This window comes from Hephaestia mangrovi, from assembly GCF_019880555.1.
GTDB classification, from domain to species: Bacteria; Pseudomonadota; Alphaproteobacteria; order Sphingomonadales; family Sphingomonadaceae; genus Sphingomonas; species Sphingomonas mangrovi.
Window position 1 is genome coordinate 1 of record NZ_JAINVU010000009.1, and the last position, 57671, is coordinate 57671.

At 64.9% G+C, this 57671-nt stretch carries 46 protein-coding genes (1 of these 46 running past the window's edge); 24 read left to right on the forward strand and 22 right to left on the reverse strand.

What is annotated here, in order from left to right; translation table 11 throughout:
* Positions 1-220 precede the first annotated feature (220 nt).
* From K7G81_RS16040 to K7G81_RS16085, 10 genes are all read right to left on the reverse strand, one after another.
* Positions 221-400, reverse strand: a complete 180-nt coding sequence (locus K7G81_RS16040; RefSeq protein WP_223031841.1) for a DUF1289 domain-containing protein — start codon at positions 398-400, stop codon at positions 221-223.
* Positions 397-1326: a CDF family Co(II)/Ni(II) efflux transporter DmeF gene (dmeF, locus tag K7G81_RS16045; protein WP_439649559.1), complete on the reverse strand. Its 930-nt coding sequence runs from the start codon at positions 1324-1326 to the stop codon at positions 397-399. The genes K7G81_RS16040 and dmeF overlap by 4 nt, the downstream gene beginning before the upstream one ends.
* Positions 1323-1547: a hypothetical protein gene (locus K7G81_RS16050; protein ID WP_223031843.1), complete on the reverse strand. Its 225-nt coding sequence runs from the start codon at positions 1545-1547 to the stop codon at positions 1323-1325. The genes dmeF and K7G81_RS16050 overlap by 4 nt, the downstream gene beginning before the upstream one ends.
* 34 nt (positions 1548-1581) lie before the next feature.
* Positions 1582-1914 (reverse strand): DUF190 domain-containing protein, encoded by a 333-nt coding sequence (locus tag K7G81_RS16055; protein ID WP_223031844.1) that lies wholly within the window; start codon positions 1912-1914, stop codon positions 1582-1584.
* 19 nt (positions 1915-1933) lie between these two features.
* Positions 1934-5152, reverse strand: a complete 3219-nt coding sequence (locus tag K7G81_RS16060) for an efflux RND transporter permease subunit (RefSeq protein WP_223031845.1) — start codon at positions 5150-5152, stop codon at positions 1934-1936.
* A 23-nt stretch (positions 5153-5175) separates the two neighbouring features.
* Entirely contained in the window at positions 5176-6315 is a 1140-nt protein-coding gene (locus K7G81_RS16065) for an efflux RND transporter periplasmic adaptor subunit (RefSeq protein ID WP_223031846.1), read from the reverse strand.
* A 14-nt stretch (positions 6316-6329) separates the two neighbouring features.
* Entirely contained in the window at positions 6330-7595 is a 1266-nt protein-coding gene (locus tag K7G81_RS16070) for a TolC family protein (protein ID WP_223031847.1), read from the reverse strand.
* Positions 7596-7663: 68 nt separating this feature from the next.
* A complete protein-coding gene (locus K7G81_RS16075) occupies positions 7664-8035 on the reverse strand; it encodes a hypothetical protein (protein WP_223031848.1) in 372 nt (123 codons plus the stop codon).
* A 104-nt stretch (positions 8036-8139) separates the two neighbouring features.
* Positions 8140-8667, reverse strand: coding sequence for a manganese efflux pump MntP (locus K7G81_RS16080; RefSeq protein ID WP_223031849.1), 528 nt, complete (start codon positions 8665-8667; stop codon positions 8140-8142).
* A 432-nt stretch (positions 8668-9099) separates the two neighbouring features.
* On the reverse strand, positions 9100-9849 hold the full coding sequence (locus tag K7G81_RS16085) for an SDR family oxidoreductase (protein ID WP_223031850.1): 750 nt from the start codon (positions 9847-9849) through the stop codon (positions 9100-9102).
* A 99-nt stretch (positions 9850-9948) separates the two neighbouring features.
* Here K7G81_RS16085 and K7G81_RS16090 point away from each other — a divergent pair, with 99 nt between their 5' ends.
* Complete coding sequence (locus K7G81_RS16090) at positions 9949-10854, forward strand: AraC family transcriptional regulator (RefSeq protein ID WP_223031851.1); 906 nt, start codon at positions 9949-9951, stop codon at positions 10852-10854.
* Between the two features lie 235 nt (positions 10855-11089).
* Here K7G81_RS16090 and K7G81_RS16095 read toward each other — a convergent pair whose 3' ends face one another.
* Positions 11090-11785, reverse strand: coding sequence for an anti-sigma factor family protein (locus K7G81_RS16095; protein WP_223031852.1), 696 nt, complete (start codon positions 11783-11785; stop codon positions 11090-11092).
* Positions 11782-12270, reverse strand: coding sequence for a sigma-70 family RNA polymerase sigma factor (locus K7G81_RS16100; protein ID WP_223031853.1), 489 nt, complete (start codon positions 12268-12270; stop codon positions 11782-11784). The genes K7G81_RS16095 and K7G81_RS16100 overlap by 4 nt, the downstream gene beginning before the upstream one ends.
* A gap of 132 nt (positions 12271-12402) precedes the next feature.
* Here K7G81_RS16100 and K7G81_RS16105 point away from each other — a divergent pair, with 132 nt between their 5' ends.
* The 3 genes from K7G81_RS16105 to K7G81_RS16115 all read left to right on the forward strand — a co-directional run bounded on the left by K7G81_RS16105 (position 12403) and on the right by K7G81_RS16115 (position 15487).
* Complete coding sequence (locus K7G81_RS16105) at positions 12403-13671, forward strand: S8 family serine peptidase (RefSeq protein WP_223031854.1); 1269 nt, start codon at positions 12403-12405, stop codon at positions 13669-13671.
* Between the two features lie 128 nt (positions 13672-13799).
* Positions 13800-14609, forward strand: a complete 810-nt coding sequence (locus K7G81_RS16110; RefSeq protein ID WP_223031855.1) for a hypothetical protein — start codon at positions 13800-13802, stop codon at positions 14607-14609.
* An 80-nt stretch (positions 14610-14689) separates the two neighbouring features.
* The gene (locus K7G81_RS16115) at positions 14690-15487 is read left to right on the forward strand and encodes a hypothetical protein (RefSeq protein ID WP_223031856.1); all 798 of its coding nucleotides are present in this window, start codon (positions 14690-14692) and stop codon (positions 15485-15487) included.
* Positions 15488-15630: 143 nt separating this feature from the next.
* Here K7G81_RS16115 and K7G81_RS16120 read toward each other — a convergent pair whose 3' ends face one another.
* Both K7G81_RS16120 and K7G81_RS16125 read right to left on the reverse strand, forming a co-directional pair.
* Positions 15631-16542 (reverse strand): FecR family protein, encoded by a 912-nt coding sequence (locus K7G81_RS16120; protein ID WP_223031857.1) that lies wholly within the window; start codon positions 16540-16542, stop codon positions 15631-15633.
* Entirely contained in the window at positions 16539-17075 is a 537-nt protein-coding gene (locus tag K7G81_RS16125) for an RNA polymerase sigma factor (RefSeq protein ID WP_223031858.1), read from the reverse strand. The genes K7G81_RS16120 and K7G81_RS16125 overlap by 4 nt, the downstream gene beginning before the upstream one ends.
* 180 nt (positions 17076-17255) lie before the next feature.
* Between K7G81_RS16125 and K7G81_RS16130 the strand changes: the two genes are divergently transcribed.
* The 7 genes from K7G81_RS16130 (at position 17256) to K7G81_RS16160 (ending at position 31105) form a co-directional block, all read left to right on the forward strand.
* Complete coding sequence (locus K7G81_RS16130) at positions 17256-20648, forward strand: TonB-dependent receptor (RefSeq protein WP_255587197.1); 3393 nt, start codon at positions 17256-17258, stop codon at positions 20646-20648.
* A 13-nt stretch (positions 20649-20661) separates the two neighbouring features.
* Positions 20662-22428 (forward strand): gamma-glutamyltransferase, encoded by a 1767-nt coding sequence (ggt, locus tag K7G81_RS16135; RefSeq protein ID WP_223031859.1) that lies wholly within the window; start codon positions 20662-20664, stop codon positions 22426-22428.
* Positions 22429-22622: 194 nt separating this feature from the next.
* Positions 22623-23966, forward strand: a complete 1344-nt coding sequence (locus tag K7G81_RS16140) for an amidohydrolase (protein ID WP_223031860.1) — start codon at positions 22623-22625, stop codon at positions 23964-23966.
* Positions 23967-24137: 171 nt separating this feature from the next.
* Positions 24138-25529: a M20/M25/M40 family metallo-hydrolase gene (locus K7G81_RS16145; RefSeq protein ID WP_255587198.1), complete on the forward strand. Its 1392-nt coding sequence runs from the start codon at positions 24138-24140 to the stop codon at positions 25527-25529.
* Positions 25530-25790: 261 nt separating this feature from the next.
* Positions 25791-27134: an oligogalacturonate lyase family protein gene (locus K7G81_RS16150; protein ID WP_255587200.1), complete on the forward strand. Its 1344-nt coding sequence runs from the start codon at positions 25791-25793 to the stop codon at positions 27132-27134.
* Between the two features lie 98 nt (positions 27135-27232).
* Positions 27233-30208 carry a TonB-dependent receptor gene (locus tag K7G81_RS16155; protein ID WP_223031862.1) on the forward strand — a complete coding sequence of 992 codons (2976 nt, stop codon included), beginning with the start codon at positions 27233-27235 and terminating at the stop codon, positions 30206-30208.
* Positions 30209-30274: 66 nt separating this feature from the next.
* Positions 30275-31105 (forward strand): rhamnogalacturonan acetylesterase, encoded by an 831-nt coding sequence (locus K7G81_RS16160; protein WP_223031863.1) that lies wholly within the window; start codon positions 30275-30277, stop codon positions 31103-31105.
* Positions 31106-31121: 16 nt separating this feature from the next.
* Here the strand turns inward: K7G81_RS16160 and K7G81_RS16165 are convergent, their stop codons facing one another.
* Positions 31122-31769 (reverse strand): DUF6250 domain-containing protein, encoded by a 648-nt coding sequence (locus K7G81_RS16165; protein WP_223031864.1) that lies wholly within the window; start codon positions 31767-31769, stop codon positions 31122-31124.
* 120 nt (positions 31770-31889) lie between these two features.
* On the opposite strand from K7G81_RS16165, the gene K7G81_RS16170 reads away from it, so the two are divergent.
* The 7 genes from K7G81_RS16170 to K7G81_RS16200 all read left to right on the forward strand — a co-directional run bounded on the left by K7G81_RS16170 (position 31890) and on the right by K7G81_RS16200 (position 41697).
* Positions 31890-33113 carry a rhamnogalacturonan acetylesterase gene (locus tag K7G81_RS16170; RefSeq protein WP_223031865.1) on the forward strand — a complete coding sequence of 408 codons (1224 nt, stop codon included), beginning with the start codon at positions 31890-31892 and terminating at the stop codon, positions 33111-33113.
* Positions 33113-34642 (forward strand): rhamnogalacturonidase, encoded by a 1530-nt coding sequence (locus tag K7G81_RS16175; protein ID WP_223031866.1) that lies wholly within the window; start codon positions 33113-33115, stop codon positions 34640-34642. The genes K7G81_RS16170 and K7G81_RS16175 overlap by 1 nt, the downstream gene beginning before the upstream one ends.
* On the forward strand, positions 34639-34956 hold the full coding sequence (rhaM, locus tag K7G81_RS16180; RefSeq protein ID WP_255587201.1) for an L-rhamnose mutarotase: 318 nt from the start codon (positions 34639-34641) through the stop codon (positions 34954-34956). Before K7G81_RS16175 ends, rhaM begins: the two co-directional genes overlap by 4 nt.
* A gap of 32 nt (positions 34957-34988) precedes the next feature.
* Positions 34989-36101 carry a beta-galactosidase BglB gene (bglB, locus tag K7G81_RS16185; protein ID WP_223031867.1) on the forward strand — a complete coding sequence of 371 codons (1113 nt, stop codon included), beginning with the start codon at positions 34989-34991 and terminating at the stop codon, positions 36099-36101.
* An 82-nt stretch (positions 36102-36183) separates the two neighbouring features.
* Entirely contained in the window at positions 36184-37719 is a 1536-nt protein-coding gene (locus tag K7G81_RS16190) for an MFS transporter (RefSeq protein ID WP_223031868.1), read from the forward strand.
* A gap of 14 nt (positions 37720-37733) precedes the next feature.
* Positions 37734-38699 carry an alpha/beta hydrolase gene (locus K7G81_RS16195; protein ID WP_223031869.1) on the forward strand — a complete coding sequence of 322 codons (966 nt, stop codon included), beginning with the start codon at positions 37734-37736 and terminating at the stop codon, positions 38697-38699.
* Between the two features lie 25 nt (positions 38700-38724).
* Entirely contained in the window at positions 38725-41697 is a 2973-nt protein-coding gene (locus K7G81_RS16200; RefSeq protein ID WP_223031870.1) for a glycoside hydrolase family 35 protein, read from the forward strand.
* A 48-nt stretch (positions 41698-41745) separates the two neighbouring features.
* Here the strand turns inward: K7G81_RS16200 and K7G81_RS16205 are convergent, their stop codons facing one another.
* Entirely contained in the window at positions 41746-43584 is a 1839-nt protein-coding gene (locus K7G81_RS16205; protein ID WP_255587202.1) for a rhamnogalacturonan lyase, read from the reverse strand.
* 444 nt (positions 43585-44028) lie between these two features.
* Here K7G81_RS16205 and K7G81_RS16210 point away from each other — a divergent pair, with 444 nt between their 5' ends.
* Complete coding sequence (locus K7G81_RS16210; protein WP_255587203.1) at positions 44029-47205, forward strand: TonB-dependent receptor; 3177 nt, start codon at positions 44029-44031, stop codon at positions 47203-47205.
* Positions 47206-47550: 345 nt separating this feature from the next.
* Here K7G81_RS16210 and rhaT read toward each other — a convergent pair whose 3' ends face one another.
* From rhaT to rhmD, 5 genes are read right to left on the reverse strand one after another with little or no spacing between them, the layout of a single operon-like run.
* Positions 47551-48696, reverse strand: coding sequence for an L-rhamnose/proton symporter RhaT (gene rhaT / locus K7G81_RS16215; RefSeq protein ID WP_223031872.1), 1146 nt, complete (start codon positions 48694-48696; stop codon positions 47551-47553).
* 12 nt (positions 48697-48708) lie between these two features.
* Positions 48709-49617, reverse strand: coding sequence for an amidohydrolase family protein (locus tag K7G81_RS16220; protein WP_223031873.1), 909 nt, complete (start codon positions 49615-49617; stop codon positions 48709-48711).
* 54 nt (positions 49618-49671) lie between these two features.
* A complete protein-coding gene (locus K7G81_RS16225; RefSeq protein WP_223031874.1) occupies positions 49672-50421 on the reverse strand; it encodes an SDR family NAD(P)-dependent oxidoreductase in 750 nt (249 codons plus the stop codon).
* Positions 50418-51281 (reverse strand): fumarylacetoacetate hydrolase family protein, encoded by an 864-nt coding sequence (locus K7G81_RS16230; protein ID WP_223031875.1) that lies wholly within the window; start codon positions 51279-51281, stop codon positions 50418-50420. The genes K7G81_RS16225 and K7G81_RS16230 overlap by 4 nt, the downstream gene beginning before the upstream one ends.
* Before the next feature lie 12 nt (positions 51282-51293).
* A complete protein-coding gene (rhmD, locus tag K7G81_RS16235; protein ID WP_223031876.1) occupies positions 51294-52481 on the reverse strand; it encodes an L-rhamnonate dehydratase in 1188 nt (395 codons plus the stop codon).
* Between the two features lie 175 nt (positions 52482-52656).
* On the opposite strand from rhmD, the gene K7G81_RS16240 reads away from it, so the two are divergent.
* Genes K7G81_RS16240 through K7G81_RS16260 form a run of 5 tightly spaced genes read left to right on the forward strand, consistent with a single transcriptional unit; the run spans position 52657 to position 57008 of the window.
* Positions 52657-53472 carry an IclR family transcriptional regulator gene (locus K7G81_RS16240; RefSeq protein WP_223031877.1) on the forward strand — a complete coding sequence of 272 codons (816 nt, stop codon included), beginning with the start codon at positions 52657-52659 and terminating at the stop codon, positions 53470-53472.
* A gap of 20 nt (positions 53473-53492) precedes the next feature.
* Positions 53493-54257 (forward strand): L-rhamnose 1-dehydrogenase Lra1, encoded by a 765-nt coding sequence (gene lra1 / locus K7G81_RS16245; RefSeq protein WP_223031878.1) that lies wholly within the window; start codon positions 53493-53495, stop codon positions 54255-54257.
* The gene (locus K7G81_RS16250; protein ID WP_223031879.1) at positions 54254-55009 is read left to right on the forward strand and encodes a (Fe-S)-binding protein; all 756 of its coding nucleotides are present in this window, start codon (positions 54254-54256) and stop codon (positions 55007-55009) included. Before lra1 ends, K7G81_RS16250 begins: the two co-directional genes overlap by 4 nt.
* Entirely contained in the window at positions 55006-56397 is a 1392-nt protein-coding gene (locus K7G81_RS16255; protein WP_255587204.1) for a lactate utilization protein B, read from the forward strand. Before K7G81_RS16250 ends, K7G81_RS16255 begins: the two co-directional genes overlap by 4 nt.
* A complete protein-coding gene (locus K7G81_RS16260; protein WP_223031880.1) occupies positions 56394-57008 on the forward strand; it encodes a LutC/YkgG family protein in 615 nt (204 codons plus the stop codon). Before K7G81_RS16255 ends, K7G81_RS16260 begins: the two co-directional genes overlap by 4 nt.
* A gap of 157 nt (positions 57009-57165) precedes the next feature.
* On the opposite strand, the gene K7G81_RS16265 is transcribed toward K7G81_RS16260, so the two are convergent.
* Positions 57166-57671, reverse strand: the 3' portion of a protein-coding gene (locus tag K7G81_RS16265; protein ID WP_223031881.1) for an exo-rhamnogalacturonan lyase family protein. It continues 2242 nt past the right edge of the window; 506 of the gene's 2748 nt are visible here — the last part of the coding sequence; its start codon lies beyond the right edge, outside the window; the stop codon is at positions 57166-57168.

Here is a 57671-nt window from a genome sequence, read left to right on the forward strand (position 1 = left end):
GCGAACTCCCATACTGGCCCGCAGCATATGGCGCTGCTCATCGAGGCCGGACAGATGACAGCATCCGACTACGTGCCAACATACCCCGATTTAGCGCTTGCATCCGAAGGGGCGTCCACAGATGCCAATCGCGCTGTTCGAAGCGAATTATCGGCAAAACGCCCAAACCCAGCCGTTAGAGGACCCTTGGCGCCACTGATGGAAGCTGCCGCTACTGCGATCAACGTGCCGAACGGTCACCAAGCTTGGCGAGCCGCCTCGGCAATTCCGCGCTGATGCCCAGTAGCTTGGGCCGCGGCGCTTTACGCCACTTGCGTGTCTCGTCGAGCGTTCGGCCGCAGCCGATGCACCAGCCCATGCCGCGATCGAACCGACAGATTTCGACGCAAGGGCTTTTCATGCGGCGATCCGATTGACCTCGATCGTGACGTGCGACAGCGCCGGCACCTCGGCAAGCTGCGCGCGATAGACGTCCGCGTCGCGGTCGCTTTCGGTCGCGATCGCGACGATCGCTCCCAAATGGCCTGGGCCGAGACGCCACAGGTGCAAATCGAGCACCCGATCTCCCAGGCCTTCGATGGCGCCGCGGAGTCGCTCGGCCGTGCGGGCGCTTGGTATCATGTCGAGCAGGATCGCGCCGGTGTCGCGGATCAAACCGAATGACCAACTGGCAATCACGAAGGCGCCGATAATGCCGGCGATGGGGTCCATCCACAGCCAGCCGAACGTGCGCGCGAGGATGAGTCCAACGATCACCAGCACCGAGACCGCGGCGTCGGCGATCACATGGATGACCGCGGCGCGCATGTTGTTGTCGCGGTCATGGGCGCCGTGGTGATCGTGTTCCTCGAATTGGGCGTCGGTCGATTGGCCGGCGACGGTCACCCGTGCGATGAATGCGTGCGGTTCGGGGATTTCGTCGCGGCTCTCCAGATAGCCGCCGCGATCGGCGAACGAAAAGCGCTGCCGTGCGCCATCGGGTCGGATCGTCTCGACGCTGACGTCGGACGGCGGCGGCCCGCCGCCAGCGGCTACCAGCCGGAACCGCGGCGGCACGCCATCCTCGTGGATCGAGAGCGTCACCGCCACGCCGGCGACGCTGAGCTGACGCGCCTCCCCATCATCGTCGGCATGATCGTGATGGCCGCCGTGGCCGTGCGCGTGGCCGTGACTATGGCCGTCATCGTGGCCGCCGCTCAGCAGCCACGCGCTGGCGACGTTCACGCACAAGCCGAGCACGGCGATCGGGATCGCTTCGCTGAAATGGATCGGAACCGGCGCCAGCAGGCGGCTGACCGATTCATAGCCAATCAGCAGCGCGATCATCGCCAGCACGATGGCGCTGGTGAACCCCGCGAGGTCGCCGAACTTGCCCGTGCCGAAGCGGGCAGGATCTCACTCGCGGCGGCAGCGAACACGACGCCCGCGGCAACGTGCTGGATGCCGCTGCGAAGCCGCGGTCCCGGCTTGCCGATCGTCGTCGCGATCGCGCACAGCGCCAGGGCAGCGAGCGGGATCAGGGTATAGGCAATCGCGGGCACACTCATACCGATACGCTCTCCTCGAAGGCGCCTGCCATCGTCATTCTCCTGTCTCGGTAGCGGGGATCGCCAGCACCTCGACGTGCTCCAGCGTAGCGAGACCGATGTGGCGCAGGCCGCCGAGCCCGGCGACGAAGGTGCGCAGCGGCGCCTCTTCGTCAACGATCTCGACCACCATCGGCATGTTGTCGCCGACGCCGAGGCTGTGGTGCTGGTGGATCGGGCCGGCGCGCGTGCCGAACCCGATCCGCCCGCGCAACACGGTGGCGCCGGCCAATCCGGCGTCGCGCGCCTGGCGAACAATTTCGTCCACCAGGCGCCGGTCGCCGAGATGCGCGTTTTCGTCCGTGTAAAGGCGAAGCAGCATCGTCATTATCTCACTCCTTCGTTGGTCAGGCTGTTGCCAGGTCAGTCGCCGGCTTCTCGCGCCGCTGAGTGCGCCCCAGGACAAGGCGCGACACGGCGGGCAGCACGAACAGCGTCAGGATGGTCGCGGTGATCAGCCCGCCGATGACGGTGATGGCGAGCGGCTTTTGCACCTCGGCGCCGGTGCCGTGGGCGAGCGCCATCGGCACGAACCCCAGTGACGGCACCACCGCGGTCATCAAGACCGAGCGGAAGCGCTCCATCGCACCACCGCTGATCGCCTCGTCGACCGCCATCCCGGAGCGCAACCGCGCCTGGATGCTGGTCATCATGACGAGCCCGTTGAGCACCGAGACGCCGAACAGCACGATGAACCCGACCGCGGCGGAGATCGAGAACAACTGCCCGGTCAGCGCCAGCGCGAACACGCCGCCTGAAACCGCCAATGGCACCGCCGCGAAGATCGCCGCCGCCATCGCGGCGCTCTCCAGTGCCATGAACAGCAGGACGAAGATCACCAAGGCGGCGATCGGGATCACGACCATCAGCCGGGCCGAGGCCGCCTGGAGGCTCTGGAACTGGCCGCCCCATTCCAGATAGGTGCCGGTCGGCAGCTTCACCTTAGCATCGATCTTGGCGCGCGCCTGGTCGACGAAGGTGCCGACATCGACGCCGCGGACGTTCGACTGGATCACCACGCGGCGCTTGCCGTTCTCGCGGCTGATCTGATTGAGCCCGTCGGTCTCCCGAAAGTCGACGAGCTGGCGCAGCGGCACCGTCCGCCGCACGCCCGCGCCATTCGGCGGCAGCGCAACCGGAATCGCCCCGATCGCCTCGATATCGTTGCGCGCATCATCGGGCATACGCACGACGATATTGAACCGCCGGTCGCCTTCAAACACCATGCCCGCCTCGCGACCGCCGAGCGCGGTCGCCACGGTATTGGCGACCTCCTCGACCGATAGCCCCAGCCCGGCGATCGCCGGGCGGTTGAAGCGGAAGTCGAGCGTCGGGAAGCCGCCGGTCTGCTCGACCCGGACGTCGGCCGCGCCGGGGATCGACTGCAGCACGCGGCCGATCGACGACGCGGTCGTCATCATCTGGTCGAGATCGTCGCCATAGAGCTTGATCGCGACATCGCCGCGCACGCCCGAGATCAGCTCGTTGAAGCGCATCTCGATCGGCTGGGTGAACTCGTAGCTGTTGCCGACCAGCGTCTCGAGCTTCTTGTTCATCCGCTCGACGAGATCGTCCTTGGTTTCGCTCGGGTCTGGCCACTCGTCCTGGGGTTTGAGGATAACGAAGCTGTCCGACTGGTTGGGCGGCATCGGGTCGGAGGCCACTTCGGCAGTCCCAGTCTTCGAAAAGACGTAGCGAACCTCGGGGAAGGTCGCGACGGCCTTCTCCACCTTTCGTTGCATCGCCGTGGATTGCTCGATCCCGGTCGAGGGGATGCGCAGCGCCGAGACGGCGAGGTTCTTCTCGTCGAGCTGCGGGATGAACTCGCGCCCGACGAACTGGAACGTGACCGCTGCGACCAGGAACACCGCAACGCCGACGCCGATCGTCGCCCACGGCCGCGCCATCGCCCTGGGCAGGCCGCGCGCGTAACGCTCCTTGGCCCAGACGATGATCCGCCCTTCCTTCTCGGCAACCCTGCCGCGGATGACGACCGCAAGCATCGCCGGCACGAAGGTCAGCGACAGCACGAACGCCGCTGCCAGCGCCAGCATCACCGTCACCGCCATCGGCGAGAAGGTCTTGCCCTCCACGCCCTGAAAGGTGAGCAGCGGAGCGAACACCATGAAGATGATCGCCTGGCCGAACAGCGATGGCCGGATCATCTCCTTGACGGAGGCCGAAACCTCCTCAAGCCGCTCGCCAACGCCAAGCAACCGGCCTTCATGCTCCTGTCGCTCGGCCATGCGGCGCAGGAAATTCTCGACGATGATGACCGTGCCGTCGACGATCAGCCCGAAGTCGAGCGCGCCAAGGCTCATCAGATTGCCCGGCACCCTCAGCGCGTTCATCCCGATCGCCATCAGCAGGAACGACAACGGGATGACCAGCGCGGTGATGATCGCCGCGCGAATATTGCCGAGCAGCAGGAACAGCGCGACGATGACCAGCAGCGCCCCCTCGATCAGGTTCTTCTGCACCGTTTCGACCGTCGCGTTGACCAGCTCCGAGCGATCGAGCGTGACGTCGAGGCTGATGCCCGGCGGCAGCGATTTCTTGATTTCCTGAATGCGCGCACCAGCATCACGTGCGACAGTGCGGCTGTTTTCGCCGAGCAGCATCAGCGCCGTGCCGATCACCGCCTGCTCGCCGTTCACCGACGCCGCGCCAGTGCGCAGGTCGCCGCCGACCGATACGTCGGCGACGTCGCGCACGCGCACCGGCACGCCGCCCTTGTTGGCGACGACGGCATTCTCGATCTGGTCGATCTTGGTGATACGTGCATCGACGCGCGCAAGGAACGCCTCCCCGCCGCGATTGACGTAATTGGCGCCCACCGACAGGTTGTTGCGCTCCAGGGCCTCGGCCAGATCGTTGAACGACAGGCCGAAGGACGACAGCCGCGCCGGATCGGGCTGGACGAGATATTGTTTCTCATAGCCGCCGATCGAGTCGATTCCCGCGACGCCGGGCACGGTGCGCATTTGAAGCGCCACGATCCAGTCCTGCACCGTGCGCAGATAAGCGGCCTTGGCAATCTCAGTAGTCAGCCGGGCGCCTTCGGGCGTGAGGTATGAGCCGTCGGGCTGCGGCCCCGGCTTGCCGGCGACCGGCTTCGCGTCGTCGGCGTAGCGGATCGACCACATGAGCACCTCGCCGAGCCCGGTCGAGACCGGCCCCATGCTCGGCTGCACCCCGTCCGGTAGGTCGCTGCCGATCTGGTTGAGCCGCTCGGCGACCTGCTGGCGATCGAAGTAGATGTCGGTCGAATCGTCGAAGATCGCCGTCACCTGACTGAAGCCGTTGCGCGAGATCGAGCGCGTCGTCTCCAGCCCCGGGATGCCAGCGAGCGCGGTTTCGACGGGGAAGGTGACGAGCTTTTCCATGTTGGTCGGCGACAGCGCGGGCGCGACCGAATTGATCTGAACCTGCTTGTTGGTGATGTCGGGGACCGCATCGATCGGCAGGCGCTTGAGCTGATAGAGCCCGAACGCCGCCAGCGCGGCGGTGATGAACAAGATGATGAACCGGTTGCGGACCGACACATCGATGAGCTTAGCGAGCATTTGCGTGTCTCCTGAAGGGTCGGTCAGTCTTCTTCGCCCGAGCCCTTTTCGAGCTCGGCCTTGAGGACAAAGGCCTGTTTCCCGGCGACCGTCTCGCCGGGCTTCACGCCGTTCAGGATTTGCGCGGCCTCGCTGGTGCGCTCGCCGACCTCTATCGGGCGGATGGCGAACCCCTTGGCCGTCCGCACGAACACCACGTCACGGCCGCCGACCGACTGCACCGCTTCGCTCGGCACGGCGACGCCCGCGCCGCCGCCGCGCGCGGTGATCCGCGCGCGGACATACTCACCGGGCGTCAGTGTGCTGCCGCCGCTGGTGGGGGTCAGCACCACTGTCATCGTGCGGCTCTCGGCATCGGCGCTCGGCGTGATCGAGCGCACGCGCGCGTTCACCTCGTTGCCGTCGGCCTCGATCACCGCCGCTGCGCCGGGCTTGATGCGGCCGCCATCGCGGACCGGCACCGAGACTTCGGCCTGGACGACCGCCGGGTCGGCGATGCGGAACAACTCGTCGGCAGCAGTGACATAGCTGCCGAGCACGGCCGGCGCGGCGGTGATGCGCCCCGCGATCGGCGAACGCACCGAGACGAACCTACCGCTCACCCCTGCGGCCGCTGCCTCGCCGCTCGCGCTGGCGACTTGCGCGGCCGCCGCCTGATAGTCGGCGCGTGCGGCCTCGAGGTCGGCACGCGCGGTGACCTTGGCGTCGTAGAGCCGCTGTTCACGCGCGTAATTGGCCTTGGCCTGCGCCGCGCGGGCCTGTGCCGCGCGTAACGATCCGCTGATCGAGGCGGCGTCGCGGCTTTCGATCGTCGCGATCATCTCGCCGCGCGCGACGGCGTCGCCGATCTGCTTGCTGATCCGTGTCACGCGTCCGTCGGCGCCGGCGGTGAGCACGGCGTGGCCGGAAGGAGGCGCCTCGATTGCGCCCTGGGCGATGACCTGCGACCCGAAGCCGCCGTCGCCGACTTTGTAGAGGCCAATCTCAGCGGCCGTGATCCGCGCCGCATCCATCGGAATGCTATCGGGCGTCGCGGCGGTTGCTGCCGCCGGCGACGGGACATTGGCCGGCTGTGGAAGATCGTTGTTACTGCCGATGAAATATCCGGCCGCGCCGGCGATGAGGGCGGCACCAGCGACGGTGCCGAGCAATGTGCGATTCATAAGAAACCTGTCCTTCACTGCGCAGCCGCTTCACGCGCGAGCGTGGCAGCGGCCTCGGCACGCGCCTGGCGCGCCGCGATGAGATCCGATTGGAGGAGGGCGTAGGCCTGCTGTGCGTCGAGCAGTTCGACCAGCGACGCCTTGCCCGCGCGATAGGAAAGCTCGGCCAGCCGCAGCGCTTCGCGCGCTTCGGCGAGCCCACTTTGTTCGAGCGCACCGAGCCGCGCTTCGGCCGCCGCGAGCGAGGCGCGGGCATCGGCGATGGTCGCCGCCGCCGCGTTGGTCGCCGCCGTCACCCGCGCATCTGCCGCGGCGACATCCGAGCGCGCTGCGGCGATGTTGCCCTGGTTGCGATCGAAGATCGGCAACGGCATCGACACGCTGGCGACCAGCCCGACATCGCCGCTCTCGCGCAGATGCCGGACGCCGACCCCGACCGACGGGTCGACCCGCCCCTCGGCGCGCGCCTGTTCGACATCGGCGCGGGCGATCGCGGCCCGGGCTTTCGCCAGCGCGACGTCGAGCGTTGCCTCGGCATCGAGCGCCGCCGGCACCGCCACCGGGGCATCGCCGACCAATTGTTCCGGCGGAACCTTGCTGCCGAGCAGCGCCGCGATCGCGCTACGCGCATTGCGCTCGTTGGCCTCGGCTGACTGCAGTACCGCCGTGGTCCGTGTGAGTGCCGCCTGCGCGCGCAATCCTCTCAAAGGCGGCTCGCGCCCGGCATCGACGAGCTCCTTGGCAACCCGCGCCAGCTCCTGCGCGCGGCCGACATTGTCTCTCGCGACCGCGAGCAGATCGCGTGCCGCTACTCCTTCGGCGAAGCGATTACGGACCTGCCGAATCAAATTGGCGCGCGCGATCGCCAGCTGCAGCTGCGCCGCGAACAGCCGCGCCTCGCTCGCCGACACCCGCGCGCGGCGATGCCCGGCGAGGTCGATGCGCTGGCTGATCGACGCCGTCAGCTCGGTCGCTTGAAACCCGGACAAGACGCCGCTGCCGGCGAAATTCTCCAGTTCGACGGTGAACTCGGGGTTGGTGCGGAAGCCTGCCTGACGGACGCGGCCTTCCGCCGCGCTGACCTCCGCACGGGCCGCCGCAAGAGTCGGCGACCGCGCCTCGGCCTCGACCAGTGCCTGATTGAGCGTGAGCTGGCGCGGCAACGGACCCGGTCGCGACGCGGATCGCGGACCAACCGGCGCGATGGTCTGTGCGGTCGCCGTTACCGACGGCGCCGCGAGCACGACCGCAAGCGCGGTCGTGGCGATGATACGATACATGGAAAAAATCTCCTGACGATGTCGGATCCCAGGCGACACTCAGCGTCCCCGGGCAGAAATCCGGCTCGTCAGGCTCGTGGTGGTCTGATGGGTGTTCGCGCGCGGATCGAGGGCAGCGCGCGCTCGGTGCTCGCGATCAGCACCCGCACCAGTTCCGGGTTGGCAGGCGCAGCGACGCCGAAATGCGGGACACCGACATGATGACCGTGGCACGCATGCCCCTGCGACAGCGCCTTGTCGGTATCCCCCGAGCCGCCATCGTCCTCATGGCTATCCATGACCGCACAGCTCGTTTCGAGCGGCATCGGCCCTTCGGCGGCATGAGCCACCGAGCCGACTGAAACGCTCAAACAGAGCATCAGCCCGAAAAGGAATGCGACCACGCGTGCCATCCGCGTTTCAATAGGGTCAAACCTCCTGCCGCGAAAGAGGGTCGCCAATGAAATCAATTCGCTGTTACGATGTATTATTGCTTCGACGCCGGGCCGTGGGCGGTCGCGTCACCTTTTTCCGTTTTCAGAAAGGCTGTCACAACTTTCCGTTATCATCCGAGATAGCCGAGGTGGTCCAGCAAGATCACCGTGCCGATCCCGATGAGAACGACGCCCCCGGCAATCTCTGCCCAACGACCGAAGCGCGCGCCTACCATGCCGCCGATCAGCATCCCGAAGGTGGTGAAGACGAACGTCGTAAACCCGATGCTCGCAGCGATCACCCAAATGTTGACCCCGATGAGGGCAAGGCCGACGCCGATCGCGGCAGCATCGAGACTCGTCCCGACGGCGGTAGCGATCAGGGCCGTCAGACCCGAGCGAGCGGGCGCTGTTTCGACTTTCTCGACAGCAATCGCATCGATAATCATCTTCCCGCCCACGATCGCCAGCAGCGAAAATGCGATCCAATGATCGACCTGCTGAACGAAACTGGCCGCCAGGATGCCGAGCATCCATCCGATGACAGGGGTGAGGGCCTCGATGATGCCGAATACCGCGCCGGCCCGCATCGCTTTGGCGACCGAGGGGCGTCTGGACGCGCCGCGCCCGACCGCGGCGGCGAAAGCGTCGGTCGACATACTCATAGAAAGCAAGGCAATGGCACCAGGGGGCATGGTCAACTCCGCCGGACAGCAAGACGCGCACTCCAGCCGTCCGGCGCAGCGAGGAATGCGCTGGTCTCGCTAGGCGAAATGATCTCGCTGACCGCACCACGCGCCCCTCGAAGGGCGCGATTATGTTGACGCGACCCCGGCCACGCCGGCAGCTACTCCCCAACGGGTCCGGGGGAAATTACGCTGCGTTGCGGTATGGATCAAGGGCAGCAATTCCAGCGCCAGCTCTCGTAAGTCGCCGGTCCGTTATCCGCTCCGATTCTGTTTATTGTGGCGGACTCGCTTCACGCGGGGCGGCTGGATACCACCTCAATACCAGCAATTTGATGGTATATCTGTGGTAGCGCAGCCTTCCCTTGAGAGGATGCCGTGATCGCCGTGATCGCGGCGATGCAATCAGCGAGCCTCGGCCATCCACTGAACCGCGTCTTCGCCCGCCGGGATTTCGAGTGGTGCACTCGGATCCGCTGCCGCCTGCCACACGGCTGCGGCCACGTCGGCTGCATGAGTGACCGGACCGTCGTCGTCGCGGAAGCTGGCGATCATGCCTTCGATCATCGGCTTGTAGTCGGGGTTGTCGAGCCCGCGCAGATGCGGCATCGCATTGTCGCCGAAACGCGTCTCGGGCGAACGGCCGGGCAGTACGATGTGTACCCGCACCCCGAATGGCTCCATCTCGACCGCGAGGCTCTCGGTGAGCGCATTCACCGCCGCCTTGCTCGCGCGATAGACGCTGACAAGCGGCAGCGGCTTCAGGGTCACTGTCGAGGTGACGTTGATGATCGTGCCGCCGCGGCGTGCGCGGAATCGGGGCAATACGGCCTGTAGCATCGCCAAGGTACCGAGGGTATTCGTCTCGAAGAGCTGGCGCGCCGTCTCGGGTTCGATCAGTTCGATCGGGACGGCGGCGCCGAAGCCCGCATTGTTGACCAGAACGTCGAGGTCACCAGCCTGTTCGAGCGCACTCGCAATGCTCGCAGGTTGGGTGACGTCAAGCGGCAGGATGGTGAGATTGTCCGCGGTCGGGAGGACATCGGTCGTCGGATGGCGCATTGTGGCGATGACCTTCCAACCTTTGTCGAGGAACAGTTTTGCGGTTTCGAGACCAAAGCCTGAGGAACAGCCGGTGATGAGAACAGTGGGCACAAAATTGCTCCGAGCTTGTTTGCGGTTGCCTCGATATGGCCATAAGCTACGGGACCGCCTATGGTTCATCGTCCCGAATCCGTTGGCGATAGTCCTGATATGAGCGTCGATCCCCTTGCCGAAATCGTAACGCTGCTGCAGCCCTCGGCCAGCTTCTCCAAGCTCGTCGAATATGCGGGGCGCTGGCGCATTCACCGCGATGTCGAGGGAAAGCCGGTCTTTTTCGCAGTGCTGGAAGGCGAATGCCGGATGGTCTCGCGCGGCAGACCGCCGATCGTCGTGCGACAGGGCGATTTCGTGCTGTCGCCTTCCACCAACGATCAAATCATCGAGAGTATTGACGCCCCCCCGCACGGGGTCGAGATGCGACCGATCGAAATCGGCGAGGGGCGCTTTCGGGTCGGACGGCCCGGCGAGCCCGTCAATCTCCGAATGCAGGTTGGCCTGTGCAGCTTCGCGTCGCCCGATGCCGCTTTGCTGGTCTCGCTGTTGCCGGCGATGATCGTTGCCCGCGGCGAGCCGCGGCTCATGCTGCTGCTTCAGCTGGTCGGCGACGAGACTCGCCAGGCCAGACCCGGGCGCGAGCTGGTGCTAGAACGCCTGCTCGAAGTGCTGCTAATCGAGGCGCTGCGGTGCGGGACCGACACCATTCCGATACCGAGCGTCGCACGCGGACTGTCGGACGATCGCCTGGTCGCAGCCCTGCGCGCGATGCATGCGCGGCCGGCGCATGGCTGGACCGTCGCCGACCTGGCCGCGGAGGCGGCGATGTCGCGCTCCGCCTTCTTTGCGCGCTTCAGCCGCATCGTAGGGTTGCCGCCGATGGAATATCTGCTGGGCTGGCGCATGGCGCTGGCCAAGCGCCTGCTGCGCACGCGGGAGTTGGCAATCGAGCAAGTTGCCGCACAGGTCGGCTATGGCTCCGCGAGCACTTTCAGCACGGCCTTCAACCGTCACGTCGGGATGCCGCCAATGCGATATGCTCGGGCGTTGATTGCGGGATGATTGGGCAGAACACGCGCCTCCAAATTGTCCTTCGCTGCGAATTGCGGAAGACGATTACCCGCCGCCCTTCGAAGGCTTCCGGCTCGAATGAATGAGCAGCCGGTTTCAGTAATCCAAGATCTCGCAGAGGGAACGGCAACGACGTCACCTCGGTCGCTGTAACCGCTCATGCGTACTCTAAATGCCGGGCCCAGTCGGCCCCTTTGAACCCGAAATCTATTCGGATCGACGCCTTCTATTGCCAGCCCTTGTCCTTCGCCTCGATCTCCGCAGCAGCCGAAAACGGCGCCCCCGCCATCATCGTTTCGGCCACGCTCGCCAGCGAGTCCGAAGATGCCTGGCGATAGGTGCCGCTGCGTTTCTCGACAGCGGTGCGGACGAGGCCCCATCGGCCGCCTGCATGGCAGGCTATGCCCTGCAATTGCTGCTCCTCGAAGGTGCGACAAATTGCGCCGTTGGTCGACCGGAAGGTCAGGCCGATGCGGATCGGCGCGTCGCTCGGCTGGGTCGAGGCCAATTGCGTGTTGAGGGCCGACGCCAGCCGTCCTTGCGCGACCAGTGCACCGTCGCGCGTCGCGACCGGACCGATCTCCGCCGTCTGCCGGCCGACGGCGATGCCGAGTACCAGAGTAGCCGCAATTACCGCGCCCTGCATCCAGCGGCCTAGGCCGAGGGAGACAAATCTTGAGCGGCGGGGCGCGGCGCTGATCGGCGTCACCTTGGTGTCGAGGAGCGTCGCGAGACGATCGGGCACGGGCGCCGCAACATAAGGCGCGAATCGAGCGCCGAGCGTCTGGCGCAGTGCTCGGTCTCTTGCTACCGCCTCGGCAAGCGCCGGATCGTCGGCCATCGCGCGCTCGACCCGGCGCCGCGCGATCGCATCGAGCTCGCCGTCGACATAGGCCATGCGGGTTGCCGTGTCGATCGTCATGCCACTTCTCCCAGCGCCTGCATCAGCGCCTCGCGACCGCGCACCAGCCGGGAGCTCAACGTGCCCATCGGAATGCCCAGAATATCCGCCGCCTCCTTGTAGGCGAAGCCCTCGATCAGCACCAGCGCGATCGCCTCGCGCTGTTCGTCGGGCAGCGTCGCCAGCGCGCGATCGACCTGGCCGAGCTCGACCGTCGCTTCGACCCGACGGTCGCCCCCGTCGCCGATGCAGTCGCCTGCTTCTGCAGCCACGAAGGTCTCGGCGCGGCGCTTGCGGGCCCGCACCTCGTCGATCCAGATATTGCGCATCACCGTCATTGCCCAGCTATCCAGCCTCGTTCCCGGCTGCCATTTGTCGCGCGACTTGAGCGCGCGCTCGATCGCCATCTGGCAAAGATCGTCGCCATCGGCCTCGTTGCGCGACAAGCTCATTGCGAACCGCCGAAGCCGCGGCACCAATGCCAGCAATTGCTCTTCGAAACGCAAGCCCGGTTCATCCTTGGCCGCCTTCCGGGATGAAACGGATCGTCCCGACCGTTTCATCCACATGAGACGAGAAAATTTGTCCGGCAGCGCGTTTCGTGCTGTCTGGCGCCGCCACCGCCCCCTGGATGCACGATGAAGCGCCGTTTTGCCATCCCGATGCTGATCGCGCTGCTGGCCGCCGCCGCCGCGCCTGCCCAGTTGCTGCCGCAGCTGCCCGGCGTGCCGCTGCAGCGACTGCCGACCGATATCCTGCAACAGCCGCTCGATCGCGTCGACACTCTGACGGACCACGCCGCGCATGTGCTCGAGCGCAGGCGGCTGCAGCGCGTTACCGCGTTCCTTCACGACAATCGGACGACCGTCGCGCCCGATGATCGCGGCTTCCCGGCCGTTCGCGGCGAGCTGGTGTTGATGACGCCGGCTCCGGACGACCTGCCCCGGCTAACCGCGCGCGGCTTCGCCGTGATCGACGATAATGTCATCGCGGGGCTCGGCTTGCGTACCGTAACGCTTGCCACGCCCAGCGGCATGGCATTGCGCAAGGCACTCAAGCTTGCCCGGAAGATCGCCGGCGACCGGATCAGCGCCGATAACATCCATTTCCGCAGCGGCGAGATGCACGGCGGCGCAATTGCGGCTATCGCGACGGCGCAGTATCGCGGTGGCGCCGCGCAGCCCGTCCCGATCGGCATGATCGATGGCGGCGTCGCTGCGACCCCGCTGATCCCCGCCCGCGTTACGCAGCGCGCCTTTGCGTCCGGCGGACCCGCGCCGGATCCTCACGCAACCGCCATCGCGTCGCTATTGATCGGCGACGGCAAAGTGCGCGGTGCTGATCCCGGCGCGCATCTCTTCGCCGCCGATGTCTACGGTAGCGATCCGGCCGGCGGTGGCGCGCTCGCCATTGCCAAGGCGCTCGGCTGGATGATCGACAATCGGGTCCGCGTCGTGACGGTCAGCCTGGTCGGGCCGAAGAATGCGCTGCTCGGCCGCGCCGTCGCGCTGGCCGAGAACAAAGGGCTGACAATCATCGCTGCGGTCGGCAATGACGGGCCCGCGGCGCCACCCGCCTATCCAGCCTCCTACCCCGGCGTGCTGGCGATCACGGCGGTCGACGCGCGAGACAGGGTGCTGGTCGAGGCTGGGCGCGCACTGCATCTCGATTACGCCGCGCCAGGCGCCGACATGCTGGCGGCAACGCCTGGTGACGGCACCGCGCCCGTACGCGGCACCTCGTTCGCTGCGCCGCTCGTCGCGGGACGGCTGGCAGCGTTGATGGCGGCAAACGGCGCTGATGCCCGCCATGCCCTCGACCGCGAGGCGCGCGATCTCGGGCCGAAAGGGCCGGACAAGATTTATGGTCGCGGCCTGATATGCGGCGGCTGTGCGACTCGCCCATGATTCTTCTACTAAAAATCACCGGGTTACGAATTTTTTGCGATATCTCGGGATGAAACGGCGCGGGCCTTCCGTTCCCCTGACTGAGAGCCGCACAGGCGGCTCGCAGTCGACAGGAAAGGAGACCTGCAATGACCAAGTTCGCATTTTCCGCCGCCGGCACGCTGGCGCTGCTGCTTGCCGCGCCCGCTTCGGCGCAATTGCTGGGCGGGGCCGCCGGGCAGCTCGGCGGCGCCGTTGGCCAGCTCGGCGGGGCCGCCGGGGGTACGCTGGGTGGAGCTGGCTCGATTGGCATTAGTCCAAGCGTCGACCCCGCAACCGGCAGCGCCTCGGCCAGCGCCAACGGCTCGGGCAGCCTCGACAGTGCGGCGAACGGCACCATCGATGCTGCCGGCAGGACGGTCGGTATCAACGGTTCGGGCAGCGCCTCGGCGAACGGAAACGGTTCGGCCGGTGCCACCGCGGTCGGCACCAATGCGATCGGCTCGACGGTTGGCTCGGTCGCAGCCGGCGCGCGCAGCGCCGTCGGCGCGACGCGCACCGCGGCCAGTGACACGATCGGCCGCGTCCGCTCCACAGCCGGCGCCGCCACGAACAGCGCGTCGGGCACGCTCGCCGGCGCGGGAAATGCCGCAGGAGCTGCTCGCGGCAGCCTCGGCCAGCTCGCGCTCGCCGGGTCCGGTGCGGCCAACGGTTCGGGCAGCTTCGCGGTTTCGCCGGGCATGGACGTTACCGATGCGCGGGGCCGGGTGATCGGCACCGTGCAGAACGTCGCGACCACCGCCAGCGGCGAGGTGCAATCGATCACGGTCGCCGCCGGCAAGCGGTTGGCAACGCTGCCCGCCGCTAATTTCAGCGGCTCGGGCACTACGCTGACCTCTGCGATGACCAAGGGCCAAATCGACAGCGCGGCGAAACAGCAGGCCAAGAGCGACAGCTGACCGCACGCTCGATCATCGGCGGGGGCGTGAAAGTTAGCGCCCCGCCGCATTTTTCCTGATGATCCTTCGGAGATTCGACGATGCGCCGTTGGTTCGCGTCTGCAACCGCCTTGTGCCTGCTTCCCGCCCCTACCCTGGCGCAGAGCGCGTCGCCCCAATCCGCCAAGACCTCGGTCGAGGTCAGCACGGGCGTTGAATATCAGCAGGGAAGCTACGGCTTGCACGCGAATGTCGATCTGCTGTCAGCCCCGACGACGCTGACGGCGCGCCACGGCAAGCTGACGATCGCCGCGAGCTTGCCCTATGTCCGTTTCAGCGCGCCGGCCAATGTCGTGACCGGCGGCGGCATCCTGGGCGTGCCGATCATCGTCCCGCCCGCCACCGTCTCCGAGCGACAGACGCGCAGCGGCGTCGGCGATCTGCGGCTGACCGGGTCGTACACGCTATCGGAAGCGCCGATCGGCGTCAGCCTGTCGGCACAGGTCAAGCTGCCCACGGCCTCGGCATCAAAAGGGATCGGAACCGGCAAGACTGACGTCGCCGTGGGCGGCGAATTGTTCAAGCATGTGGGGCGCGTGACGCCCTATGTCGACCTTGCTTACACCATCCCGGGCAGTCCGGCCGGCTACCATCTCGACGATAGCTTCTCTGGGCAGGTCGGCGCGGCGGTGCAGCTCGGCAAGCGGGTGCGCGGCCATCTCGGCTATGCTTATGCTCAGGCAATCAGCCCGACGCTCGAAGATCAACAATCGCTGGCGGCGGGGATCAACGTGGGCGTCAGCAAAGAGATGACGCTCGCTCTGTACGGCAGCGCTGGCGTTTCGCGAGGCGCCCCCGATGCCGTCGCCGGCGTGCAAATCGGATTTGGTTTCGATTAGCGCGGTCATGCCGACGGATTCGGCTTCACGCCAATCCACTCCCGAATATCGATCACCGTCGCCGGCACGCGCTCGGCGGGCATGCCATTGCAGTAATCGACAATCCTTGCCTCGATGAACCTATCCGGCTTTTCGGCACAGCCTCAATTCGCGCTGGCGACGAGCTCGCGTACGGCAGCGGTATCGCCCTCCGCTATAATCCCAAAAACGGGGACATTGGCCTTGCTGGCGGGCGGCGGCGCGATCTTGTCCTTGGCGTAGCTGTTCACCGTCTTCACCACCTGGCTGAGCGGCTCGCCGTGGAAATACAGCATGCCGCGCGTCCACGACGTGGCAAGATCGGCATCGGCTTTCTGGCTGGCGCCGATATAGGCCACGCGCGCCGATTGCTCCGGCTTGACTCCGAACGAGACTTGATCGCCCTTGCGTGCGATGCGGGCGATTTGCTCCTGATTGTCCTTGCTCGCCGAAGCGACGGCGATCCGGATGACGCCCTCGACGACGGTGACCTTCGCGCTCGATTCGCCGTCGAGCTTGACGTCGAAAGCGGTGCCGACCGCCTTCACCTCGCCACCTGCAGCCTGCACGATGAAAGGGCGTTGCTTGTTGTGCGCCACCTTGAACAGCGCCTCGCCGCGATCGAGCCGGACCAGCCGACGGCCGGGCGTATAGGCGACCTCGACACGACTCTGCGCGGCCAAGGTGATGACCGACCCATCGTTCATGTCGATAACCCGCCGCTCGCCATCGCCTGAGGCATAAGCGAGCGTCGGGGTGCCATGCTCGCCGAACAGCGGCACGTGGAGCCCGGCCGCCAGCAGCGTCACGCCCGCGACCGAAGCCGCGGCGGCCAGCGCGATACCGTGCAAGGCGATCGATCGCCACCGCGACGCGCGCGGCACCGGATCAGGCGGACGATCGAACGTGCCGAGCCATGACCAGAACGCCTCGGCCTCGTCACGCTCACGCGCGTCGATCGCAGCATCACGTTCGTCGAACATGCGTTCGAAGGCGCGATCGGGACGGTCGCCCAACGGGATACCTTCGTCGATCATCGGCCGGTCGTCCGGCGATGGCCGAGCCGTTTGTAGAGATGGCTGGCGGCAGCAATCAGATGCTTCTGGACCATGCGCTGGCTAATCCCCAGCCGGGCCGCGATCGTGCCGGTATCGAGATCGTCGAAACGACGCATCAGGAACACCTGCTGGCATCGCACCGGCAGCTCGGCGAGCGCGCTTTCGAATAGGGCTTGCAGGTCGCCGTGGTTGCGGCGATCCTCCTGCTCGGCCGGAACCGCCACGGCATCTTCCGCAAGCGGCTCCGCGGCCGCCAGCGCGGCCCGGCCACCGCGATGCAGGTCGGCGAGCAGGTTGCTGGCAATACGGAACAGATAGGCCTGCGGCTCACTGACCGGATTATCACGAGTGCGGGCAAGCAGGCGAACATATGATTCCTGCACCAGATCCTCGACCAGATCGCGATCCGCGACCCGTCGTGCCACGAACGACCGCAGCGCGGCGAGATACACCGTGACCTCATCGTCCGGGCGTGCCGGCGCTTCATCCACCCTGACCAGATCGCGACGCATCGCGGTGATGCTTCCTTATGGTTCCCCCTGAGCATTTGACGGCGCACCCGATCAAAAGCGAACCAAAAAAGGCATTTGCGCAAAAAATTTTCAATAAGCGGCAGATTCGAGTTCGTTTCGGACAAGCAAACCCGTCTTGTTATCTGAAAGGCGCAACAGCGCCGCGCAAAGGGGACCGACATGAAGATGAAGATGATCCTGCTGGCCGGGGCGGCCGGCATGATGGCGACGCCGGCTTTCGCCACGCAGGCGAGCACGCCGATCGCCCAGCATCAGTTCGCGATCAACCTGCCGGCGCAATCGCTGGATTCGTCGCTGTTCCAGATTTCACGCATGACCGGACTGCAGATCCTGTTCACCGATCGCGCGATCACCGCGCTGAAGGCGCCGCCGCTGATCGGCCATTACACGCCGCCGCAGATGCTCGACACGGTTCTCGCCGGCAGCGGCTACACCTACCGCTTCACCACCGGAGACGCGGTGCGCATCGTTCGCAACGGCAAGGCACGAATAAGCGCGATCGACTATCAGGCATCCGAGGACCAGCCGGTTGCTTCGTCCGGCCCGACCACAGGCGGTACGCAGGTCGCGTCCGTGCCGGAGCAGGCGTCCACCGAAGCGCAGCCCGAGATCGTCGTCGTCGGCACGCAGATCCAGGGAGCGCAGGTCAGCAAGGCGCTGCCCGTCACCGTGCTCGACCAGAACCAGATCACCGCGACCGGCGCGGTTTCCGGCGATGAATTGTTCCGGTCGATCCCGCAGCTCGGCGACGTCTCGTTCAATTCGGCCTATCTGCCCAACAGCTCGAACGCGGCGCGCGGCGACGTCGGCTCAGTCAACCTGCGTAATCTGGGCGTCGGCAACACGCTGGTGCTGATCGACGGCCGCCGCGTCGTCCACCACCCGACCAGCCGGGCCGACGACAATCTGGTGCCGGTGCTGACCTACAACACCAACGCGATTCCCGTCGCCGGCATCGACCAGTTGCAAGTGCTGCGCGACGGCGCGGCGGCGATCTACGGCTCGGACGCGGTGGCCGGCGTAATCAACGCCGTGCTGCGCAAGGATTACCACGGCGCCAGCCTCGATATGCAATACGGGCTCGCCCAAGGCACCTCGATGCACGAGTTCAGCGTCAACGGTGTGACCGGGCTCGACCTCGGCGACAAGGGCAACATCACCATCTTCGGCGATTATACGCACCGTTCGATGCTGCGCGCCGCCGACCAGGATTATACCGCATCCTCCGACAAGCGCGACCTGTTCGCCGGCACGCGGTTCGACGGCTCGACCTCGCTCGACGGACGATCGAGCACCACGCCCTGGGGCTATTTCCAGGTCGTCGGCGCCAGCGGCGGCGCCTATCAGGGCAGCACCCGCATCACCTCGTCGGGCGGCTATTTCCACATCCAGCCGCAGACCAACCCCGGCTGCCTGTCGGACCTCGCCAACGGCATCTGCATCGACGACGGCTCGATCTCGACCTCGGGCGACGATCGCAACCTGCGCTACGACCGGGTGGCGGCATCGAACCAGACGATCATGCCCGAAACCGATCGCGGCAACATCTATGCGACCGGGCATTACGACCTCTCGCCGGACCTCGAATTGTTCGGCGAAGCGGGACTCTATCTCGCCAAGACGCGTAGCTGGCAGACTTCGACCTACACGCTGAGCGCGACGCCGATCACCATTCCGGCTTCCAATTATTACAACCCGTTCGGCCCCGTGACCTTCGCCAACGGCACCGCCAATCCCAGTCGCCTGCCGGGGCTTACCAACGTGCCGGATTCGGGTTTGCCGGTGACGCTCAAGACATATGATTTCTCCGACACCGGGGCCAACCTCGTCCTGGTCAAGAACAGCGAGTATCGGCTGGTCGGCGGCTTGCGCTGGCAGCTCGGCCGATTCCATCTCGAATCGGCGGGCACCTATTCGGAAGCGCGCGTCCATGACCGCTCGCAGGGACTGAGCGCGACCTTGCTCCAGCAGCAGCTCGCCCTGTCGACGCCCGACGCCTATGATCCGTTCAACGGCGCCAATCTCGCCAACCCCAGCCTACGCGACGACACCGTGAGCAGCCAGTCGTCGATCGATGCCGCGCGGATCTGGGCCAACCGCGTCTCCAAGGCGACGCTGGCGATGTGGGATTTCAAGGCAACCACCGATCGCCTGCTGTCGCTGCCCGGCGGCGATCTGGGCATCGCGATCGGCGGCGAGGTGCGGCGCGAGACGCAAAGCGACAATCGCGATCCGCGTGTCGATGGCACCACGACGTTCACCGACATGGTCACCGGCAAAACCTATGACAGCGACCTGATCGGCACCAGCGCCTCACCAGACACCTTCGGCGCGCGCACCGTCGAGGCGGCCTATGCCGAACTCGCCGTGCCGGTCATCTCTCCCGAGATGGGCGTGCCGCTGATGCGCAATATCGAGCTGCAGATCGCCGGCCGCTTCGAACATTACAGCGATGCCGGCTCGGTGGCGAAGCCCAAGATCGCGGGCTCGTGGGACGTGTTCGACGGGCTGAGACTGCGCGGTTCCTATTCCGAAGGCTTCAAGGCGCCAAATCTCGAGCAGGTCAACGCAACCCTGGTCACCCGATCGAACACGCAGACCGATTGGGTGCGATGCGAGGCCGATCTGCGCGCCGGGCGCATCGCTAGCTTCGATGATTGCAGCGAATCCTATTCGGTGACGTCACGGCGCTCGGGCAATCCCGACCTCAAGCCGGAGGAATCGCGCACTTGGTCGGCCGGCATCGTGCTGGAACCGAAGTTCATCCCGTCGCGCTTCGGGCGGCTGACGCTGACCGCCGACTATTGGGATGTCCACCAGACCGGCATCGTTGGCCTGTTCGGCGCCAACAATGCGACGATCGAGGACTATCTGCTGCGCACGCAGGGGAGCAGCAATCCCGATGTCGTCCGCGCAGCGCCGACCGCCGACGACATTGCCCAGTTCGCCGGCACCGGCATCGATCCGGTCGGCCAGATCCTGTACGTCACCGATGCCTATCGCAACCTGTTGCCGCAGCACGCCTCGGGAATCGATTTCGGCCTGACCTGGCGCCTGCGCGATACCGGGATCGGCGACTTCACGCTGAATCTCAATGCCGCCTATCTGCGCAAATTCTATCAGTCGCCCTCACCCGACGTCGCCGCGCTGATGGCCGCGCGCGATGCCGGCGAGATCGACGCCAGCACCTATATCAGCGGCGGCGGCGATCTCGTCCGCCAGGACGGCAAGCCGCGCTGGAAGGGCTCGGGTAGCCTGACCTGGTCCTACAAGCAGTTCCAGATCGGCGCCTACAGCCAATATACCGGGTCGATCTACGACAACGGCCTGACCGACAGCGCGGGCGAGGCCTGGCTGGTGTCCGACCAGCTCACCTTCAACCTTTACGGCCAGGTTACCGTCGGCCAGCGCGACTCGCGCCAGTACCAGTTCCGGCTCGGCGCGCGTAACCTGTTCGACAAGGCCCCGCCGCTGAGTTCGGATGGCTATTACGCGTCGCTCTACAACCCGTATGGGCGTTATCTCTACGTCAACGTCCGCACCTCGTTCTGATCGGATGACTTTCATGCTCGAACTGCGGAGCCCGATTGGGCGGGCGGCGGCCTTTGCTGCCCTCGCCGGCCTTTCCCTCACACCGGCGGGCGCGCGACAGGCGACAGCCCCGCCCCACCCGGCTGCTTATGCCAAGACCGGCGGCGACATCGTCGGCTATGGCGAGATCCACCATCCGGTGATCGGCCGCGGCGGCATGGTGGTCGCCCAGAACGGCTACGGCACGAAGGTCGGGGTCCAGATCCTGCGCAAGGGCGGCAATGCCGTCGACGCGGCGGTGGCGGTGGCGTTCGCCGAAGCCGTGTCGCTGGCGCGTGCGGGCAATCTCGGCGGCGGCGGCTATATGCTCGTCCACATGGCCGCGCATGGCGGCAAGCCGGCAACGACGGTCGCGATCGACTATTACGGTATCGCGCCGCACCGGGTGACGCCCGACCTGCTGCTCGACAAGACCGGCAAGTTCGATCACGCGCTTACATGGTCGTTCAAGGGCGTCGCCGTGCCGGGCACGGTCGCGGGGCTATGGGCGGCGCACAGCCGGTTCGGCAAACTGCCCTGGGCCGAGGTGGTGCAGCCGGCGATCGACCTCGCTACCGACGGCGTCATCCTGAGCGACGCGGAAGCCGACGCCACCGCGCAGGAAGCCAAGGCACTGGCCAAGGACCCCGGCGCGCGCGCCATCTACCTGAAGCCCGACGGCAGCCCCTACAAGGCCGGCGAGCTGTTTCGCCAGCCCGACCTCGCGGCGACGCTGACGGCGATCCGCGACCATGGCCGCGACGGGTTCTACAAGGGGCCGGTCGCCGACAAGCTGGTCGCGGCGATGAAGGCCAATGGCGGCATCATCGACCAGCAGGACCTCGACGATTATCACGCCGACGTCACGGCGCCGGTCTGGTCGAGCTATCGCGGGCAGCGCATCGCCTATATGCCGCCGACCGCTTCCGGCGTGAGTGTCGCCGAGGCGATGAACATCCTCGAACATTTCCCGATCACCAGGATGGGCTGGGGCAGCGTCGCCGACCTGCATACGCTCGCCGAGACGCTGAAGATCGCCTCGTCGGATCGTCGCCTGGTCGGTGGCGGGCCGGATTGGCACACGCCGACCGACGGGCTGGCGAGCAAGGCCTTCGCCGCGAAACGTGCCGCGCTGATCAAGCCGGACAGTTCGCTCAGCGCGAAGACGATGCCCGACGGCGATCCTTATCCGTTCGAGGGCAAGGACACGACGCACTTCTCGGTCGCCGATGCGCAAGGAGACGTGGTCAGCAACACCTACACGCTGAGCGCGTCCTATGGCGCGCATGTCGTGGCACCGGGGACCGGCTTCCTGCTCAACAACTCGCTCGGCAACCTCGCCTGGGGCGACTGGGCCAAGACGCACAAGGCCACCGAGGTGGTGCCCGGCAAACGCGTCGGCTCGACAATCACGCCGCTGATCGTGTTCAAGGACGACAAGCCGTGGCTGGTCAGCGGCACGCCCGGCGGCGGCACGATCATTTCGACGATGGTGCAACTGCTCTCCAACGTGATCGATTTCCACCTCAACATCGCGGAGGCGGCCGAACGCCCGCGCATCAACCAATATGGCGGTGACGGCCCCTTGGAGATGGAAGGCGGCTATTCGCCCGACGTCGCCCGTTTGCTTGAAGCCAAGGGGCACGAGGTGGTGCCGTCCAAGACGATGGGCAGCACGCAATCGATCATGATCAACGGCGATCGCTTCCTCGGCGCCGCCGACACGCGCCGTCCCGACGCGCTGGCGCTCGGGGTCCGCTGACCATATCGTCATCCCGCGCACGATCGCAATTTCAGGCTATAGCGCGGGACCGAGCGGAAATGCGATCCGGCGTCGAGAGGGAAATGCTCGACCGCGTCTTGCTCGACCGCGTCTTGATCGTCGCCGGGGATCGCGCATGGCGGAGCCGGCGTTCGACTTCGCCTCGTTCAGCGCAACATTTGTCGAGGATATGAATGAAACACACGCTTCCGTTTTTCGCCGCCGCGCTTGCAGCCCTGCCAGCCCATGCCCAGACGACCGTGCCGGCACCGACGCTGGACGTTGCCGCCGCAAAGGCGAGGATCGATGCGTCGCTCGACAAGGATTATCCGCACCTGTTCGAGGTCTACAAGGACATCCACCAGCATCCCGAACTGGCCTTTCAGGAAAACCGCACCGCCGCGTTGCTGGCCGGCGAAATGCGCAAGCTTGGTTTCCAGGTGACCGAGCATGTCGGCAAGACGGGCATCGTCGCGATCTACAAGAATGGCGAGGGGCCGACCGTGCTGGTGCGCACCGAGCTCGACGCATTGCCGTTGAAGGAGAAGACGGGGCTGCCCTACGCCAGCACGGCACAGCAGACCGTCGACGGCAAGCTGACCTATGTCGACCATGCCTGCGGGCACGATTCGCACATGGCCTGGTGGCTGGGCGCTGCCGAGGCCTTGCTGGCGATGAAGGACCAGTGGCACGGCACGTTGATGTTCATCGGTCAGCCTGCCGAGGAGATCATCAGCGGCGCCAAGGCGATGCTCGCCGATGGCCTGTTCAAACGCTTTCCGATGCCCGATTACGGTTTTGCTGCGCATGTCGGGCCGGCGCCGATCGGCACCGTCGGCATCAAGGAAGGCGTGATGAGCTCTGCCTCCGACACGATCTACATCACCTTCCACGGTGTCGGTGCGCATGGATCGATGCCCGACAAGAGCATCGACCCGATCGCCGAAGCCGCGCATTTCGTGACCGACGTGCAGACCGTGATCAGCCGGCAGAAGGACCCGAAGCAGTTCGGCGTGATCACGGTGGGTTCGTTCAATGCGGGCACGGTGGCGAACATCATCCCCGATCACGCCAATCTGCAGCTTACTCTGCGCTCTTTCTCGCCGGATGTGCGCAAGCTGATCAACGACGGCGTCGCGACCACGGCGAAGGCAGCCGCGATGATGGCGGGCGCGCCCGAACCCGAGGTAAAACACATGTTCGGCGCGTCGCCGGTGATCAACGACATCGCCTTGTCCGACACGATGAGCGGCGTCATGAAAACCGCGTTGGGCGATGACAATGTGACGCTGGCGCCGGCTTACAAGCCGGGCGGCAACGCCAGCGAGGATTATTCGGAATTCGTTGCGGCGGGCCTGAAGAAATCGGTCTATTTCAGCATCGGCGGCTATGATCCCAAGATGATCGCCGACTACAAGGCGAAGGGCAAGCCGCTGCCGGTAAACCACTCGCCCTATTTCGCGCCGGTACCGGAGCCGGCGATCCGCACCGGCGTCCGCGTGCTGACGCTGGCGGTGCTGGAGGTTGCCGGCAAATAAGGCTCGTGCCCGTTTTCGGGGCGGTGCGACGCCCGCGCGCCGATCCCATCTCGTCCGCCATGTTCGATGGCGGTGCTTGAGCATGCGCCACCGAAGAGACTTGCGCATCGGCTCAGTTTGGCCGGTTCTAGTGGCCATAGAGCATTGATATTCGATTTCAGGAGCTCACCGTTGCGGAAACAGATCCTTATCGGCGGCGCAGCGCTGGCGCTTGCCGCGAATGCCCAGCCGACCCTTCCCAGCCACCCGAAGGCTGAAGCGCAGGCACTCGACCTCGCCGAACAGGCGATTTCATTGCGATCGGTGAGCGGCCCCGGCAACCAAACGCCCCAGGTCGCCGCGCTTTACAAGGCCGCGCTGGTTGCGGGCGACTTCGCCGACAGCGACGTCACCATCACGCCGGTCGACGATACCGCCTATCTGATCGCGCGCTGGCCGGGCAGCGACGCCAAGCTCAAGCCACTGGTGATCTCGGGGCATATGGACGTGGTCGCGGCGAATCCCGCCGACTGGCAGCGTGATCCGTTCAAGCCGGTGGTCGAAAACGGCTATCTGTTCGGGCGCGGGGCGACCGACATGAAACTCGACGGGACACTCGCCATCGCCTCGTTGATCGAGCTGAAGCGCGAAGGCTATCATCCGCGCCGGACCATCATTCTGGAATTCTCGGGCGACGAGGAAACCGCGATGAAGACCAGCGCAATTATCGCCGACAAGCTCGCGGACAGCGATCTGGTGCTCAATATCGACGGCGGGGGCGGCACGCTCGACGAGAAGACGGGCAAACCCGAATATTTCACCTGGCAAGGCGCCGAAAAGACCTATGCCGATTTCGAGCTGACCGTCACCAATCCTGGCGGCCATTCGTCGATGCCCCGCAAGGACAATGCCATCGTCCAACTCTCAAAAGCGCTGGTGAAGATTGGTGCTTATCAGTTCAAACCCGAGCTAAGCGATCTGACTCGATCTTATTTCCTTACCGCCGCACAATATGAAGACCCCGAAATCGGCGCGGCGATGCGCGCGTTCGCGGGCAATCCCGCCGACGCGCGGGCGATCGCCACGCTTTCGGCAAACCCGGCGACGATCGGCAAGATCGGCACGACCTGTGTCGCGACGATGATCGACGGCGGGCACGCGCTCAACGCCCTGCCGCGACGCGCCACTGCGAACGTCAACTGCCGGATCTTTCCCGGGCACAAACCCGCCGACATCATGGCGGAGCTGCAAAAGGTGGTTGGCGATCCCGCGGTATCGTTCAAAGACGTAACGGTGGGATCGGTACCCAACGACGCCTCGCCCCGGCGCGCCGACTTCATCGACGCAGTGCACGACGCGATGAGCAAGGTTTATCCCGGCGTGCCGGTGTTCCCCAGCATGGCATCGGGCGCGAGCGACAGCATGTGGTTTCGTTATCACCATGTGCCGAGCTATGGCGCGAGCCCGGTGTTCATCAAGGAATCGGACGATTTCAGCCACGGATTGAACGAGCGTACGCCGATCGCAAACATCCGTCCCGCTATCGACTATTATCTCATACTGTTGCCCGCGCTGTCCAAATAGCGCGGGACATCGGTCAATTGCCGCCTCGGGCATAGATCTTTTCTCGGCCGATCGGCCGCCCCGTTCGATTCGGCGGAAGCCGATGCACGCGCCGCCGGCTGCGCGACCGGCAATCGAGAAATACGGAAAAAAAGCGACGTCGGTCCTGGGTGATCGGTGTCAATCGCGCCATTGACATCAAATTCCATTTGATGAAATAATATGCCACTATATAGAAATCGGGTAGGCGAGGACGCGATGGGACCAAGCAAGCGATCGCGGTTGAAAATTGCCGCGCTGGAAATCGGGCTCGTGGCTGCGGCGCAGCTTGCAGCCATGCCGCTGATGGCAGCGCAGCAGGCCTCCCCCACCGCCCAGGTTCCGCGAGACTGGATCGATCCGCATACCGGGCATCGCATCGTTCGCCTGTCGAACGAGCCGGGTAGCCTAAGCCTCTATTTCAACTACGACGCCTATACCCCCCAAGGCGACAAGATGGTCATCACCACGCCCCGCGGCATCGCGGCGATCGACTTGAAGACGTTCAAGGAAAGGCCGGTTCGCGACATCGCGGTGCCCTATCGGCTGCTGTTCACTGGCCACAAGACGCGCAACGTCTATTACGAGACGCTGTCGAAAGACGCCGACGGCCCGAAGACCGTGTATGCGGTCGACATCGATACCGGCAAGCAGCGCAAGATCACCGACATCGCGCATGGCGACATCCAGACGATCAATGCCGACGAGACGCTTTTGGGCGGGGTGATGACCGACCCAACAGCCTCATCGCAATCGCTCGACTATTTCAAGAAAAGCGACAGCCGCTTCGGCCAGGCCAATTATCAGGCGAAAGGCGCCGATGGAAAGCCGTTGCCCTATGCGGATGCCAAGGAAATCCGCATGAACGAGCGGCTCGAGGCGAAAATCCCTATGACGATGTTCGTCGTCGATACGCATACCGGCCAGCAACGCGCGATCTATAGTTCGACCGACTGGCTGAACCACCTCCAGTTCTCGCCGACCGATCCCGCCCTGCTGATGTTCTGCCATGAAGGCCCGTGGCAGAAGGTCGATCGATTGTGGCTACTGCATCTCGACCAGCCCGGTGCCAAGCCGGTCAAGATCCACCAGCGCACGATGAACATGGAGATCGCCGGCCACGAATGGTTCAGCACCGACGGCAAGACCATCTGGTACGACCTGCAAACGCCGCGCGGACAGGATTTCTGGGTGGCCGGCTATGACATCGCGACGGGCAAGCGCACCTGGTATCACCTCACGCGCAACGAATGGTCGGTTCATTACAACCAGTCGGCCGATCGTTCGATGTTCTCCGGCGACGGCGGGGACCCGAACATGGTTGCCCACGCGCCGGACGGCAAATGGCTATACCTGTTCACGCCCCATCGCGTGATTCCCGATGCCGGCATTCCCTCCCCCAATTCCGCATCGCTGATCGAACCCGGCTATTTCACTGCCGAAAAGCTGGTCGACATGACAAAGCAGGATTACCGGCTGGAGCCGAACGGCAAATTCTCGCCCGACGGCAAATGGCTGATCTTCCGATCGAACATGTTCGGCCCGAGCTATGTTTTCGCGGTCGAGCTCGCCAAGTCGCCCCGATAACCAGGAACCAGCGGGACGCTACTCTTGACAGATGCCCAAACTGGGTTCAATTTCATTTTATAGAATAATATTCCACATTATGGATCGGAGAGGAAGCCTTGTCGAGCGTTCGCCTTGTCTCTAGCCGCCGCAGCATCTGGCTATCGGCCACGGTACTTGCCACTGCGAATGTGCTGCTGTGCCCAGCCGCCGCCTCGGCCCAGACGCAGAGCGCGACGACGCCGGAACCGGTGACATCGCCGGCCGCGCCGGAAGCCGATTCACAGCAGCCTGCCGGCGCGGACATCGTCGTCACTGGCTTCCGCGCGAGCCTCGCCTCGGCGATCCAGACCAAGCGCAATTCCAGCGAGATCGTCGACGCGATCAACGCCCAGGACATCGCGTCCTTCCCCGACGCAAACCTTGCAGACTCGCTGCAGCGCATTCCGGGCATCTCGATCGAACGTGACGGTGGCGAAGGTCGCGACATCACCGTGCGCGGGCTCGGCGGCAATTTCAGCCGCACCCGCTTCAACGGGATGGAGACGGTATCGAGCACGACGGGCTCCACGCTGGGCGCCGGCGTCAATCGCGGCCGCGGGTTCGATTACAGCGTGTTCGCTTCCGAACTGTTCAACTCCATCGTCGTCCACAAGACACAGTCCGCGAATGTCGACGAAGGCTCGCTGGGCGCGACCGTCGACCTCCAGACCGCGCGTCCGTTCGATCACCCCGGCTTCCAGGCGGCGGTATCGGCGCAAGGCGCCTATTACGACATCAACAAGAGCTGGGAGCCTCGCCTCGCCGGCCTCGTCAGCAAGACGTTCGACAACGACCGCTTCGGCATCCTGCTTTCGGCTGCATACAGCAAGCGGACGATCCAGGAGGATGCCTATTCGGATACCTCGCTGGCCGATTTCAGCGACATCAACAGCGGCTTCTGTCCGGTCGTTCCAGGCTCGATGGTCACGCCGGTGAACCCGCTGGTCGGTAGCACCCCGCACGCCTCGCAATGCGTGCCCGCGACCGGCGACTATCCCGGCTCGACACCGGATGCGTACAATACCGTCAATCAGCCCAATGTCTTCGTGCCGCGCCTGCCTGGCTACGGGCGCTTCATCGATCGTCAGGAGCGGCTGGGCATCACCGGATCGGTCCAGTGGCGGCCCAGCGATCACTCGCTGATCACGATCGACGCCGCTTTCTCGCGCCTGCATCAGGACAAGAACGACCTCGCCACCAACCCGATCAGCCTCAATCGCGGGCTGGGCTCGCCGCCGGCGGGCTCGGGGCTCGATCCGGCGCTGTTCGCCGGGCGTCCGAACATGAAGATTCGCGATGCCCAGGTCGATAGCAACGGCCAGCTCGTCTACGGCGTGTTCGACGACACCGATTTCAGCGTCGTCAATTCGCACGATATCTCGACGACGCGCTTCTATCAGGCCGATATTCATATCGAGCAGGATCTCGGCGATCGCGGCAAGCTCAATATCATGTACGGCCAGGCGGATTCCTATTTCGATAATCCGTATTCGCGGCTGGTGACGTTCAGCCGGTTCGACAGCAACGGCTTCGTCTACGATGCGCGCACCAACCCCAAGGAGCCGCTGCTCGACTATAATTTCGACGCCACCGATCCCTCGAACTGGAGCTTCCAGAACGGCTATGACAGCATTCGCGAATATGCCTCCACGGTCGACAACCGTCTGAAGAACCTGAAGCTCGATCTTCAGTACAAGCTCAACGATGCGATCACGGCGCGTGCTGGCGTCGCCGCCAAGCGGTTCAATTTCATTTCGACCCGTGAGCAGCGGCTGGTGTCGAACACCAACATCCCGGCGCTGCCCAGCGGCGTGACGATCGGCGACCTGAGTTCGATGGTGACGATCAACGATATCGGGCTGCCCGCCGGCTCGACCAATTCGTTCATCGTGCCGAACATCGACAAGATCATGGAATTGTACGGCGTCGATTGCCTCTGCCAGAACCAATATGGCGATTGGCGGATCGGCAGCCTGGGCACCGGATCGCAGGGCGACAACCGCTCGGTGCAGGAGCAGGATCTCAGCCCCTATCTGCAGGCGGATTTCGATTTCGATTTCGCCAACGGCATGACGCTGCGCGGCAACATCGGCGTTCGCTATGCCAAGACGTGGCAGCGCTCGCAGGGCTATGTCGGCGATGGCGTGCTCACGATCGCCAAACGCAGCTATGGAGACTGGCTGCCGTCAGCCAACTTCGCCCTCGACATCACGCCCAAGCTGACCGCGCGCATCGCCGCGTCGAAGGTGATGTCTCGACCCGAACTGGGCTATCTGACGCCGGGCGGCTCGATCGGCACGGCGCAGACACCGTTCACCGCGACGGTCGGCAATCCCTATCTCGATCCTTATCGCGCGACCAATTTCGACGCCGGTCTGGAATGGTATTTTCAGCATGGCGCAATCTTGTCGTTCGACTACTTCCACAAGGATCTGAGCAGCTTCGTGCAGCAGATCACCTCAACGACGACCTACGCCGCAGCCGGTTTGCCGCTGTCGCTGCTGACGTCCAATCAGGATCCCAACACCACCACCAACATCACGACCTATGAAAACACCAGCGGCGGCAAGATCGACGGCATCGAGGTGCAATATCAGCAGCCCTTCACCTTCCTGCCGGGCTTCCTCAAGCACTTCGGAGCGATCGTCAATTACACGCATATCCATTCGAACATCAGCTATATCCTGACGACCCAGGCCAGCGGCCCTTCGCTGTCGGCCCCGTTGGTCGATGCCTCGCCCAACGCCGCCAACGCGACGCTTTATTATGAAGATTCGAAGCTGTCGGCGCGCGTTTCGCTCGCCTATCGCGACGAATATGTCCGTCAGGTACCGCTGCGGTCGGGCCTTGCCGATGTCACCGGCGCCTATGGCAGCACCAATGTCGACGCGTCGCTGTCGTACAAGATCACGCCGCACGTGACGCTGACGATGGACGCCCTTAACCTGACCAATGAGGCAACTAGCTATTGGGACGGCCAGGATCGCCGCGATCAGCAGGTCTATAGCAAGACCGGCCGCCAGTTCTTCTTCGGTGCGCGCTACAAATTCTGATTTCGAAGGCTCTGCCGCCGCGCCATCCTCCCCAGGCGCGGCGGTAGAGATCAGGGAGAAACCGACATGAATTCATCGTGGCTCGTTGCCGCCGCCACCCTGTCACTGGTCCAGGCCGCGCCGCCGACGCCCCCGAAACCAGCCCCGACCGTACCTGCGACCGCCAAGGAGACGCGCCCGCGCATTTTCATCGCGAGCGATTCCACCGCGGCGCGCTACACCCGCTCGCAATATCCGCAGATGGGCTGGGGCATGTTCCTACAGTGCATGGTGCCAACCGACCTGCAGGTGATCGACATGGCGCACGGCGGGCGCAGCACCAAGACTTACGTATCCGACGGGTTCTGGCAGCAATTGCTCGACCAATTGAAACCCGGCGATACGGTGCTGATACAATTCGGCCATAACGACGAAGACACGACCAAGATGTACCGTCATGTCGATCCGCCGCAATATGCCGAGAACTTGACCAAGTTCGTCGCTGACGTTCGCGCGCGGCAGGGTGAACCGATCCTGATCACCCCGATCGCGCGCGACGAGTTCAATGCGGACGGCACGATCAAGGAAACGCATGGCGCCTGGGCGCAGGCGGTTCACAAGGTCGCCGCCGATACGCATACGCCATTGATCGATCTGGATGCCCGCGCTCAGGCATTTTTCGGCCATGTCGGCGCCGGCAAGGCCGATCGCTATTACATGATCTACACGCCCGCCGATCATATCGCGCGATTCCCGCAGGGACATCACGACACCACGCACCTCAATGAGCTTGGCGCGCGCGTCGCGGCGGTGCTGGTCGGCCAGGGGCTGAAATCGATCGACGGTCCGCTGGCACGCGAGGTCCACACGCCCGACCCCGCCACGATCACCGCGCACGGTTCGCCGACCTGCTGGTGAGCGGCCACTTGACGTGTCAGCGCGGATCGATCCTGAAGTTGCGATAGCGCAGGTGGCTCTTCGTCGTGCGCAGCGCGAACCAACCGCGCGTATAAGGCTGCGGATCGTCATAGGAAAACAGCGTCTGGCCGTCGCGGCGCACGACGACATGGCCACCATAGGCAATCAGTTCGATGTGCGTCCAGGCGTTGGGCCGCAACATGGCCGACTTTGCCTTGAGATCGTTGACCGGCAGCAGCGGCCGATCCCCGGGACGGCCGACATAGCGGCGGAATCGCGTTGTCGTGTTCCGATTGCCGCCGATGCCGACATAATAGGTCTGGAGCGTATCGTAGGTCGCGAAGGCCCCGCTACGCTGCGCAAGCGGCGCCGTCCCCGGCTCGCCGGCCTCATGCGCCATCCAGAAGGCGTTGACGTCGCTCACGGCGTCATTGGGACCACCCTTCGCAACCGCCTCCACGTCGAAGCTGATGCTGACGGGGCCGGTCAGCGGACGGCGGAACCACAGCGAAATGCCCTTGGGCGTATCGACATCAAGAATTCCGCCGCGCGCGGACACCTTGGCCGGCGCTTCCGCCTCTATGCGCCATTTCGCCAAGCCGTGACGAAAATCATCGGTAAGCGCCGGCGCGGCAGCGGCGAGGCTGGCAGCGAGCAACAACATGGCATTCCCCTGCGATCGATCGGCATCGGATACTGGCCAACTATCATAAAATGGAATATATTGTCATCATTTGGCAAATATGGAGCATTGGGGGGCGTGGTATCGCGATGGAGCGCAGGCATGATCGCCGCGGGGCTGTTGCTCGGTAGCGGTGCGCACGCCGCCGACGCCCCTCATCTGGCGTTCGCGCTGGACGGTGCACGCAGCGGCTATACCGACGTCACCGCGGACCATCTCTATGAACCAGGCACCTATGGCTATGAAGCGACGTCGAAACCCGGCGACCGTTTGTTCTCGGTCGCCGTGCCCGAGGGGGTCTATCGAGTCAGGCTGACATTTGGCGATCGCCCCGGCGCGGTAACGGTCAAGGCCGAGAACCGGCGGCTGATGCTGTTCGACGTGCCGACCGGACCAGGCCACCAGGCATCGCGCGAATTCCTGGTGCCCGTGCGTACGCCGGCGCTTGCACCGCCGCCGCCCAATGCGCCGGGCGGGGCGGCGGTGCGGATCAGCGATATCGAGCGCAAAACCCGGGAATGGGACGACAGGCTGACGCTCGAACTGCTGGGCGATGGCGACGTTTCGACCATCTCGATCAACCCGGTCGACGCGCCGACCGTGTTCCTGGCCGGTGATTCTACCGTCACCGATCAACCATATGAGCCGACTGCCAGTTGGGGGCAGATGCTGCCGGCGATGATCGACGACACGGTTGCGGTCGATAACCACGCCTGGTCGGGCGAAACGCTGAAATCGTTTCTTACCGAGCTGAGGCTCGACAAGGTGCTGGCGCTCGCGAAGCCGGGTGACTGGCTGCTGATTCAGTTCGGCCATAACGACCAGAAGGCGAACTGGCCGCAGACCTATGCCGATCCGCGTTACACCTATCCAGCCTATCTGAAGGCCTATATCGCCGAGGCGCGGCGACGCGGCATGCACCCCATCCTCGTCACCTCGCCCGAACGGCGGATGTTCCAGCCCGACGGGACGCTAAAGCATACGCTGGCCGATTATGTTGACGCGATGAAGCGCGTCGCGGCGGAAGAAGGCGTGTCGCTGATCGATCTCAACGCGGCCAGCCGCCGCATCTACGAAACACTGGGCCCCGAGCGCGCGTCGCTCGCGTTCAACGATGGCGGGCGGGACCTGACGCACAACGACAATTATGGCGCTTGGATGCTGGCGCGCGTGGTCGCCGCCGGTCTGACCAAGGCCGCGCCGACATTGGCCGCTCATGTGCAGCCGGCATTTCGCGCGTTCGATCCCGCGCATCCGCCGCTGCCCGGCACGATCGCGATTCCCGCGAGCGGCGCCCACAGCGATATACGCCCGGCAGGCAATTGATGACGCGCCGCGAACTCCTGGCCGCTAGCGCGATCGCCGCGGTGCCGTTTTCGGCGCTGGCCGAAACATTGCTCGACGTGCGGGATTTCGGCGCACGCGGCGACGGTAAGACGCTCGACACGTATGCCTTCAACGCCGCGATTGTCGAAGCGGCCCGGCGCGGCGGCGGTGTCGTCCACATCCCGCGCGGGCACTATCGCTGCTTTTCGATCCGGCTGGCGAGCCGGGTGTCGCTGCTGTTCGAGGCCGGCGCGGTGGTCATCGCAGCCGATCCGGCACGGGACGGCGGCCAATATGACGCGGCCGAGGATCGCGGCCCACAACTCTATCAGGATTTCGGCCATAGCCACTGGCACAACAGCCTGATCTGGGGCGATGGCGTCGAGGACGTGACGATCAGCGGCCCAGGGTTGATCCTCGGCACCGGTCTCACCCGTGACGGACCCGGCGCCCGCTGGCACGCGCAGACCGGCGAGCGCCCGCTGTCGATGCAGCACATGAGCGCGGCCGAGATCGCCAAGCTGGAAAGCGACGAAGCGGCGATGCGCGGGCTGGGCGACAAGGCGATCGCGCTGAGGCTCGGCCGCCGCATCCGGCTCGCCGACTTCACGATCAGCCGTGGCGGCCATATCGCCATCCTGGCGACCGGGACGGAGGCGATCGAGATCGACAATCTGCGGATCGATGCCGAACGCGACGGCATTGACCTGGATGCCGTGAGAGACGCAACCGTCCGCCGCTGCCGCATCAACACGCCCAATGACGACGCCATCGTCCTCAAGTCCAGCCTGGCGCTGGGCCGGCCGATCGCCGCCGAGAACGTGACGATCAGCGATTGCCATGTCTCCGGCTACGATCTCGGCACGATGCTCGGCGGCAGCAATGGCACGACGCAGCAGCTCGCGCCCGACCGCGATCGGCCGACCGGCCGCATCAAGCTCGGCACCGAAAGCAATGGCGGTTATCGTAATGTGTTGATCGAACGGTGCCGCTTCGATCACAGCCGCGGATTGGCGCTTGAAACAGTCGACGGCGGCGACATGGAGAATGTCATCGCGCGTGATCTGGTGATGAACGACGTTACCACCGCGCCGATCTTCGTCCGCATCGGCAATCGCGCGCGCGGCCCCGCTGGCACCGGCATCGGATCAACGCGCGGCATTCGTATTGCCGATGTGAAGGCGACCGGCATCGATCATCGCTATCCCGCGATTCTCGCCGGTCTGCCCGGCCGTCCGGTCAACGATGTCACGATCACGCGCGTCGACCTCGGCTTTCGTGGCGGCGGCACCGCGACCGACGCCGCGCGGGTGCCGCCCGCGGTGCCGACCGCCTATCCCGAACCGAGCATGTTCGGCGTGCTGCCTGCCTGGGGCTTGTGGATGCGCCATGTTCATGCCGTCACGCTCGACCGCTTGACGATGATCATCGCCGCGCCCGATGCCCGGCCACCGATCGTCATCGGCAACGCCGCCGACATGCACGTCGCCGATACGCCGCTCTGGCCCCAGCGCAGGATCGTGAAATGACCACCACCCACGCCTTCCGCATGCGGCTCAAGCCGGGCGTCGTCGCCGAATACAAGAAGCGTCACGACGAAATCTGGCCCGAGCTCGCGCACCTTTTGCACGACAGCGGCATCCGTGATTATTCGATCTTCCTCGACGAAGAGACGCTGGGGCTGTTCGCCGTGCTGAAACTGACCGACGACAACAACCGCGACGCCCTGCCCGATCACCCCGTGATGAAGAAATGGTGGGATTATATGGCGCCGTTGATGGACGTGCATCCCGACAACCGGCCGGTCGAATGGCCGCTCATTCCGCTTTTTCATCTCGACTGACACCGGCCACACCAGGGCCCCAAGGAGCATTCATGGCTGCGATCACCCATTCCATTCCCCGCGACGAGGTCGTGGCGTCGATCGACAGGCTGATCGACAATTTGGTCAACATCAAGGACGAGACCGGCGAGTTCCTGCTGCGCCTTGACGACGGCCGCGTGATCGACACCAAGGGCTGGGCCGGCTGGGAATGGACGCACGGCGTCGGCCTGTTCGGCCTCTATCGCTATTGGGAGCAGACCGGCGACCAGAAGGCATTCGACATCATGCTGAAATGGTTCGAGGACCGCTTCGCCGAGGGCACGCCAACCAAGAATATCAACACGATGGCGCCGTTCCTGACGCTCGCCAATCTCTACGAACAGACCGGCGACATCACCTATCTGCCCTATCTCGATGTCTGGGCGGAGTGGTTGATGGCGCCCGATGGCCTGCCCAAGACCGAGGAAGGCGGCTTCCAGCACATCGTCTACAATGACGAAAACCCGCAGGAGATGTGGGACGACACGCTGATGATGTCGGTGCTGCCGCTGGCGCGGATCGGGCAGCTGCTCGGCCGGCCGCACTATATCGAGGAGGCGAAGCGCCAGTTCCTCATCCACATCAAATATCTGTTCGATCGCCAGACCGGTCTTTGGTACCACGGCTGGACGTTCGACGGGCGGCACAATTTCGCCGGCGCGTTGTGGGCGCGCGGCAATTGCTGGGTGACGATCGCGATCCCCGAGATCATCGAGATGCTCGACCTGCCCGAAGGCGACGCGTTCCGCACCTTCCTGATCGACACGCTGGCGGCGCAGGTGAAGACGCTCGCCGAGCACCAGGACGAAAGCGGGCTGTGGCACACGCTGATCGTCGATCCGTCGAGCTATCTCGAGGCGTCGGCCACTGCCGGCTTCGCCTATGGCATCCTGAAGGCCGTGCGGAAGGGCTATCTGCCGCGGCAGTACGAGGCCGTCGGCATCAAGGCGATCGAGGGTGTGCTCGCCCATATCGACGACACCGGCGAGCTGCAGCAGGTCAGCTTCGGCACCGCGATGGGCGAGACGATGCAATTCTACAAGGACATCGCGCTGACCTCGATGCCCTATGGCCAGAGCCTGGCGATCTGCGCGCTCGGCGAGTTCCTGCGCACCTACATCTGACGATAGCCGGGCGGGCGACCATACGGCGCCCGCCCGCGACAATGGCGCGGCTCGACACGCGCCCAACGAGAGGAAGCCCATCATGGCCAGTGACCCGGTCGCCACGCTGGATACCGCCCCTGCCCCGGCCCGGCAGCGGCCGATCCGGCTGATCAACTTCCTCGCCTATGGGTCGAACGACTTCCTGGGCGCTGGGTCGATGGCGGTCGTCTCCGGCTGGGTGCTGATCTTCTACACCAAATTCTGCGGGCTGAGCGCCGGGCAGGCGGCGACGATCTTTGCGATCGCGCGCATCCTCGACGCCTTCACCTCGCCGGTGATCGGCCATCTCTCCGATCATTTCGGCGGCACCTGGCTGGGGCGGACGTTCGGGCGGCGGCGGTTCTTCATCCTTGCGGCGATCCCGCTGCTGCCGGCCTTCGCGCTGATGTGGCTGCCGGGACAGGCGTTCCTCTATTATCTCGTCACCTACATCCTGTTCGAGATGGTCTATGCGATGGAGATCATCCCGTTCGAAACGCTCGCCGCCGAGATGTCGACGAGCTATCGCGACAAGACCAAGTTCGCGGGTTTCCGCATCTTCACCGGCCAGATCGCGGCGATCCTGGCCGGCTTCATGCCGATGTGGATCATCGACTATCTCGGTCGCGACAGCGCCTGGACCTTCTTCTACATGGGCGCGATCTTTGCGGTGCTCTTCATGGCAACCGCCGGGTTCCTGTACGCCTTCAGCTGGGAGCGGCAGCGCCCGCCGGCTCAGCCGAGTGAAACCGCCGCCGAGCGTGTCGGCATCGTCGAGACGTTCACGACGCTTTACCGCAACCTGTTTTCGACCATGCGCATCCGCGCGTTCCGGCTGCACCTCGGCATGTATCTCGGCGGCTATATCAGCCAGGACGTATTCAACGCCGCCTTCACCTTCTTCGTGATCTTCGCGCTGGCCGGCACCACCGCGATCGCCTCCGGGTTGCTCGGGTGGATGTACGTCGTGCAGCTGGTCGCCGTCGGCATCGCCATCAACGTCGCGCTGCGCAGTTCGCCGGGACGCGCCTATCGCATCGCCGCGGTGTCGTTCGGCGTCGGCACCGTCATCCTGATCGCGCAGTGGATGGCCGGCGTGCGCGGCGACAGCTGGATGCTGTGGATCCCGATCGTGTTCGCCGGGCTGGGCCGCGGCGCGCTCAACTACATTCCCTGGGCGACCTACAATTACATGGCCGATGTCGATGAGATCGTCACCGGGCGGCGGCGCGAGGGCAGCTTCGCCGGCGTGATGACCTTCATCCGCAAGGCGGCGCAGGCCGCCGCGGTCGCCGGCGTTGGGCTGATCATGGATTGGGGCGGGTTCCAGTCGAAAGCGGCGGTGCAGAGTCCGCAGGCGATCCACGTCGTCGTCTGGGTGCTCGGCGCGGGCACGCTGGCAGTGCTGGTGTTCGGCATTCTGGTCTCGCTGCGCTTCCGCATCGATCCCGTCACGCACCACATCCTGATGGAAGAGATCGAGCATCTGCGCGCCGGTCATACCGAGCCGAGTTCGCCCGAGGCCAAGGCGGTCGCCGAGAACCTGTCGGGCTGGCGGTACGATCAATTGTGGGGCCGCGCGATGCGCGGAGCATGATGAGGAGCGGAACGATGGAGGCAACCCGACGCGGCATCCTAGCCGGCGCGCTCGCCGTGGCGGCGGCACCGGCTCTGGCGGCAAGTGACGACGATCTAACGATCGAGCGCTTCCCGATCTGGCCGGGTCCACCGCCCGGTCCCCCCGCAACGCCGGTGAAGGACGTGTTCGTCAAGCGCCACCCTGACGGGCCGCCCGACGACATCGCCTGGACGCACGTCGCGACTCCCATGCTGACGGCTTTGAAGCCGAAGAACCCCAACGGCGCCGCGATGCTGGTCGTGCCGGGCGGCGGCTATGTCCGCGTCGCGGTGGGCACGCACGGATCGGATATCGCACGATCGTTCGCCGCGCGCGGCATCACCACGTTCGAATTGCTTTATCGCCTGCCCCACGATCATTGGGCGGCGGGGCCCGACGTGTCGCTGCAGGATGCGCAGCGCGCGATGCGCATCATCCGCGCCGGCGCCGGCACGCGCTGGCACGTCGATCCCCGGCGTGTCGCGATTTCGGGCTATTCGGCCGGCGGCCATCTCGCCGCGCGGACCGCCAGCCGGTCGGCGCTGCAGACCTACCAGCCGATCGACGCGATCGACCGACAGTCGGACCGGCCCGACGTCGCCGGGCTGTTCTTCCCGGTGATCACGATGATGGACCAGGGCGTGCACAAACAGTCGCGCGAGGAGTTGCTGGGCGATCGCCTGCACAATCCGGCCGCGCAGCATCGCTGGTCGGCGCAGCTCGACCTGCCCGCCGACATGCCGCCGACGTTTGTCGCCTGCAACGCCGACGATCCGGTGGTGCCACCAGAAAACAGCATTCTGATGTTTCAGGCGCTCAACGCGGCGAAGATTCCGACCGAATTGATGATCTTCGAAAAAGGCGGCCATGGCCCGCCCGCACCGCACAAGGATGGCCGACCGGTGCCCTGGCAGGAACTGTTCATCGCCTTCACCCGCGATCACGGCTGGCCGAGCTGACCAACGACAAAACAGGAGGGGGCATATGACATCATCGATCACCCGGCGCGCCGCCGCAGTATTGCTGGCGGCGACCAGCCTGACCGCGGCGGCGCCTGCTGTACCGGCCAAGCCGGTCACACACCGCGTCACGTTCGATCATTATTCGCTGATGATCGACGGCAAGCCGACGATGATCTGGTCGGGCGAGTTCCATCCCTTCCGCCTGCCCTCGCCCGATCTGTGGAGCGACGTGTTGCAGAAGATGAAGGCGAGCGGGTTCAACGCGGTGTCGCTCTATTTTGACTGGGGCTATCACACGTGGAAATCGGGCGAGTACGACTTCACCGGCATCCGCGACATCGATCGTCTGCTCGACATGGCGGCCGAGGAGCATCTCTACGTCATCACCCGTGCGGGGCCGTATGTGAACGCCGAGCTGTCGCGCGGCGGCTTCCCCGGCTGGCTGGTCAACCAGAAGGCGAAAGCGCGCACCGACGATCCCGAATATATGGCGGCCGCCGATCAATGGCTGAGCCGCGTCAACCGGATCATCGCGCGGCACCAGCTCGACAATGGGGGCGGGACGGTGATCCTGCACCAGATCGAAAACGAATTGAGCGCGACCGCGCCGACGCAGCAGCGCTACATGCAGCATCTCTACGACGAGGCGCGCGCGGACGGCATCACCGTGCCGATCTTCCACAACGATGCCGGCCGCCACGGCCGGTGGGTGCCAGCGTCGAGTGACGTGCCGGGCACGGTCAAAGGGCCGAACGACCTCTACGCTTTCGACGGCTATCCCGGCGGCGTCTGCTCGGTGCACAACCAGCCGGCGAAGGGCAGCCCGGCGCCCGACTGGGGCATGTACGGCGCGGGCGGCGCCGATGGCGGCGCCAGCGCCTCGCCGCATACGCCGGGGTTTGCCGCCGAGTTCGGCGGCGGCTGGTTCGATTACTGGGGATCGAACGGCATGTATCCGTGCAACGCGATCCAGCGCGGCAACGGCTATCAGCGCGTCTTCTACGGCACCAATATCGCCAACGGCATCGCCATCCAGAATTTCTACATGACCTATGGCGGGACCAGCTGGGGCTGGCTGCCCGCGCCCGTGGTCTACGCCTCCTACGATTACGGCGCCGCGATCGACGAGGCGCGCGCCCTGCGGCCTAAGGCGCTCGAGCTCAAGCAGCTCGGCGAATTCGTGCAGGCGGTGCCCGATCTTGCGCGGCTGGAGAAGGCGCCGCCGGTAGCCGTCTCCAGCGATCGCGTGCAGGTCTATCACGACCAGAACCCCGATACGCACGCGCAACTGCTGTTCGTCGTGCACAAGCCGTCCAATGCGCGCACCGACGACCGTTTCACCGTCACCGCCGATTTGCCCGATGGCCGCTACAGCTTCCCGATGCAGTTGAACGGGCAAGACGCCAAGCTGCTGCTCGCCAGCACCGATATCGCGCGGCAGCATCTGGTCTATTCGACGTCCGAGCTGCAGACGGTGCTGCGCCATGGTGACGAAGATATCGCCTTGTTCTACGGCCGCGCTGGTGAACCCGGCCAGACCGTGCTGCGCTATGCCAGCGCGCCCAGGGTCGAGGTGCTGGCCGGATCGGTACAGTCGCGCTGGGATGCCGCGCACCACGACCTCCGCCTCGATTACGCCCATGACGGACTGGCGCGCGTGCGGATCAGCGGCGGCGGGCGGGCATCGCTGTTGCTGCTGATCGGCGACGAACATGCTGCGCAGCAATTCTTCCGCCAGGACGAGGTGCTCGACCATGGCCCGTGGCTCGTCCGCCATGCCACAGTGTCGGGCAGCACGCTGGCGATGACCGGCGACACCAAGGCGGCCGAACCGCTCGAGGTGTGGGCTCCGGCGCAGGTTACCAGCGTTACCTGGAACGGCACGCCGGTCGCGACGCGCCGCAGCGCGAGCGGCAGCCTGATCGCCACCGCGCCGCTCGCCGGGCCGCAACCGATCGTGCTGCCTGACCTCACCCGCGCGACGTGGCGCTATCACGCGGGGTCGCCCGAGGCGCAGCCCGGCTTCGACGACAGCGACTGGATCAAGGCCGATGGCGCGCCCGACCGCTCGACGATCCGCCCGCCGACCGGCGAGCCGACGCTGCAGATGGACGCCTATGGCTTTCACGATGGCGACGTGTGGTATCGCGGGCGCTTCCAAGGGAGTGCCGACGCGCAGCAGATCGCGCTGCATTATGGCGCTGGCGGTGCCGGCATGCTGCAACTGTGGCTCGACGGCCGGTTCGTCGGTGAGCAGGAGCTGCCCGCCGGGCTCGCCCGCCCGATCACGGTCGGTATGGCCGATTTCGACCTGCCCGATGCTGCGCAGCAATCGGGCACGCACGTGCTGTCGGTGATGATCCGGCCCGACGGCCATAATTGGGACCTGGAAACCGACGACGCGCACAAGGAACCGCGCGGGCTGATCTCCGCCTCGCTGTCGCGCCCCGGCGGCGACAGCTTCGCGGTGCCGATCGACTGGAAGATTCAGGGCCGCCAGGGCGGCGAGACGCTGGTCGATCGGGCGCGCGGGCCGCTCAACAACGGCGGGCTTTATGGCGAACGGGTCGGCTGGTCGTTGCCGGGGTTCGACGACAGCCGCTGGCAGCGCGTCGAGGTGCCCACCACGATGCCGTTCGCCGGCACCGCCTGGTATCGCACGCGCTTCACGCTCGACGTGCCGAAAAGCGACGACGCGACGATCGGCGTCCAGATCGGCGACCCGACGACGCCGCGATCGCCGCGTCGCTATCGCGTGCTGATCTTTGTCAACGGCTGGAACATGGGCCAGTTCATTGCCAATGTCGGGCCGCAGCGCGTGTTCCCGATCCCGCCGGGCATCATGAACAACCACGGCGCCAACACGCTGGCGCTGGCGGTGACCGGCGACGGCAAGCCGGGCGATGCGCTGGAGGCGGTCAAGCTGGTGACGATGTACCACGTGCGCGGCGGCGTGCCGGTGGAGATGGTCGAGGCGCCCGACCAGGCGAATTGAGGGCGGGCGGCGGCGCCCGAACGGCAGCGCCACCCCGCTCTCAGATCGTCATTGCGCCTGCTCCGACGCGGTTCGCTCGCCCAGATAAAAGCTCACGTGCGGCGGCTGGTTGTAGGCGACGTTCTGCCATGCCACGCCCTCGCGATAGACCGGATCCTGCATCAGCGTGACGAAGCGATGCGTCGTCGGGATCGGGGTGGTGTAGATGCGCAGTTCGCGATTGTCGGCGGTTCGCCAGATCACCTCTTCGCGCCAGTCACCCAGAATATCCGCCTGCAAGGCCGGATTGGCCTTGGTGCCGTTGTTCGACGCGATATCGTCGGGGTGCAGGATCGGATCGGCGATGCCCTTGTGCCAATCCCATTTGTAGATCGTCGTCCCATCGAGCAATTCACGCAGCAGATCGCCGTCCCACCAGATCGCAAAATTGGTCTGGCGCGGCGCCGGCCCGATCGCGTTGCCATGGACATCGAACAGGTCGCGCGAATTGGCGCCCCATAGTTCATCGCCGACGTAGCGCGGATCGATATCGGCGGCGAGGCCGCGGCCGGCGTCGCGGGTGGCCGGTTTGGTCCAGAGAATCTCCCCGGTCCGCGCGTCGAGCAGCGCCGAGCCGATATGGCCGTTGCGATCGACCTCTTCGTGCACCCCCCATTTCTCGAAGCCCGGCCGGTTGGGATCGAGGTCCGACACGTGCATGGCATCGCCATGATAGAGCGGGTCGGTCCATAGCCCCTTGCCGTCGTCATCGACGGCCATTGACCCGTAGATCACTTCGTCGCGGCCGTCGTGATCGACGTCGGCGATGCTCAGCTGGTGGTTTCCGCGGCCGCCATAATTTTCGTTGCCGGGCTTGGCGCTGTCGAACAGCCAGCGTTCAGTGAGTTTGCCGTGGCGATAGTCCCAGGCGGCTACCGCCGTCCGTGCATAATAGCCGCGACCGAAGATCATGCTCGGATGCTGCCCGTCGAGATAGGCGACGCCGGCGAGGAAGCGGTCCGAGCGATTGGCGTAACCGTCCCCCCAGCTCTTTGCGAGTTGCTCGGGCGTCGGGTTGCCGCCGGGATAGCGCGGCGGATCGTAAGGTGCCGTGGCCAGTGCTGCGCCAGTGCGGCCGTCGAACACGGTGAGATATTCGGGGCCGTTGACGATCCGGCCCTGCATTGGCGCGACCATCGTGCCGTCGGCAAGCACACGCGCGCCGGTATGGTCGCGCTGCGGCACCGCACCGTCTTTGCTGCGCCAGTCGGCGTGAGCGTCGCCGATCACCTTGCCGGTGCCGTCGATCGTGCCGTCGGCGGTCTTCATCGCCACCTCGGCGCGGCCATCGCCGTCGAAATCGTAAACGAGGAATTGGGTATAGTGCGCGCCGGCGCGGATGTTACGGCCAAGATCGATCCGCCACAGCCGCTTCCCCGTCAGCGTATAGGCGTCGATATAGACGTCGCCCGTATAACCTGTCTGACTATTGTCGTGGCTGTTGGTCGGATCCCATTTGAGGATAATCTCGTAGCGGCCGTCTCCATCGACGTCGCCGACGCTCGCATCGTTGGCGGTGTAGCTGTAATGATCGCCCGCCGGCGTCACGCCATCGGCGGGCGGTGACAGCGGGATCGACAGATAGCCTTTGGCCCAGACCGCGACCGGCGCCGAACGCTCTCCATCGCCCTTGGCGCCAACCATTGCAACGCTGTAGCGCGATCGCGCCGTGCCTTTCGGATCGAGCAAGCTGGTCGCCCCGGCCAGGGGACGGGTATTGATCCGGGTGCCGTCCCGGAAGACGTCGAATCGTGCATTTGCCGAATCGCTGTCCAGCAGGCGCCAACTCACGAAAACACCCCCGGCCTGCCCCGGCACCGCGACCACGCCGCGATCGAGATGCTCCATTTCGCGGCCGCTCGCCGCCGATGGAAGCGCGGCTAGAGCCAAAGGCAAGAGCGTAAAATACAGGCAATTAAGACGTGTTCGAGCCATTCCGGCATCCCCTCTCAAGCGACCGTTCCCGGCCGGTGTGTTTATCCCATCAATTATGATTGCGTTTCACAATTTGGCAATGTAGTCTTTTTTTATGAATTGTCTGATCGTTCGCAAAGGGGAGCGATCACGGTCGCCGCTAACCGGCGAACAACCACGACGGGCAACAGCCTGCGAGACAAAAGGGGAAGGGATGCACCGGCCAGATAGAAGCGTCAGCTAATCAGCATTGCCGCACGAGCGGCCCGACGGGGCGCGCACAACAACCGCCCGAATATATCGAATAAGCGAGCACAACGGCGATCGAGGGGGTCTCGACGACGACCGGATGCGCTCGTCCAGGAGAGGAGAAAAATCATGAACGCTTCGCGCGAACGAAGCCCGCGTACATTCACGACGACGTCTTGGCTTGCCATGGCGATCGCCTGTTCGATCGCAACGCCGGCATTGGCCGCCGCGCCGCAGAACGGGGCGTCGTCGGCGACGGACAGCACAGCACCGACCCAAACGCAGACCGATCGCGAAGACGCGCGTCGTACAGCACAGTCTCGCAACCAGGCCGCGGCTCAATCAACCGACGCAACGGCCGGCGGCACGGGAGGCGACATTCTCGTCGTCGGCACACGCGCGTCACTCCGCTCGGCCATCTCGCGCAAGAAGAACGCGAATACCGTCGTCGATTCGATCGTTGCCGATGATATCGCCAGCTTCCCCGACAAGAACGTCGGCGATGCGCTCGCCCGGATCACGGGCGTGCAGCTCAGCCGCGACTTCGGCGAGGGCACGCAGATTTCGATCCGCGGCGTCGAGCCCGATCTCAACCGCATCGAGGTCAATGGCGTCAGCATGCTCGGCGGCAACACCGACGGCAGCCGCTCGGGCGACTTCCGCGACCTGGCCGCCGAACTCGTCAAGTCGATCGACGTGTACAAGGGCTATGCGGTCGACATCACCGAAGGCGGCATCGGCGGCACCGTGCGCGTCGAGACGCGGCGACCGCTGGAATTGAAGGCGCCGATCGTCAGCCTCGTCGCGTCCGAACAATATCTCGAACTGACCAAGAGCTGGAAGCCGCGCGGCACGCTGGTCGTCGGCACGCCGCACCTGTTCGGCAGCAGCCGGCTCGGCGTCCTCGCCAACATCACTTACGACAACGTCGACACGCGGCAGGATTACATCAGCAACACCAACTGGAAACAGCTCGCCGATTTCGACCATTCCGACCAGAAGACCGTCGCCAACCCGGATTATGCGAACTACGACACCTATGCGAGCTGCGCGACGGTTTCGGGTTCGTCCAACCGGCTCGATTGCGAACGCCAGTTCTTCGACTGGGCACCGACGGTGCCGCGCTATCGGAGCTGGATTCGCCACGACAAGCGCATCTCGGCCGATCTTCAGTTGCAATATGAAGTCGCGCACAATTTCCGCGCGCATGTCGAGGCGCAGCTCAACTTCCGTAACCAGGAACTGAACGACAACAATTATTCGATCGACCTCGGGCGCTACCAGCGCTTCCAGCTCGATCCGGCGATCGGCAACCTGCAGCCGCAGGTCGCGCTCGATTCAGCGACGGTCAACGCCAACCATGTCGTCACCAGCCTGACGACGGCGCTCAATTCGGTGAACATCGGGACCGATGCCGCGCCGAATTACAGCGGTGCCGATGGAATCATCGGGGTGCAGGCCCGCGATTTCAGCTACGATCAGAATTCGCAATATTATCAGACCGGCTTCGATTGGACGTTGGGCGGCCTCAATCTCAAGGGCCTTGCGTCGCACTCGATCGCGACGACCAGTGGCAACACCAACTCCTATGCATTTTCGACCAGTGTCGCGGGCTTGACGATCGACCGGCAGAATGCGCTGGGAACCCCATCCTTCGTTTTCCCGGGCTCGTTCGACCCCGCCGACCCCAATTCCTATTCGCATTTCGATCAGGTCGGCGCTGACGGCCAGCCGCTGATCCAATCTGGCCCGACGCTGCAATACCGCCCGACCTGGGGCAGGAGCACCGAAAACCAGCTCAAGCTCGACGCCGATTGGGATACCGGCGCGTCGTTCGTCAACCGCATCGAATATGGCGGCCAATTCCGCTGGTCGAGCTTCAAGGCCTATAACGGCGGCGGCACGCGGCTGCTCGATCCAACGACGATGACCTATCAGGACAGCGCCAACCAGAATATCTATACGGTCATCACCGATACACCGCCGGCCAATCCGGCGGCCAATACCGTCTATCTGACGTCGGATCAGTATCAGCAGCTCTTGTCACAAACGACCGGCACGATCCCGGGCGCGCCGCTGTTCTCCACGCTGCGCAACGCACCGTCGGACGCGCCGTCGGAGCTTGCCATTCCGAAGTTCAATTCTGACGTCCTCGGACAATATTACGATCTGTCCAATTTCAATCATAACCTGCTGTTCCAGGCCAATGGTTTGCCGCAGATCCCGAGTTACAAGATCGATGAGACGATCGCCGACGGCTATCTCATGGCGGATTATGATTTCCACCTCTTCGGCATGCCCGTCACCGGCAATTTCGGCGTGCGCTACGCATATACCAAGGACGCGGGCACCGGCACTTACAAACGCACCGAAATTCGCATCAAGCCTGGCAGCGGCGGCGGCACCGAAACCGTCACGGTAGGCGCGGATTCGGCCTCGATCTCGCATAGCTACACCGACATTCTGCCCGCGGTGAACGCCAATCTGGGCATCACGCGGACACTGTTCCTGCGCGCGAATTACGCCAAGAATCTCGCGCGGCCGAAGCCAAGCGATCTGGTGCCCAACATCAATTGTACCTACGACACGGTCGACGTCACCGACGAGACGGTCTGCTCGGCCGGCAATCCCGATCTGAAGCCATATCGCGCGGATCAATGGGAAGTGAACCTCGCCTGGTATCCCAACCGCGATACGATGGTCAGCATCGGCTATTACAAGAAATACGAGAGCAGCTTCATCGTTCCCAACGTGACGCGGGATAATGTCGACCTGTTCCACGACGGCAATACCTTCACGGTGCGGCAGTCGGTCAACGGGCACGGCGCGAAGCTCGACGGTATCGAGATCAGCGGCCAGACGGTGTTCTCGTTCCTGCCGCGGCCGTTCGACGGTTTCGGCGTGCAGGCCAATTTCACCTATGCCCGCGCGATCGAGACGAACCTGACCAATGATGCGACCAACGTCGCATTGAATGATTATCCGGGCCTGTCGAAATACACCTACAATGCCAGCATCTTCTATGACAAAGGCTGGCTCAACGCGAAGCTGGCCTATAATTATCGATCGAGCTGGCTGGTCGTCGTTAGCGACAAAAACAACGGCTATAATCCGATCTATCGCCGCGGCGAGGGCTATCTCGACGGCAAGGTCACCTTCCGCTTCCCGAAACTGCACACCAACTTCTTCGTCGAAGCGCAGAACCTGACCAACGAATATTCGGAGAGCTACATCAACAGCGACATGCCGGTGGATTATTATTCGGCCGGCCGCCGCTTCTTCGCCGGGTTCCAGGTCAAGTTCTGAACGATCCGGGAGTGCTCGCGAAGCACCCCTCATACTCCCCCTATCGGGCGCCCCAAAACGGGCGCCCGTTTTTTTGGCTTGCGTCGCTAGCCGCTATTGGTTGCTTCGATCCGGTTCTTTGAAAACCGGCGTTCGCGTTCCAAGCGCTTCATGCGGAGCATATTGCGGCGCCGTCTTGCAGCGGCGGTCAGCGCAGTGCTTGATGGGCCTTGAGACAAATCGTTTCGACTATCCCGGTGCGAGGCAATGCGATGCTCTAAGGAGCCGACGTGCCGCGATCCGTGAGGGAAAAAGGCGCGAAAAGGCGCCAAAGACGCGGCCGTCAGATTGAAACGAAGATCAACTTCAGGCAGCCAGCATGTTGCCGTAGCCGATGACGGCGGTCGCGATCACCAGCAGTGCTACGCCCGACCAGACCAGCGTCTTGGTACCGCACGTGGCGTCCCTCCACTCGCGAAAGCCAAAACCCCACAAGGTGCCGAAAATGATGATCGACGCCATGTGCAGCGTCCAGGACGAGAAGCCGAAGCGCCCCATCTGGCTCTCGCCCATCGTGTAGAAGAAGAACTGGAAGTACCAGGTCGTACCCGCCAGCGCGCTCAACAGATAGTTGGCGAGGAGCGGCGCCCGGCCTGGCATCGTGCCGTCATCGTGCAGTTCGATCGGCTCCAGACCCCCGCCCTGCCCCGCGCCCGGCGATTGCGCCGCCGGCCCTTCCTCCCGGGCGACTCTCATGCCGATCCACTGGCCGGCGCTGCGATTCTTCACGATCAGCCAGGCGCACCAGATCGCATTGGTGATGAGGCCGCCGAACATTACCAGGCACAGGATCGGCAGACCGGTCCACAGCGGCCCGGTGCCGCGCGCGGCCGACAGCGCCTTGATTGGACCGCCCGCCGCCAGCCCGAACGCGAAGCACGCCGACATCACGCCCGCGAAGATCGCGACGATGATGCCCTTCCTGAAGTCGAACTCGGCGACCACCTCGGCCTTCTGCTCGTCCGACAGCATCGCGTCCTTCTGCGCACCCGCTACCGCGACGACGATGATGCCCACCAACGTCAACGCGATACCGCCGAGAATGATGTTCCCCGACATATTGGCGATGAGCTGGTCGTAGAATGTGCCCTGGAACAGGGGCGGGATCAGGGTGCCGAACACGGTGCACAGCCCGAGCACGACCGCCATCCCCAGCGATAGACCGAGGTAGCGCATGGTGAGCCCGTACCCCAGCCCGCCGAAGCCCCACAGCACGCCGAACACGATCGGCCAGACGATCACCGGCGTCGGCGCCGCGGCCAGCGTGCCCAACAGGTCATGCGTCTGGATCGACGCGATGATCCACGGCGCCAGCAGCCAGGAGAAGATGCCGCCCGTCAGCCAATAGATTTCCCATGACCAGCGCTTCACACCCCTGAACGGCACATAGAAGCTCGCCGATGCCAGACCACCGAGCCAGTGATAGACAACGCCGATCAGCGGATTACCCATGCGATCGGTCCCCTAGAGGTCCAGCCCGAGGCGGTAGATGCGGTTGGCGTTGCGGCCAAACAGGTCACGGCGCTCGTCTTCCGAAAAGTCGGCGACCAGCGTGTGATAGGCTTCGAGATAGGCGTCGAAGGGCGCAAACAATTTGTCGGTCGGGGAGTCGCTGGCGAACATGCAGCGGTGCGTGCCGAACAGCTCGATCGCCTCGATGAGGAACGGGCGAACCTGTTCGATCGTCCAGTCGCGATAGACGAACCCCAGCCCCGACAGCTTGATCGAGACATGCTCGAACGCCGCCAGCGTCTGCAGGCCATGGCGCCAGCGCGTCACGCCCTCGCGATCGCTGGTGACGGGCATGCCGACATGGTTGATGATGACGGGAATGTCGGGATGGCGCGCGATCAGCGGCGCCAGCCCCGCCATCTGCCCGGCATAGCATTGCAGATCGAACGACAGCCCGTATTTGGCAAGCAGGCCATAACCGCGCCACCAATCGTCCTCTTGCGTCACGTCGTGCGGCGAATAGGTGCGCATCGGGTTGATGTGCCAGTTGACGATCTGACGGATGCCGCGGACGTGCGGATGCGCCGCATGGGCCTCAAGCAGCGGCTCAACGTCATCGCTGTCGAGCGGCGCATAGGCGATGATCGCATTGGGCATGCCGCGGGTTGCGGCAATGCCTTCGAGCCATTCGGTCTCGTCGAGCGCGCGCTCCGGCGGGGCGCCAGCGTCGATATGGACGATGCCGCGGACGTTCCACTTGCCCGCATCGGCCAGATAATCGTCAAGCAGATAGTTGCGGGCGATTGCCTCGGTCGAGCCGTTGGGCCCGCTGTCATCGAACGGCGGGCTCAGCCACGGATAGCGGATATGGGCCAGATCCCACAGATGAACATGGGCATCGACGAAGGGCGGTCGCGTCATCTTCCTCTCCGCGGGCGGCGGGCGCCTGTCATGCCGGTCGCCCGCCGCCAGATCTCAGAACGTCGTGCGTCCCCCCGACGTATCGAAGGTGGACGCCGTGGTGAACGAACATTCCTCGCTCGCCATGAAACACACCATCGCCGCCGATTCCTCGACCTCGCCGAGCCGGCCCATCGGGATTTTCGAGCGCATGTAATCGACCTGGCTTTGCGGCAACTGGTCGAGGATCGGGCTTTCGAACGTCGCCGGCGTCAGCGCATTGGCGATCACGCCCTTGGTGGCCAATTCCTTGCCCAGGCTCTTGGTCAAGCCGATGACGCCGGCCTTGGTCGCCGAATAAGCCGACGCATTGGGATTGCCTTCCTTGCCGGCAACCGATGAGACGTTGACGATGCGGCCGTAGCCGCGCTCGACCATGTGTGCGCCGATCGTGCGGCAGCAGAAGAAGGTGCCGTTGAGGTTGACCGCGACCACCTTGAGCCAGCTTTCAACCGCAAATTCGGTGACCGGTGCGGTCGCCCCGGTGATCCCGGCCGAATTGACCAGGATATCGACACTGCCGAGCGCCGAGATCGTCTCGCGCGCCGCCTGCTCGACGGCGTCGTTGTCGGCGACGTCGACGACGGCGGTGTGCACCACCCCGCCATCGTCCTTGGCCTTGTCGAGTTGGCCGGCATTGAGATCCCACAGCGCAACCTTGCCGCCCTCGGCAATGATGCGCTGCCCTACGCTCCAACCGAGCCCGGAGGCGCCACCGGTGATGATCGCGTTGCGGCCCGCGAAACGCCCTGCGAAGACACTCATGCCAGCGCCTCCGGGCTGAACGCGACGAAGCGCTGGCGCTGCTCGCCGAGCTTTTCGATGCCGAGCGTGACGACGTCGCCCGGCTTCAAATACCAGGGCTCTGGCTTCTGGCCGAGACCGACGCCCGGCGGTGTGCCGGTAGTGATAATGTCGCCCGGCTCCAGCGTCATGAATTGCGAGCAATAGGCGACGATCTGCGCGACGGTGAAGATCATCGTTGCGGTCGAGCCGTCCTGCACGCGCTTGCCGTTGACATCGAGCCACATCTTGAGCGCCTGCGGATCGCCCACCTCGTCGGCGGTAACCAGCCAGGGGCCGACGGGGCCGAAGGTCGGAAAACCCTTGCCCTTGTCCCAGGTCGGGCCGCGCTCGGTCTGCCAGTGTCGTTCCGACACGTCGTTGACCACGCAATAGCCGGCGACATGACCCAGCGCGTCGGCTTCTTCGACATAATTGGCTCGCTTGCCGATCACCACGCCGAGTTCGACTTCCCAGTCGGTCTTCTGTGAATCGCGCGGGATGATGACATCGTCATTGGGCCCCTGCAGGCAACTCACCCATTTGTTGAACACCACCGGCTCCTCAGGGATCGGCAGGTTCGATTCAGCGGCATGATCGGCATAATTGAGACCGATCGCGACGAACTTGCGCGTGCCTGAGACGGGGACGCCATACCGCGGGCTGCCATCGACCAGCGGCAAGGCTGCAGGATCGAGCGCAGCGAGCTTGGCAAGCCGGCTCGGCGTCAGCGTGGTGGGATCAATATCGTCGATCTCGGCCGAAAGGTCGCGAATGCGGCCATCGGCATCGATCAGGCCCGGCTTCTCGCGGCCGGCAGAGCCAAAGCGGCAAAGCTTCATGAAACGATTTCCTCAGTGGGTATAGGGACGGTGGAGCGGAATGTCGCGGTTGAGCTCGACGCCGAACCCCGGCTTGTCGAGTTTGGAGACGTGCATGCGCCCATTCTCGGGCACCGGTTCGCCCAGCAGTTGCGGCGAGAACATCGGCACGACCTCGTCGGCCTTGGGCGCCATCATGAGGAACTCGGCGAACGGCGAGTTGTGGCGGGTGACGACGAAATGATAGCTGTAGACGCTCGATCCGTGCGGCACGACAAGCTTGCCGTGCGCATCTGCCAGCGCCGAGATCTTGAGCAATTCGGTGATGCCGCCGCACCAGCCCACATCGGGCTGGATAATGTCGCAACACTCCATCTCCATCAGCATGCGGAAGCCCCAACGGGTTGCCTCGTGCTCGCCGGTGGTGACCAGCATCTCCTTGGGCACGTTGCGCTTCAACGCGGCATACCCCCAATAATCGTCAGGGCTGATCGCTTCCTCGATCCACTTGAGCCCAGCTTCGCGCCAGGCGCGCGTCGCCAGCCGCGTGGCGTAATCGACGTCGAGCGCCATCCAGCAATCGAGCATCAGCCAGAAATCGTCGCCGACGCGGCTGCGCATCTCGGTCAGTTCGGCAAGGTTTTTGTTGAGGCCCTCGACGCCCTCCGCAGGGCCATGATGGAGCGGGAGCTTGCCGCCAATAAACCCCATCTGCTTGGCGAGATCGGGCCGCGCGCCTGTAGAGTAGAACAGCAGCTCGTCGCGCACCGCGCCGCCAAGCAGCTTGTAGACCGGCTCTTGCCTCAGCTTGCCGAGCAGATCCCACAGCGCCAGGTCAACGCCCGAGATCGCGTTGATCACCAGCCCCTTGCGCCCGTAATATTGCGTGGAGAAGTACATCTGGTCCCAGATCTTCTCGTAATCCGCCGGATCACGCCCTTCGAGGAAGCGCGCGAGGTGCTTCTCGACGATGTAGCAGGCGGGCTCGCCGCCGGTCGTCACCGCGAAACCTACAGTGCCGTCCTCAGCCTCGATCTCAACGACCAGCGTGCCCAGCACATTGATGCCGAAGCTCTGCCGGCTCTGCCGATATTCGGGATACCGGGCCATCGGAGTGGCGATGTGATCGTCGATCCAGTGGCCGTCACCCTGATCGTGATAATCCGCCCCGCCCCCGCGCACCACGAAGGCACGGACCTGGGCGATCTTCGGCAGTGTCATTTATCGTTTCCTTGAAAGCCGATGCGCTTCGCAACGCGCGAGACGTCCGTACATATTCCAGCATATGAAATCATGGGACGACAATCGAGAAGCTGTGATAGGAGCCGCACACGTGATCCTCCTCTCCGATGGATTTCGTTTTACTTTCTCATTTTATGGGATAGGATGCTAGTTGATGAGACAGAAGTCGTCAAATGAGAAATTGCCGGCCGCATCGGAAAAGCGCGCCGGGCCGCAAGGCAGCCAAACATTGCTGCGTGGCCTCGACATGCTTGACCAGGTGGTCGACGGGCCGATCCCGCTGCCCGAGCTATCAGCGCGCATGGGATTGACGCGTTCCACCACGCACCGCCTGGCCAATGCCTTGATCGATCGCGGATTCCTCGTCTTTTTCCCGCGTGAGGGCTATCAACTCGGCCCGAAGCTGCTCCAACTCGGGTTCCTCGCGCAGAGCCAGGTCGACCTTATCCAGACCGCGCGTCCGCACATCGAATCGCTGGCGATGCGCACCGAAGACACGGTGCACCTTGGCCGGCTCGACGACGAGCGCGCGCTCTATCTCGACAAGATTCCCGGCCGTCGCCGCGTCGAGATTTCTAGCCGGGTCGGCGATCGTCAGCCGCTGACGTCGACCGGCCTCGGCAAGGCATTGATGGTCGATACGCCGCCCAGTGAATGGCGCCGCCTGTTCGATACCGATCACGCCAGTGGCGGTGTGCCGATCGATTATGCCGTCTGGGAAGAACGGATGAAGAGCTATGCCGCCGCCGGACGCGCCTTCGATCTCGAGGAGAACGAGGACCAGATCCGCTGCGTTGCCGCGCCGATCCGCGATGCCTCGAACCGCATCGTCGGCGCAATCAGCGTCTCGAGCGCGGCGCAATATATGGACGACCAGCGGATGGACGCACTGAGCGACGACGTGCTCGCCACCGCCCGCGCGATCAGCACCGATCTCGGCTGGCAGGACGAAAAAGCCACCAGGAAATAGCAGGAAAGGACCGATCACTCGTGAAGTTGCTCGAAGGAAAGACCGTTCTCGTCACCGGTGCCTCGGCAGGCATCGGCCGCGCCGTGGCGATCGGCGCGGCCGAACATGGCGCCAGTGTCGCGATCAACTTCGCGCGGGACAATGCCGGCGCCGAGGCCTGCGTCGCGGCGATCGAGGCGACGGGGCAGCGCGGGCTGGCGGTTCAGGGCGACGTTGCCGACCCCGAAACCGCCACCGACTTCGTGGCGCGCGCGGTCGAGTCGTTCGGCAAGGTCGACGTGATGGTTTCGAACGCCGGCATCTGCCCATTCCACGCCTTTATCGACATGCCCGTCGAGACGTTCGAGCGGACCATGCGCGTCAACATGCACGGTGGCTATTTCATGTGCCAGGCGGCGGCGCGCCGGATGGTCGAGCAAGGCCACGGCGGGTCGATCATCGCGATGTCGTCGATCTCGGCGCTGGTCGGCGGCGAGTTTCAGACGCACTACACGCCGACCAAGGCCGGGCTTCATTCGCTGATGCAGTCGGCAGCGATCGCGCTGGGCAGATACAATATCCGCTGCAACTCGCTGCTGCCCGGCACCATCCTCACCGAGATCAACAAGGAAGACCTCGCCGACCAGAAAAAGCGCGACTATATGGAAGGCCGCATCCCGCTCGGCCGTCTCGGCCAGCCTGAGGACATGGTGGGGCCGACGGTGTTCCTTGCCTCGGACATGGCGCGCTACGTCACCGGCGCTGCGCTGCTCGTCGACGGCGGCGCCTTCGTCAATCTCCAGTGAGCGCCCCGCGCGTCGCCCTGTTCGTCACCTGTCTGGTCGACCTGATCCGGCCGCGCATCGGCTTCGCCGCGCTGCGCGCGCTGGAGGCGGCCGGGTGCGAGGTGATCGTGCCCTACGCACAGACCTGCTGCGGACAGCCGGCGCTCAATTCGGGCGACCGCGCCACCGCTGCCGATCTCGCGCGGCGCAACATCGCGATGCTCGACGGGTATGACCAAGTCGTCGTGCCGTCGGGAAGCTGCGGAGCGACAATTCGCGCGCACTATCCAGAAATCCTTGCGGACGACCCCGAGTGGCTGCCCCGCGCCGAGGAACTCGCCGGCCGCACCTGGGAAATCCTCGCCTATCTCGACGAGGTGCGCGGCTGGAGGCCAGACACCGCGCTCGACGCCACCGCGGTCTATCACGACAGCTGTTCGGGCCTGCGCGAGCTCGGCGTCAAGCGGCAACCGCGCCGCCTGCTCGCCGGCGTCGAGGGCCTGACGCTCAAGCCGCTCGACGGCGAGGAAACCTGCTGCGGTTTCGGCGGCACCTTCTGCGTCAAATATCCCGCGATCTCCGACGCCATCACCACCGAAAAGGCCGCCGCGATCGAAGCCTCCGAGGCGGACCTGCTGCTCGCCGGTGACCTCGGCTGCCTGATGAACATGGCCGGCAAGCTCCACCGGCGCGGCGCGCGCACCCGCGCGTTCCACACCATCGAGCTGCTTGCCGGGATGGGCGATGGCCCGGCGATCGGCGAGGAGGCATGATGAGCTTCGCCGAGCGCGTCGATGCCGCGCTGCACGATCCGTTGCTCAAGACCGCAATCGACCGCGCCACCGGCACCGCGCAGGCCAAGCGCGCCGCGGCGATCGCCGCTTTCCCGTCGTTCGAGCCGGCGCGCCGACGCGCGGCGGCGATCAAGGATCATGTCATCGCCAATCTAGGCGCCTATCTCGCCGCGTTCGAGGCCAATGCGCAGGCGGCGGGCGCGGCGGTGCATTGGGCGCGCACTGCCGACGAGGCCTGCGCCATCGTCATCGACATCTGCAAGAAAGCGGATGCGAAGCGCGTAGCGCGATCGAAGTCGATGCTCGGCGAGGAAATCGGCCTGCCCCACGCGCTCGAGGCCGCCGACATCACCCGCGTCGAGACCGATCTGGCCGAACACATCATCCAGCTTGCGCACGAGCGCCCGTCGCACATCATCTGGCCGGCGCTGCACAAGACCCGTGAACAGGTCGCCGATCTGTTCCGCGCCAGCCACCGCAGCCCGCAGAACGAGGACACGATCCCCGCCATGGCAGCGAGTGCGCGCCGTCAGTTGCGTGAGGACATGCTGTCGGCCGACGTCGGCATTTCGGGGGCAAACTTCCTGATCGCCGATACCGGCGCGGTGTGCACCGTCACCAACGAAGGCAATGCCGAGCTGTCGCTGGTGCCGCCGCGCGTCCATATCGTTACCGCGGGCATCGAGAAGGTGGTGCCGTCGATGCGCCACGCGACCCACCTGTTGCGGTTGCTAGCCCGCTCGGCGACGGGCGCGGCTCTGACGCAATATACGACCTTCTACGCCGGCCCGCGCCGACCCGGCGACCGCGAGGGGCCCGAAGAAATGCACATCGTGCTGGTCGACAACGGCCGTACGCGGATGCGCGACGAGGGGCTGGCGGAGATGCTGCGCTGCATCCGCTGCGGCGCGTGCATGAACCATTGCGTGGTGTTCCGTCAGATCGGCGGGCACGCTTATGGCGGCACTTATCCCGGGCCGATGGGCGCGGTGCTGACGCCGGCGCTCGACGGCCTCGCCGGGGCGAAAGACCTGCCCAACGCCTGCACGCTCAACGGCAAGTGCCGCGAGGTGTGCCCGGTCGACATTCCGCTGCCGACCCTGCTGCGCGGCTGGCGCGAGAAGAGCTGGCGCGAAGGGCTAGAGCCGGTGACGATGCGGCGCGGCCTCGGCCTCTGGGCCTGGGCGGCGAAGCGGCCGGCGCTCTATCGGCTCGGCACCCGCGTCGCGATCGCCGCGTTGCGCCGGTTCGGGCGAAGGGGCTGGATCGCCCGCCTCCCCCTCGCCTCGGGCTGGACCGACGGCCGCGACTTCCCGCGCCCCGAAGCCGGCAGCTTCATGGCGCGCTACCGCAAGGGCGAACGATGAGCGCGCGCGACGCCATCCTCGGCAAGCTCGGCCCGGCGCGACCGATCGCCGATCTCACGGCGCAAGCCGATGCGCTGATTGGCCACGCCGAACGCCCGCTGCTCGACGGCGACACTATCGACCTGTTCCTGGCGCAGCTCGACCAACCGAGCATCGCCGCGACGCATGATGCCGTCGATACGCTTGGCGACTTGCCGGCGGCGGTCACGCGCTATCTCGACGCCAATGTCGGGGCGCGTGCGCTCTACCTGCCGCCCGATCCGCAGCTGCTCGATCTCGACTGGCAGAGCGTAACGACGCTTCATTCCTGTCCGGTCGACGATGGCGCGGTTCTCGCCATCGCCCGCGCCGGGGTGGCGGAAACCGGATCACTGATCTTCGAGACCGCGCCGGTCGCGCCGATGCTTCCCAACTTCCTCGCGCTCCACCATCTCGTCGTGCTTCACCGCGCGCATGTCGTGCGCTGGCTGGAAGACGCCTTGCTCCCTGCCGGCCCGCAGCCGCGCGCGCATTACTGGGTCACGGGCGTCAGCGGCACCACCGACATCGAGGGGCAGTACGTGCGCGGCGCCCACGGCCCGCGCTTCCTGCACGTCATATTGGTCGGCTGACTGCCATCCATTTTAATGCCTGATGTGAAAGGTCATCTCCTATCGCCCGTTCGCCCTGAGCTTGTCGAAGGGCCGTTCTTCTCTCCCCCAAAAAGGCGTGAAGAACAGTGCTTCGACAAGCTGGGCACGAACGGTTTGGATCTGACGGTTCGCCCCCTCACCCCAACTGGTCCTTGATCAGCGCCTCGTTGGCATTGGCGGCAATCCCCCATTGCGCGGCATCGTTGGTCGACACGCTGCTGATCTCATCGATCGGCTTCAACACGGCCGCGCCGTCGACGCGGTGGCTGCCGCGATACTGATCGCGATTCTCGTGGTCGCCAGCGCCGAAGAACTCGGCCCATGCCCGCTTGGCGAGCGCCGGATCATTGCGCTTGACCGCGGCATAAGCAGTGTAACGCGAATGCGCCTGCGTCAGCGCGCGCCCTCTGCCCGGCGCGCCGGTCTTGGCGCGGAACTCGGCCTCCGGCGCGTTGTAATATTGGCAATAATCGAGCCATGCCTCGCGGTATTCGGGCACGTCGAGCAGTTCGAGCAATTCGGCGGTCACTTCCCAGATGCCGAACACACCGTTCAGATGGCTGATGCTGACCGCGTCGGGCGGATTGACGAAGCGCCCGGTCGCCAGCTCGCATGGCGATCCGCCGGTGAACCATTGGTGCG

Excerpts from the sequence above, each read along its gene's own strand:
- K7G81_RS16040 (WP_223031841.1), bottom strand. The coding sequence starts at position 400 with ATGAAAAGCCCTTGCGTCGAAATCTGTCGGTTCGATCGCGGCATGGGC.
- dmeF (WP_439649559.1), bottom strand. The coding sequence starts at position 1,326 with ATGATCGCGCTGCTGATTGGCTATGAATCGGTCAGCCGCCTGCTGGCG.
- K7G81_RS16050 (WP_223031843.1), bottom strand. The coding sequence starts at position 1,547 with ATGAGTGTGCCCGCGATTGCCTATACCCTGATCCCGCTCGCTGCCCTG.
- K7G81_RS16055 (WP_223031844.1), bottom strand. The coding sequence starts at position 1,914 with ATGACGATGCTGCTTCGCCTTTACACGGACGAAAACGCGCATCTCGGC.
- K7G81_RS16060 (WP_223031845.1), bottom strand. The coding sequence starts at position 5,152 with ATGCTCGCTAAGCTCATCGATGTGTCGGTCCGCAACCGGTTCATCATC.
- K7G81_RS16065 (WP_223031846.1), bottom strand. The coding sequence starts at position 6,315 with ATGAATCGCACATTGCTCGGCACCGTCGCTGGTGCCGCCCTCATCGCC.
- K7G81_RS16070 (WP_223031847.1), bottom strand. The coding sequence starts at position 7,595 with ATGTATCGTATCATCGCCACGACCGCGCTTGCGGTCGTGCTCGCGGCG.
- K7G81_RS16080 (WP_223031849.1), bottom strand. The coding sequence starts at position 8,667 with ATGTCGACCGACGCTTTCGCCGCCGCGGTCGGGCGCGGCGCGTCCAGA.
- K7G81_RS16090 (WP_223031851.1), top strand. The coding sequence starts at position 9,949 with ATGAGCGTCGATCCCCTTGCCGAAATCGTAACGCTGCTGCAGCCCTCG.
- K7G81_RS16095 (WP_223031852.1), bottom strand. The coding sequence starts at position 11,785 with ATGACGATCGACACGGCAACCCGCATGGCCTATGTCGACGGCGAGCTC.
- K7G81_RS16105 (WP_223031854.1), top strand. The coding sequence starts at position 12,403 with ATGAAGCGCCGTTTTGCCATCCCGATGCTGATCGCGCTGCTGGCCGCC.
- K7G81_RS16110 (WP_223031855.1), top strand. The coding sequence starts at position 13,800 with ATGACCAAGTTCGCATTTTCCGCCGCCGGCACGCTGGCGCTGCTGCTT.
- K7G81_RS16115 (WP_223031856.1), top strand. The coding sequence starts at position 14,690 with ATGCGCCGTTGGTTCGCGTCTGCAACCGCCTTGTGCCTGCTTCCCGCC.
- K7G81_RS16120 (WP_223031857.1), bottom strand. The coding sequence starts at position 16,542 with ATGATCGACGAAGGTATCCCGTTGGGCGACCGTCCCGATCGCGCCTTC.
- K7G81_RS16125 (WP_223031858.1), bottom strand. The coding sequence starts at position 17,075 with ATGCGTCGCGATCTGGTCAGGGTGGATGAAGCGCCGGCACGCCCGGAC.
- K7G81_RS16130 (WP_255587197.1), top strand. The coding sequence starts at position 17,256 with ATGAAGATGAAGATGATCCTGCTGGCCGGGGCGGCCGGCATGATGGCG.
- ggt (WP_223031859.1), top strand. The coding sequence starts at position 20,662 with ATGCTCGAACTGCGGAGCCCGATTGGGCGGGCGGCGGCCTTTGCTGCC.
- K7G81_RS16140 (WP_223031860.1), top strand. The coding sequence starts at position 22,623 with ATGAAACACACGCTTCCGTTTTTCGCCGCCGCGCTTGCAGCCCTGCCA.
- K7G81_RS16160 (WP_223031863.1), top strand. The coding sequence starts at position 30,275 with ATGAATTCATCGTGGCTCGTTGCCGCCGCCACCCTGTCACTGGTCCAG.
- K7G81_RS16165 (WP_223031864.1), bottom strand. The coding sequence starts at position 31,769 with ATGTTGTTGCTCGCTGCCAGCCTCGCCGCTGCCGCGCCGGCGCTTACC.
- K7G81_RS16170 (WP_223031865.1), top strand. The coding sequence starts at position 31,890 with ATGATCGCCGCGGGGCTGTTGCTCGGTAGCGGTGCGCACGCCGCCGAC.
- K7G81_RS16175 (WP_223031866.1), top strand. The coding sequence starts at position 33,113 with ATGACGCGCCGCGAACTCCTGGCCGCTAGCGCGATCGCCGCGGTGCCG.
- rhaM (WP_255587201.1), top strand. The coding sequence starts at position 34,639 with ATGACCACCACCCACGCCTTCCGCATGCGGCTCAAGCCGGGCGTCGTC.
- bglB (WP_223031867.1), top strand. The coding sequence starts at position 34,989 with ATGGCTGCGATCACCCATTCCATTCCCCGCGACGAGGTCGTGGCGTCG.
- K7G81_RS16190 (WP_223031868.1), top strand. The coding sequence starts at position 36,184 with ATGGCCAGTGACCCGGTCGCCACGCTGGATACCGCCCCTGCCCCGGCC.
- K7G81_RS16195 (WP_223031869.1), top strand. The coding sequence starts at position 37,734 with ATGGAGGCAACCCGACGCGGCATCCTAGCCGGCGCGCTCGCCGTGGCG.
- K7G81_RS16200 (WP_223031870.1), top strand. The coding sequence starts at position 38,725 with ATGACATCATCGATCACCCGGCGCGCCGCCGCAGTATTGCTGGCGGCG.
- K7G81_RS16205 (WP_255587202.1), bottom strand. The coding sequence starts at position 43,584 with ATGGAGCATCTCGATCGCGGCGTGGTCGCGGTGCCGGGGCAGGCCGGG.
- K7G81_RS16210 (WP_255587203.1), top strand. The coding sequence starts at position 44,029 with ATGAACGCTTCGCGCGAACGAAGCCCGCGTACATTCACGACGACGTCT.
- rhaT (WP_223031872.1), bottom strand. The coding sequence starts at position 48,696 with ATGGGTAATCCGCTGATCGGCGTTGTCTATCACTGGCTCGGTGGTCTG.
- K7G81_RS16220 (WP_223031873.1), bottom strand. The coding sequence starts at position 49,617 with ATGACGCGACCGCCCTTCGTCGATGCCCATGTTCATCTGTGGGATCTG.
- K7G81_RS16225 (WP_223031874.1), bottom strand. The coding sequence starts at position 50,421 with ATGAGTGTCTTCGCAGGGCGTTTCGCGGGCCGCAACGCGATCATCACC.
- K7G81_RS16230 (WP_223031875.1), bottom strand. The coding sequence starts at position 51,281 with ATGAAGCTTTGCCGCTTTGGCTCTGCCGGCCGCGAGAAGCCGGGCCTG.
- rhmD (WP_223031876.1), bottom strand. The coding sequence starts at position 52,481 with ATGACACTGCCGAAGATCGCCCAGGTCCGTGCCTTCGTGGTGCGCGGG.
- K7G81_RS16240 (WP_223031877.1), top strand. The coding sequence starts at position 52,657 with ATGAGACAGAAGTCGTCAAATGAGAAATTGCCGGCCGCATCGGAAAAG.
- K7G81_RS16255 (WP_255587204.1), top strand. The coding sequence starts at position 55,006 with ATGATGAGCTTCGCCGAGCGCGTCGATGCCGCGCTGCACGATCCGTTG.
- K7G81_RS16260 (WP_223031880.1), top strand. The coding sequence starts at position 56,394 with ATGAGCGCGCGCGACGCCATCCTCGGCAAGCTCGGCCCGGCGCGACCG.